The organism is Phycisphaerae bacterium, from assembly GCA_017999985.1.
In the GTDB taxonomy this organism is placed as follows: Bacteria; Planctomycetota; Phycisphaerae; order UBA1845; family Fen-1342; genus JAGNKU01.
The window spans coordinates 229,975-287,645 of the sequence record JAGNKU010000004.1; the positions used below are offsets into that span (position 1 = coordinate 229,975).

Here is a 57,671-nt window from a genome sequence, read left to right on the forward strand (position 1 = left end):
TGCTCGACAACCTGCGCGGTCTGGGCTTCGACGGCACGACCGTGTACCAGACCGTCTGGCCGAGCACGACCACGCGGCGCGGCGTCGCACGCTACGACACGGCGGGGACGCCCCTCGGGTTCCACGCACTCAACGCCAGCCTGTTTGATGTCACGCCGTTCCAGGGCGACCTGCTCATCTCCAACGAGACGACGGATGACATCGAGCGCTGGACGACCACCGGCACGTTCGTCGGGGTGTTCCGGGACAACGTGGTCTACCCGCAGCAGATCGCGGTACTGGCCGATGGCAGCGTGCTGACGGTGAGCTCGATTGCAGCTTCAGGCATCGAAGGCGTTTACCACCTGAACGATGACGGGAGCTTGCGGGCGTTCATCGACACGGAGCCGATCGAGGAAATGGTGCCGCGTTCGGCGTACCTGCTGGGCAATGGCGCGTACCTGATCGGGACGAGCCAGGGCGTCTACCGGGCGCAGTTCAACGGCGTGGGATACGACTTCACGCTCATGCTCGGCGGCGTGGACGCGCAATACATCAACTACATACCGGAGCCGTCAACGGCGTTGCTGCTGGCGCTGGCGGGCCTGGCCGCGCTGCGGCGCAACCGCGCGTAGCGGCCGCCCATGAATCGCCCCACCCCGACCGTGCGTCGCCGCGCGGTCGGGATGGGGCGTTTGTTATCGTGCGGTCACGCAGTACTACACGCGCTGCCGTGATTCGTATTTCGTGTGCAGCAGGTGGTGCGACTTCTCGCCCAGCGGCTGGCCCAGGAACTCCTTGTAGAGCTGCTGGACCGCCGGGTTCTCGTGCGACTTGCGCAGCTCGCGGTGCTCGTCCTCGTCATAGATGGCTGCGATGCGCGCCTTGCGCACGTCATCGTCGGTCAGCCGCGGCTGGCCGCCGCCGCCGATGCACCCGCCGGGGCAGGTCATCACTTCGATGAAGTGATACTGCGCTTCACCTTTGCGGACGCGCTCGATCACCTTGCGGGCGTTGCCTAGGCCGTGGGCCACGGCGACCTTCAGCTCGGCGCCTTCCAGGAACTTCCACTCAGGCTGGGCGCCCGTGATCTTGGCCGACGCCTCCTTCACGCCGTCGAGGCCCTCGATCGGCTTGACGTGCAGGTTCTCGAAGGGCAGCGGCCGGCCGGTGACGATCTCCCAGGCCGTCCGCAACGCCGCCTCCATCACACCGCCGGTGTTGGCGAAGATGTCCGCCGCGCCGGTCGAGATGCCGAGCGGGGCGTCCTGCTTCTCATCGGGCAGCTTCGTGAAGTCAATGCCGGCCTGCTTGATCATGCGGGCCAGTTCGCGGGTGGTGAGCACCGCGTCGACGTCTTGAACGCCACTGTCGGTCATTTCCGGCCGCTGGCACTCGAACTTCTTCGCCGTGCACGGCATGACCGACACGACGAAGATATCCTCGGGCTTCTTGCCGATCTTGTCGGCGTAGTATGTCTTCGCGATCGCCCCGAACATCTGCTGCGGCGACTTGCAGGTGGACAGGTTCGCCGTCATGTCCGGGTAGTAGTGCTCCATGAACTTGATCCACCCGGGCGAGCAGCTCGTGAACATCGGCAGCGGACCGTACTCGTGACCGTGCCCGTTGCCCTTCTTACCGACCAGCGCCTGCTTGAGCCGCATGAGCAGCTCGGAGCCCTCCTCCATGATCGTCAGGTCCGCCGCGAAGTTCGTGTCGAACACGCCGTCGAAGCCGAGGCGACGCAGCGCCGCGGTCATCTTGCCCGTGACGCGTGTGCCCGGCGGATAGCCGAAGCACTCGCCCAGGGCGGCGCGGATAGCCGGGGCCGTCTGCACCACCACGTGCTTCTTCGGATCGTCCAGGGCGTCCCAGACGGCGGCGATGTGGTCCTGCTCCGTGATCGCACCGACGGGGCACACAGCAGCGCACTGTCCGCACTGCACGCAGACGACCTCGTCGAGGTTCTGGCAGAACGCGGGGCCGATGACGGTCTTGAACCCGCGGTTTTGGGCCCAGATGGCGGCCACGCCCTGTGTCTGGTTGCACACGGTCACGCACCGCCGGCATAGAATGCACTTCGCGGTGTCACGCGTCAGAGCCGGCGTGGTGCTGTCGCGATACCGCTTGGCCTTGTCGCCGCTGTAGCGGACCTCGCGGACGCCCAGCTCGCGGGCGACGGCCTGCAGCTCGCAATCGTCGTTGCGGGCGCAGACCTGGCAGTCGCCGTCGTGCTCGGAAAGCAGCAGCTCGACGACGGTGCGGCGGGCCTCGCGCACGCGGCGGCTGTTGGTCTTCACCTTCATACCTTCCGCGACCGGGGCGGCACAGGAAGCGACGAGGTTGCGGGCGCCTTCGACTTCCACCGTGCACACGCGGCAGGCGCCGATCGCCTGCACGTTCTTCATGTAGCACAGCGTCGGGATATGGACGCCGGCCTGCTTGGCGGCATCCAAGATGGTCGTCCCAGCCGGGACTTCCACGCTGATGTTGTCAATCGTCAGTTTCGGCATGGTGTCCTATCTCCTTTCCAGGCTAGTCCTGTTCGCAGGTTTGCCGGAAATCGCACCGCAGGCAGCGCCTGGCTTCGCGCCGCGCGACGGCCTCCGACCACGGCAACTCGACTTCCTGGAAATTGTTCTTGCGCTTGTTCACCGGGATCAGTTGCATCTTGGCCCGCGTGTACTGCACCGGGTCCGCGTCCGGATCGAACTCCACGTCCGGTTGCTTGTCGGCCCGCCAGAACGCGTCGCACTGGCCGTTGAAGAACTTGTCGATCCCCACGGCGGCCTTCTCGCCGGCGCCAATCGCCGCCACGACCGACCACGGTCCCATGACGGCGTCGCCGCCCGCGAAGAGCCACTCCACCGAGGTCTGGCCGCTGACCGGGTCGGCCTGGATGAAGCCGGCGCGACTGAGCTTGACCTTCTGACCATCCAGCAACTGCCCGCTGTCGAGCGTCTGACCGATCGCCGCGATGACCTGGTCCGCCGCCACGACGAAATCCTCGTCGGAGCGATCCACCGGCCGGCGCCGACCGCTGCGGTCGAACTCACCCAGCACCATGTGCCGGCACTTGACGCCGTTCACGCGGCCGTCCCGGCGGACGATCTCGATCGGCGCGACCAGCACCGCGATCCGCACGCCCTCGTGCTCGGCCTCGTCCACCTCTTCGGCGTAGGCCGGCATCTCGACGCGCGTTCGGCGGTAGAGGATGGTGACCGTCTCGGCGCCGAGCCGCATGGCCGTGCGGGCCGCATCGATAGCCGCGTTGCCGCCGCCGATGACCACGACGTGCTTGCCGACGGGGACGGACCCGCGGATGTTGTACTCGCGCAGGAAGCGGAGGGCATCGACGACACCCTCGGCCTCCTCGCCCGGGATACCGAGCTTGGTGCCGAGCGGCGCGCCGACGCCGAGGAACACCGCCTCGTAGCCGTCGTTGCGCAGGCTCTTCAGCGTGAAGTCCTTGCCGAGCCGCATGTTGGTCTCGATGTCCACGCCGAGCCGCTCGATCATACGGATCTCGCGGGCCAGCTCTTCACGCGGCAGGCGGTAGGCCGGGATGGCCTGCACGAGCATGCCGCCCGGACGGGCTTCGGCCTCGAAGACCTTCGGCTGGTAGCCGAGTCGCGCCAGGAAGTACGCACACGACAGGCCGGCCGGGCCGGCGCCGACGATCGCGACCTTGCGTTTGGCGTTGGCCTCGTTCTCGCGGATCTCCGGCAACTGGACCGTGACTTCCTGCTCGGCCATGAAGCGCTTCAACCCGCGGATCGCCACGGCGTCGTCGAGCGTCGCCCGTCGGCACTTGTCCTCGCAGGTGTGGAAGCACACGCGGGCACACACCGACGCGAACGGGTTGCGCTCGCGGTGCAGGGCAAGGGCCTCGGCGTAGCGCTTCTCGGCGATGAGCGCGACGAAGCCCGGCACGTCGACGTTGGCCGGGCAGGCGCTCTGGCAGGGCGCCCGCACGAGGGCGGGGCACACGCCGGCCGGGCAGTGCCGGTCGCGGATGTGGGCCTCGTACTCGTCGCGGAAGTAGCGGATCGTGGACAACACCGGGTTGGGGGCGGTCTGACCGAGGCCGCACAGGGACGCGTCCTTGATCACGTTGCCGATTTCGATCAGCTTCTCGATGTCGCCCTCTTCACCGTGGCCCTCGCAGATGCGGGTGACGATTTCGAGCATGCGCTTGGTACCGACGCGACAGGGCGGGCACTTGCCGCACGATTCATCCTGGACGAAGTCGAGGAAGAAGCGGGCCACATCGACCATGCACGTGTCTTCGTCCATGACGATCAGGCCGCCCGAGCCCATGATGGCGCCGAGCTCGTTCAGCGACTCGTAATCGACCGGGACGTTCAGGTGCTCCTTCGGAATGCAGCCGCCGGACGGGCCGCCCATCTGGGCCGCCTTGAACTTCTTGCCGCCAGGGATGCCGCCGCCGATGTCGTAGATGATCTCGCCCAGCGGCATGCCGATCGGGACCTCGACCAAGCCGGTGTTGTTCACGGCGCCGGCCAGGGCGAAGACCTTCGTGCCGCGGCTCTTCTCGGTGCCGAACGACGCGAACCAGTCGGCGCCCTTGACGATGATCGGGGCGATGTTCGCGAAGGTTTCGACGTTGTTCAGGCAGCTCGGCTTGCCCCACAGGCCCTGCTGGGCCGGGAAGGGCGGGCGTGGCCGCGGCTCGCCGCGGTTGCCTTCGATGGACGTCATCAGCGCGGTCTCTTCGCCGCAGACGAACGCGCCGGAGCCCATGCGAACCTCGATGTCAAAGTCGAAGCCGCGTTCCATGATGTTCTTGCCCAGCAGGCCGTACTCGCGGGCATGCTCGAGGGCCTTGCTGAAGCGCTCGACGGCCAGCGGGTACTCGGCGCGAATATAGGCGTAGCCCTGCTTGGCGCCGATCGCGTAGGCCGCGATGGCCATGCCCTCGATGACGCTGTGCGGGTCGCCTTCGAGCACGCTGCGGTCCATGAACGCACCGGGGTCGCCCTCGTCGCCGTTGCAGAGGATGTACTTCACGTCGCCGGCGGACTTGCGGGTGAACTCCCACTTCAGGCCGGTGAGGAAGCCGGCGCCGCCGCGGCCGCGCAGGCCGGACTTCTTGACCTCGGCGATGACCTGTTCGGGGGTCATCTCGGTCAGGGCCTTGCCCAGGGCCTGGTAGCCGTCGCGGGCGATGTATTCCTCGATCTTGAGCGGGTCGATCACGCCGCAGTTGCGCAGCACGATCTTGACCTGCTTCTGAAAGAAGCCGATCTCGTGCAGGCCGGGGACGGTTTCGCCGGCGGGCGACTTGTGGACCAGGCGCTCGACGACGCGGCCCTTGAGCAGGTGCTCTTCGACGATGTCGGCCGCGTCGTCCGGGCGGATGCCCTGGTAGAAGACGCCGTCGGGATAGACGGCCGCGACCGGTCCGACCGCACAGGGGCCGAGGCAGCCGGATTCGATGACCTTGATTTCGCCGCTGAGGCCGTGGCGTTCGATCTGCTCGCGCAGCGCGGCGCCCACCTCGAGCGCGCCGGACGCGATGCACCCCCCGCCGGTGCACAGCAGCACATGGGTTCGTACGGTACTCATAGAGGCTGATTCTCCCTTCTGGGTCAGACCTTGATCAGGTATTCGACCACCGGCTGTCCGCGCAGGACGTGCTCCCGCACGATCTCGCCGATCTTGTGCTTGTCCAGCTTGCCGTAGCGGAACGAGCCGCCGGCCTTGTCTGCCAGGGTCAGCATCGGCTCCTGGTCGCACAGGCCCGCGCAGCCGGTCTGGGTGATCGTGACGTTGTCGGCCGCAGCGGCGCCGAGGGCGTTCATCAGCGCGGTGAGCACATCGCGGGCGCCGGCGGCGATGCCGCACGTGCCCATGTGCACGGTGATGCGGATGTCCTTCGGGCCGGTGCGTAGATTGATGTCGCTCCTGGCCTTTTCCTGCAAGGCCTTCAAGTCCTGCGGACTCGTGATGCGTTTTGCCATGGTCTAGGCTCTCCTCTTCTTCGCAACCGGCACGTCCCCGTTGCGGTACTTGCTCAGCACGGTTTCCAGCTTGTTGGCCTTCACGCGGTGGTGGACGTCCTCGTCGATCATGACCGCCGGCGCCAGGCCGCAGGCGCCGAAACAGCGGGCCACCTCGAGCGTGAACTGGCGGTCCGGCGTGGTGTCGCCCACATCGATCTTGAGCTTCTGCTTCAAGGTGTCGAGCACGCGCTTGCCGCCACGGACGTAGCAGGCCGTGCCCAGGCACACGCGAATGAGGTGCTTGCCGCGCGGCTTGGTGGAAAAGAACGAATAGAAGCTGACCACGCCCGCCACCTCGCTGTAGGACTTGTTCAGCCCCAGGGCGATCTTCTTCAAGGCCACCTCGGGCAGATAGCCGAAGATGCCCTGCGCGATCTGCAGCACCGGGATCAGGGCCCCGGGCTTGTCGCGGTAGTCCTTCAGGACGGTGTCGAGCCGGGCGAGCAGCTCCTCCTCCGAGACTTCCTCGCCGCAAGCACATTTCACCTTGACGTCTTCACTCATTCTTATCTCCCTGTGCGATGCGAAAAACACCGATCATGTCAGTATGGCCGCAGATTGCAGTTCCGCCTGGACGCGGGCGCGCACCACGCGGGCCAGTGCCAGGCCGTCACACCGGTCCACGCCGGCCTCGGTCGCGAGGTCCCAGACGCGCAGCTCGCAGGTCCGGGCGCCGACCCCGAGCCGGATCCGAAAGTCGATCGCAGGGTTCGTGCACACCGCCGCCGCGAGCGTGCCGGCGAGGTCGCCGAGGGGGTTGCGGTCGATGTGCGTCAGCCCCAGTTCCACGGTGACGCGGACGCCGACGTCGCCCAGCGCCGACTTGTCGATCATCAGCCGGCCGCCCGTGCTCTCCGCTGCCGCCCGGAAGAGACTCAGGCCCAGGCCGGTGCGCTTACCGCGCTTGGTGGTGTAGAACGGATCCAGCACGGACTCGACAGGGACCCTGAGGCCCGTGCCGTTGTCCTCCACAACGATCCGCAACAGGTCCTGATCCGGCAGCGCCTCGACGCTGACCAGGATGATGGTCGCCTGCGCGCGGAGCGAGTTCTCGATCAGGTCCATGATGTGCAGCGACAGTTCACGCACAGCGCACCCCCCGGCCACCCGTGCCGCGCAGCGCCAGCACCAGCTCCTCGAACGAGGGGCGCCGCAACGTGAACGTCGAACGCGCGCTGCCGATGTCGCCCAGGAAGTGGCTGTCCGAAGACGTGAGCACCGGCAATCCCAGCGGCGCGAACTCCGCCACCCGCGACGGGAACCCCGGCGCGGAGAACACCTCGAGCGCGTCGAAACCCGCGTCGCGCGGGAACATGCCCAGTTGGCTGATCACGCTGAACGAGGGCCGGTTCACATGCGCCGCGATCGCCACGCCGCGGTGCCGGTGAATCAGCGCCACCGCGTCCGACAGCTCCAGCGTCGAAGCCAGCGCCAGCATCCGGCTTTCCTGCGCCACGACGCGCCCCGTCGCGTCCATCCGATACTGCGGACCGAAACGCTCGTAATAAGCGGCGTCCGCCGGCGGCAACGTCGCACGCACCTCGGCCCCGGCGGCCTCGGCGGCGTCCGCGTCCGGAAAGAGCCCGAGCACGTGGACCTCTTCCGCGGTCGTGACCTCCATCCCCGCCAGGACGGCCACGCGCCGGCCCGCCGCGGCCTGCGTCGCCGCCGCGTTGCCCGCCGTGTTGTGGTCACAGATCGCGATCATCGCCAATTCACGCTCCAGCGCCGCTTGCACAATCGCGGGCGGCGTCATCTCGTCCGCCGCGCAGGGCGACAGGCCCGTGTGAATGTGCAGGTCCGCGGCGAACGCTTTCACGCATGCGGCCCTCGCAGACCGAGCTCGTACAGGCGCCCGACCACGTCGAACGCGTTGGCGTCCGTCACGTACAGCGCGATGCCTTCCTCGACCGCCTTCGCACACACCGCCTCGTCAGGCCGGCGGTCCAGCGCGAAAATCACGGCCGCCAGCTCCGCGTGCACCGCCACGGCGATCACGTTCAGGTGCACCTGCACCGTCACCAGCACGCCCCCCTTCGGGCCGTTCGCCAGCACGTCGCTGAGCAGGTCGGACACGTAGCCGCCCGTGACTTTGACCGGGCGCGCGGCCAGATTCGGCGTCAGGTTCTCGAGTCCCAGCTTCGTCGCCAGCTCGCTCAGCATCATGGGGCGATCTCCTGGTTGGCTGCCGGTCCGGCCGGCGGGGCCTGCCGTACACAGGCGTCGGCGCTGGCTCGTCCGAGGACGATGTCTTCGGCCAGCGCGGCGCAGGTCGGGGCGCCGCACATGGCGCAGTCGCTGCCCGGCAGGCTCCGCTTCAGCTTGTCGATCTTCGCCAGCTTCTGGATGGCCTTGGCCATGTCCGTATCCAGGCGCAATCCCGGACGCGCCGCCAGTGGCCGCGCGCGCGGGATCGCACGGGCCGCCCCGTCCAGCCCCCGGGGCGCCGTCCAGCGGTGCCGGGAGAGAAACGCGTCTTCGCGCAGCAACGGCGAACCGAAGCAGCCGGCGTCGCACGCCCACGGCTCGATCGCCTGCACATCCCCCGCCTGGCCGTTTTCCACGGCCTCCAGCACGTTCAGGACGTGTCGGATTCCGGTAACCCACAACAGGCCCGGCTCGCACGCGGCCGACGGCTGCGGAATCGGCAGCGGTGCGTCGCGGCCGGTCACGACGTGCGGCGCGACGGCGGCATGCAGGGCCGCCGGGAGAAGCACCTCCGGGGCGGGTTGCGTACCGGCGCTGAGCAGCGCGGTGCGCTGCGCCGGGCAGCTCGTGACGTAGAGCGCCCGCCGGCCGCCGATTTCGACCTGGAGGGCTTCCAGCGCCGAGCGGAACGGCGCCACGTGCGGGATCAAGGCCGGGAAACGCATCTCGATGAGGTTCACCACGGCCGGGCAGGCCGGCGCGATGGTGGGCGACACGGGGGCCGTGGTGCGGGCATATTCCAGCATCGCGGCCCGCAGCGCGCTCTCCCAGGCGCTGGACACGCGCACGTCGTGGAAGCCGAGTTTTGCCAGCACTGCCAGCACGCGATCCGGGCCGACGCCGGCGCCGAACTGCGCCAGACTCTCGGCGGTCACGACCAGGACACCGTCACCCACTGGGGCAAGCGTGCCGGCCGCACCCGCGACTTGCAGCGCCCCGCTCGGGCAGGTGGTGATGCACGCACCGCAGTCGATGCACAGGTAGTCGAGCACCTCCGGCTTGTTGCGTCGCACACGCATGGCGAGCGTCGGGCACGTGTGCAGGCAGCGTAGCGCTTGGCGGCAGCGGGCCGCATCGATGTGCAGCGAATGCTGGCCAGCGCCGTATAGGGCCTGCGGCCGGAGGTGAATGGTGAAGCTGACGCGCGTACCCCGGCCGACTTCCGACTCGATCGCGAAGCGGTCGCTGTTCTTCTTGATGTTGGGCAGGCCCATGCCGGCGCCGAAGCCGTACTCACGGGCCCGGGCGGACGCGGTGGAGAAGCCGGCCTTCATCGCCTGCGCAATGTCCGGGATGCCCGGCCCCTCGTCGATCACTTCGACCTCAAGTTGTCCGTTATCGAGCGACGCCCGCAGCTCGCCGCGGTGCGCGTGGATGACGACGTTCATCTCGGCTTCGTACGCGGCCACCATCGCGCGCCGCACGACCGCCGGATCGGCCCCCACCTTCTTGAGCTGCTCCTTGAGGGCCCGCGACGCAGCGCCGCCGTGCTCGTAATCGCCACCCTGGATGCTGTACGAGACGGCGCTCATGCGAAGAACCGTTAGTCCTTTGCCAAACACGCGTGAATGCGGCCGCACGTGTTGAACAGCCCCACCGGCGAGACCATCAGCAGCGTACCGTGAGCTCGGGCGGTTGCCACCATCGCGGGGTCGGGTTCCTGGCCCTGCACCAGGCAGATCCCGGGAATGTCCATCAGCTCCGCGACGCGGGTCAAATGTCCGCTGGCGAGGTTGGTGACGAGCAGCGTGTGATCGTTGGCCGCGTTCAGCAGGTCGCTGATGCGGTCCCCGGCATAAACCTGTTCCAGGTCGACACTTGCGCCGCTTCCGGGCGCGTAGACCCTGGCCCCAATCCTGCCGGCGAGATCATCGAGCCTCATCGTGGCACCTGTCCAGCTCGCATAGTGCGGAACAACGCGCGACGCTCCCTGATGCGTGCAGGCTACCGGTGGGTCACCCGTTGGGAGCATCAAACAATACAGGATGGCAAACTGCGGACCAGTTCGCCCGCAGCGTGACTTCGGTTTAGAGCGTGCCAAACCGCGCGCAGGTAGCGGCGGCTGCGTCGGGTTGCGGAATATCGCGCAAGAACACGCGAACCTCCGCGCCGGGCTGAGAAGCAAATGAACTAATACGTATGATTGATAATTAAATCATGCTGGCCGCCCACGCTCTACGGTGCCGGCCGCGCGATGTCTCCGGTACTCTTCCAGCAAGCCCGGGAACGGTGCCAGGGCGCGTTCAAAAATGCCCAGTGACGCCGCGATGGCCAAGCCGTAATTCGTGATCGGCACGCCCGCGGTCCGGCACCGCAGGATGCGCGACAGCATCTCGCGCCGGTTCTGCACGCACGCCCCGCAGTGGATGACCACGCGGTACGAGGCGAGGTCCGGCGGAAAGTCGTGCCCCTGCGCCGTCGTGAATTCGAGCTTGCCGCCGACGTACTGCGTCAGCCAGCGCGGGATCTTCACGCGGCCGATGTCCTCGCCGATCGGGTGGTGCGAGCACGCCTCCGCGATGAGCACGCGATCACCGGGCCGCAGATCGTCGATCGCCAGCGCCCCCTGCACGAGCGCGTGCAGGTCGCCTTTGAACCGCGCGAAGAGGATTGAGAACGACGTGAGCGGCACACTGCTCGGCGTGTCGGCGGCGACTTTCAGGAACGCTTGCGAATCGGTGACGACCAGCGCGGGCGGACGCTTCAGGCGTTCCAGCGCATCGCGCAGCTCGCGCTCCTTGACGACAAGGCAGTACGCGTCGCTGTCGAGCAGGTCGCGGATCGTCTGCACCTGCGGCAGGATCAGGCGTCCCTTCGGCGCCTCCTTGTCGATCGGCACCACCAGCACGACCAGCTCGCCGGGCGGCACGAGGTCGCCGACGATGCTCGGCGTGTTGATGAAGTCCTCCGGCGCGCTACGAATCAGCGCCTCGCGCAGGTCCGCGAGGCCGTCGCCCCGGCTGGCAGTAGTCTGCACGCAGGGCACTTTGGATTCTGCGAGCTTCGTCACCACGTCGAGAGCTGGTGGCGCGAGATCGGCCTTGTTGAACACGGCGATGGCCGGCACCTGTCGCGCTGCAAACTCCGCGAGCAGCCCGTCCTCAAACGCGCTCCATTGCCCAGCCTCGGCGATGATCAGCGCGATGTCGGTGCGTTCAAATACGCGCCGCGTGCGTTCGACGCGCTGCGCCCCGAGCGCGCCGACGTCGTCGATGCCGGCCGTGTCGATGAACAGCACCGGGCCGAGCGGCAGCAGCTCCATCGGCTTCTCGACCGGATCAGTCGTCGTGCCGGCGGTCTCCGAAACGATGGAGACCTCCTGCCGGGTCAGCGCGTTGAGCAGAGAGCTCTTGCCAACGTTGCGCCGGCCGAACAGGCCGATGTGCAGTCGCATGCCGCGTGGAGCACCGCTCATACGTTCAGATCCTCTCCGCGTTGTCCACGATGGCCCAGTCGCGTGACCGCCTCGGGGGCTATGAGTGCATCGAATTCGTTCGCGCTCAGCAGGCCGCGCTCGACCACGATCTGGCGAATCGTCCGTCCCGTCGCGCGGGCGGCGACGCCGATCTCTTGGGCGGTGTGGTAACCGAGGGCTGGCACCAGCGCGGTGACCGTCGCCGTCGAGGTCTCGACATAGGCGCGGCAGCGGGCCTCGTCCGCTTCGAGACCCTCGACGCACAGCCGGCGCAGGATCGAGCATGCGTTCGTCAGCAGGTCGAGGCTGCCGAGCAGGCAATCCGCCACGAGCGGCAGAAACGCATTCAGCTCCAGGTTCCCCGCCGCACAGGCCTGCGCGATCGCCTGATCGTGTGCCATGACCAGCATGGCGGCCTGCGACGCGGCTTCGGGAATCACCGGGTTCACCTTGCCGGGCATGATCGACGAGCCGGCTTGGCGCGGCGGCAGGCGGATTTCGCCGAGGCCGCCGTCAGGGCCGGACGCGAGCCAGCGCAGATCGGTGCAGATTTTGAGCAGGTTAGCGGCGCAGGCTTTCAGGATGCCGCTGACCTCGACGAACACGTCGGCGTTCTGCGTGGCGTCGACGAGGTTCTCAGCGCGCGCGAGGCCGAGGCCGGTGATCTCGCGCAGCTCATCGACGACGCGGAAGATGTAGTCGCGCGGCGCACCCAGGCCGGTGCCGATCGCCGTCCCGCCCAGGTTCACAACGCGCAGCCGCTCTTCGCACTTGTAGATGCGCCAGCGGTCGCGGCTGAGCGCCTCGGCGTACGCCGACATCTCGCGGCCGAGCGTGGTGAGCACGGCGTCCTGCAACTGCGTGCGGCCGACCTTCACGACGTGGGCGAACTGCTTTTCCTTCGCCTGAAACGCCTCCTGTAGCGCGACCACCTCGCGCTCCAGCGTGCGGAGCAGCGTAATCGCCGCGATGCGCAGCGCGGTGGGAAACGTGTCGTTGGTGGATTGGTGACGGTTGATGTCGTCGAGTGGGCTGATCGTCTGATACTCGCCGAGCGGGCGACCGAGGAGCTGCAGCGCGCGATTGGCGAGCACTTCGTTGACGTTCATGTTCAGCGAGGTGCCGGCGCCACCCTGCAGCGCATCGACGACGATGTGCTCATCGAGCAGCCCGTCGGCCAGCTCGCGGGCCGCGCGCTCCATCGCGTCCCATGATTGGCCAGAGAGCCGCGCAGGTGCGCGCGCGGCAGCGGTCGCTGGCCCTCGCTCCCTCGCTCCCTCGTTCCCTTGATCCCTGTCCGCAAGCGTTCGGTTGGTCCGCGCACACGCCAGCTTCACCGCGCCATACGCGTGAATCAGCCCGGTATGCACGGGCCGGCGGGCGAGTGGAAAATTCTCCAGCGCGCGGACCGTGTAGACGCCGTAGAGCGCACCGGCGGGTACCGTTTTTTCGCCCAGCAAGTCGGGTTCGGTACGGAAGTCGGTCATGGGGCTCCCGCGGACGCGCACCCTAGAAGTACAGGTCCCGCTGCTCCGTCGTGCGAATCTTCTCCAACCGCGCGAGCAGCTCCTGCTTCAGCGCGCCGTCCTCGAGCTTCGCCACCTCGGCCGCGATGAGCTTCTCGCCAGCGGCGCGGGTCTCCGGCGTCGCGTAATCGACCAGGTACTCCAGCGCGGTCGTCAGCGCGTTGGGCGTGCAGAAGCGCTTGATGAAACCGGGGATGGCGAACTCCATGAAATGCTCGCCGGTGCGGCCGAGCCGATAGCACGCCGTGCAGAAGCTGGGGATGTAGCCGTCCGTGATCAACTCGCGCATGACTTCGTCGAGCGAGCGGATGTCGCCCAGCTCGAACTGTTCGCGCTGCAGGCACTGGGCGTCGCCGGCCTCCGTGTACCCGCCGAGCTCGATGCGCGTGCCGGCGTCGATCTGCGAGACGCCGAAAGCCATCAGCTCGCGGCGCAGGGCAGCGGGCTCGCGGGCGGTCAGGATCAGGCCGGTGTAAGGGACCGCGAGTCGCAGGATGGCCACGAGACGCTTGAAGTGCTCGTCGCTCACAAACCAGCGCTCGGGCAAATTGACCCCGGCCGCCGGCCGCACGCGCGGGAAGCTGATCGTGTGCGGGCCGACGCCGTAGCGCTGCTGCAGATACAACGCGTGCGACACCAGCCCCAGCACCTCGAAGCGCCAGTCATAGAGACCGAACAGCGCGCCCACGCCGACGTCGTCGATGCCGGCCTCCTGCGCCCGTGAGAGCGCGTCCAGCCGGTACATGTAATGTCCCTTGCGCGTGTTCTGCGGGTGCATCGCCGCAAACGTGGCGTGATGATACGTCTCCTGGAAGACCTGGAACGTGCCGATGCGGGCTTCCTTGACCCGGCGGAAGCCCGCCACGTCGAACGGGGCGGCGTTGATGTTCACCCGGCGAATCTCGCCATGGCCGACTTTCACGCTGTAGACGGTCTGCACACAATCGTGGATGAAGTTTGCGTCGTAGCGCGGGTGTTCGCCGAACACGAGAATCAGCCGTTTGTGGCCGCGGTTCTCGAGCGCGGTCACCTGTTGGCGGATCTCGTCCTGGCTCAGCGTGCGGCGGACTTCGTCACGGTTGGAATTCCGGAAGGCACAATAGAGGCAGTCATTGACGCAGGCGTTGCCGATGTACAACGGCGCGAACAGCACGATGCGGTTGCCGTACACGTCGCGCTTGAGCTGCCGGGCGGCCGCGAAGATTTCCTCGACCAGCTCGGGCTCATCCGCGTTGAGCAGCACCGCCGTCTCGGCCGTGGTCAGCGCGGTTTTGGCAAGGCTCTTGGCGATGACGTCGCGCACCTGGCTGCGCGTGGAGCGCGGCTGCGCGAGCAGGTCGCCGAGTGCGGCCTCGTCGATGAAATCCGTAGCCCCCTGGCTCAGGGTCAGTTCACACAAACTACTCATGCGGGTTCCTTCCAGCCGCCGGGTCCGCGTGCAGCCGTCGCGCGCGATGACTCAGCGATTCGCCCGGGCCGACGCCGATCGTGCGGCCCAGATCGTGGATACGGCGTGTCAGATAGCCGTGGTACTGCTCGGCCGTCTCGTACAGACAAGCTTTGGCCGGGTAGATTTCGTACAGGCAGCGATACTTCGGTGGAGTCACGTTCGGCATGATGACGTTCGCACCGCGTTGCAGGCCGAGCTCGCGACCATTCTCGCGATTGAGCGTCGCCAGGGCCGTCGTGCTGGGGATATTGGCCCGCGGGCAGAGCAGCCGCGTCAGGGCGACGACCTTGTAGGTCATCAATTCCGTGTTCGGCACCTGCTCGGCATCGTGGGCACCGTGGGCGGCCGCGCCGGTCTGGCCGAGCGGCGTATCCGGGTGCGGCAGGTACGGCCCGACCCCGATCATGTCCAGCTCGAGGTCATGGAACAGCTCCAGGTCGTTGGCCAGGTCGTCATAGGTTTGCGACGGCAACCCGATCATCACCCCGCTGCCGACTTCGTAGCCCATCGTCCGCAGCGCGGCGAGCAGCGCGAGCCGGTCGGAGCAGCACCCGGGCCGCGGCGGGTGAATGCGCTCGAAGAGCGCCGCGTTCGAGGTCTCGAACCGCAGCAGGTAGCGGTCCGCGCCGGCCGCGCGCCACGCGGCGAACTCAGCCGGCTCCCGTTCCCCCAGGCTCAAGGTAACCGCCAGCGGCGTCTCGGCCTTGATCCGTCGGACCAGGTCGGCGACCCAGCGCGTGGTGAGCCGTGGATCTTCGCCGGACTGCAGGACGACCGTGCCGTAGCCGAACGTCGCGGCCTGGCGGGCGCAGGCCAGGATTTCGTCCGCCGTCATGCGGTAGCGGCCGATGTTCGTGTTCGGGCCGCGCAGGCCGCAGTAGGCGCACTTGCGCATGCAGTGGTTCGAGATCTCGACGAGCCCGCGCAGGTGCACCGCGTCGCCGACGTGTTCGCGGCGGACGGTGTCGGCGCGGGCCCAGAGGGCGCTGAGCTGCGGCTCGTCAGTCGCGCGCAGCCAATGGAGGATTTCGGGGCGTTCCATCGTCGGTCGGCGGCGGCTTGAAATCCCGTTGGAGCACGACGGTAAATGTGCTGCCCACGTCCGGCTGGCTGGTGACGGCCACGTCGCCGCCATACATGAGCACCAGCTTCTTCACTAATGATAGTCCCAGGCCGCTGCCCAGGATGTCACGGGTCTTGTCGTTCTTGATGCGCACGAAGTCATTGAACAGCTTGGCGGCCTCGTCCGGCAACAGGCCAATGCCGGTATCGCTGACCGCCAGCGTCACGCGCTGGTCGTCGCAATGGAGCTTGACGTCCACGCGGCCGCCGTCGCGGTTGTACTTCACCGCGTTGGACAGCAGGTTGTTGAAGATGATCTCGATCTCGCCGCGGTCCGCGGTCATCGGCACCGGTTCGCCGGGGTGCAACTCGAGGGTCACGTGGTGGTCGGCGGCGACCGGCCGAACGGTGTCGAGCGCCTGGCGGGCGATCTCGCGCACGTCGACGCGCGTGAGTTCGCGGCGCTTCTGTCCGGACTCGATCCGCGTCATGTCGAGCAAGTCGAGGATCAGCTTCCGCATGCCGTCGCTGCGCGTCAGGCAGCGCTGGATCGCTACGTCGTAGGCCGCGATGTCGCCGCCCAGCGCGCGGTCGCGCATGATGTTGAGGTAGCCCTCGATCGCGGCAAGCGGCGCCTTCAATTCGTGCCCGAGCACCGAGATGAACTCGAACCGCACGCGGCGCTTCTCGGCCGCCAGCTTGCGCGCCTGCCGCTGCATCACCAGGTGCCCGGCCGCCTTGCGGATCGTCTCCTTCAGCTCGTCGGGCGTGAAGGGCTTGGCCAGGAAGTCGAAGGCCCCGGACTTGGTGGCCCGGATCGCCGTCTCCAGCGTGGCGAACGCGGTGATCATGATCGTGAGCACGTCGCGTTCCTGGCGCCGCAGGTGCTCAAGCACTTCGACGCCCGACATGCCGCCCATCTTGTGGTCGAGCAGCATGATGTCGGGGGAGCGCACGGTGAGCAGCGCCAGGGCTTCTTCGCCGCTGGAGGCCTGCTCGATGTCGAAGCACACCTCGCCCTCGACGTCCGGCAGGTGGACCTTGAACGGCCGCAGCGCGCGGGTGACCGCGTGCCGCATCCCGGCCTCGTCGTCGACCACCAGCACGCGCAGCGTGTCCATCAGTTGCGGTCCTTCAGCAGGCGTTGCATCTCACGCTGCAACTGCTCGAAACGCACGGGCTTGGCGAGCACGCTGTCCGCCTTGATCCAGGCCCGTTCCTCGTCCGTCTCCGCGTCGAAGCTCAGCCCCGTCGTGCCGCTCACGGCCGTCACCACGATCACCGGGATGGCCGGGTCCAGCCGCTTCACGTGATAGCACAGGCTGAAGCCGGCATCCGGATCTTCCATCATCAGATCGACGAGCACCAAATCCGGCTTCCGCTGCGCCAGCACGTCCCGCGCCGCGCGGGCCGTCTCCACCGTCTCGACCGTGAAGTCGGCCGCCTCCAGCTGCAGCCGCATCTGGGTCAGGAAATCCACGTCGTCGTCAACCACCAAGATTGTACTGGCCATGTCGAACTCTCGTCCGCCGCTGCCGGCGTAAATCCCCTGCGCACACCTCACTGACCCTGCGCCGGACGTTGCCGTGGCAAGATCACCGTAAACGTCGTGCCCGTGGGGCCCACGGCCGGGTCGGCGTTGGACTCCACGCGAATATCGCCCTGGTGCATCTTCACGATGCCATACGTCACGGACAGGCCCAGCCCGGTGCCCTTGCCTGCCCCCTTGGTCGTGAAGAACGGCTCGAAGACCTTCTTGCGGTGCTCCGGCGGGATGCCGATCCCCGTGTCCGCCACCTGGATGCGCACCTCGCGCTCGTGCCCGCCCGTCCGCAGGGTCAGGCAGCCGCCGTCCGGCATGGCGTCGATCGCGTTGTTGACCAGGTTGGTGAGCACCTGGGCGACCTGATCGCGGTCGATCTCGGCCCGCATATCCTCGTCCTCGTGCTCGAACTGCACCTTGACATTGGACGGCAGGCGCAGCATGCGCACTGTCTTCTCGACGAGGACCGGCACGTTGGTGGCCCGTGCCTCGACCTTGTTCTTGCGTGCGAACTGCAGCAGGCCCGACACGATCTTGCGGCAGCGCTCCGCCTCGGTGGCCATCAGCGCCAGGTCCTCGCGCTGCGGGCTGTCCGGGCCGAGCTCCTCCAGCAGTGTGTGCGAGAGCATCAGCACGGTGCCCAGCGGGTTGTTCACCTCGTGCGCGATCCCCGCCGCAAGCTGCCCCATGCTGGCGAGCTTCTCGGACTGCATGAGCGCTTCCTGGGTGCTGGCCAGCCGCTCGTTCGAGACCGCCAAGTCCTTGCAGGCGATCTTGAGCTGCTCGATCGTGTAGGGTAGGCACATTTCGTTTTCGGCCAGGCCCTTGTAGATCGCGACCGCGTGGGCGCGGCAGGTTTCATAGCCGCACGCCCCGCAGTTCAACTCGTCCTCGGGCTCGAGCTTGCCCATACGGGCCATGATCTCCGCCAGCTCGCCCTCGGACGGAATTGCGATCCGCTGATCGTGCGGCGTGAAGGTCCGGCGGAGGTTCAGGTCACTCAGAATCGACCAGTGCTCGTGCCAGCGCTCGCGGTCCACGTCCGCCATGCGCTGCTGCGCATAGCGCCCGACCTGCGATCGGCGGCTGAAGAGCGGGGCGGCGCTGCTGGTGCCCGGGCCCATGATGCACCCGTTGCAGCAGAGCACTTCCAGCAGCCGGGCTTCCAGGTCGCCCCCCTCAAATTCCTTAATCGCCTCGACGAACTCGCTGCGGCCGTCGGCCGCGACCACGTCGCCCGTCAGCAGGTCCTCCGGCAACTGCGCCGCCTGCAGGATCCCGCGGCTGATGGGAAACAGGACCCCCACGCCGGCATGGGGCGGGTTGAAATCGCTGGGCGTGACCGATTCGGGCTTGAGCGCGTGGTGGCGCAGCATCTCGCGCAGCTCGATGAACGTCAGCACCGCGTCCACTTCGCCGGCAATCGGCGCGCTGTGCGCCTCGCCCTTCTTGGCGATGCACGGGCCGATGAACACGATCCGCAGGTCGTCACCGTAGAGCCGCCGCAGGGCCCGCGCCGTCGCGACCATGGGCGAGACGATCGGCGCGAGCATGGGCACCAAGTCCGGGTGATAGCGCTCGACATAGCCGATGATGGCCGGGCAGGTCGTGGCGATGAAGCGCTTGCCCTTGGCCTCGCGCAACAGGCGCTGGTACTCGGCGGCCACCAGATCGGCCCCGAAGCCGACCTCGTTGACCAGCTCGAAGCCGAGCGCCCGCACCATCCCGACGAGAAACTCGTAGCCGATCTCGCTGAACTCCGCCGGGAAGCTCGGGGCGATGATCGCGGCCACCCGGGCGTCCGATTGCAGCAGCTTCTCGACGAGCTCGATCTCGTCCAGGACTTTCTTGGCCTGCTGGCTGCACACACGCACGCAGTTGCCACAGCCGATGCAGCGGTCGACCAGCACCTCGGCCTGGCCGTTGGCGATGCGGATCGCCTTCGCGGGACATTCGCGCACGCAGGTGTAGCAGAGCCGGCAGCGCTCCTTGATCGTCGTGACCAGCGGTGCACTCGGGGGATCCATCGGACTCCTTCAGCGAGCCGGAAGACCGGCGGGCAGGCTGGCCGCAGCGCCGGGTGCGCGGCCCGGCGCCACCCTACATGCCAAACCCATCATCGCACAACCTCGCGTACATGATAATGCGTGTGCAGCAATTCGTGGCTCTTTTCACCGAGCGGCGCGCCCAGGAATTCCTCGTACAGCCGCTGGACAGACCGGTTGCCGTGGGCCGTCCGGACCGGCGCGTCCCGGTCGATCCTGTACAGCGCCTCCATGCGGGCCCGAACCTTGGCTGGGTTGGTCCCGATCGGTTGCCCGCCGCCCGCGATGCACCCGCCCGGGCAGGTCATCACTTCGACAAAATGCAGGTTGTGCCGGTCGGCGCGAATCTGGTCAAGCAGGCGGCCGGCGTTGGCCAGCCCGCTCACCACGGCGACATTCACGTCCAGGTCGCCGATGCGAACCGTCGCCTGTTTCACACCGTCCAGCCCGCGCACCGCCTTCAACTTCAGGTCCGGCAGTTCCGCGCCCGTCAGCATGAAGTGCGCCGTCCGGACCGCCGCCTCCATCACGCCGCCGGTCGCGCCGAACAGCTTGCCGGCCGAGCTGCGCTCGCCGAACGGCGTGTCGGCGGTCTCCGGGGCGAGTCGCTCGATGTCCAAGCTGCGCAGACGGATGATGCGGGCCAGCTCGCGCGTGGTGAGCACGGCGTCGATGTCGGGCAGCCCGTCGCGGCCCAGCTCGACGCGCCCAGCCTCGAACTTCTTGGCCGTGCAGGGCATCACCGCCACGCTGAAGATCCTGGTCGGGTCGAGGCCTTCGCGCTCGGCATAAAAGCTCTTGATCAGCGCCCCCAGCATCTGCTGCGGGCTCTTGCAGCTCGACAGGTTGCCGACGAAGTCCGGGTGGAACTCCTCGACGTACTTGATCCAGCCCGGCGAGCAGCTCGTCAGGAGGGGCAGCCGGCCGCCGGTCCTGATCCGGTGCGCCAGCTCGGAGGCCTCTTCCATCACGGTCAGGTCGGCGCTGAAGGAGGTTTCAAAGACGCGCTCGAAGCCCAGCCGGCGCAGCGCGGCGGTCATCTTGCCGCACACGTCGGTGCCGGGCTTGAGGCCGAACTCCTCGGCCAGCGTGACCGACACCGCCGGGGCGTGCTGCACGACCACGTGGATGTCCGGGTGGTTGAGGGCGTCGAGCACCTCCTTGATGTGGCTCTGCTCGGTCAGGGCGCCGGTCGGGCACGCCAGGATGCACTGGCCGCAGTTGATGCAGCTCGAGACGTTGAGCCCCTGGTCGAAGGCGGTGCCGACGTGGGCGTGGCTGCCGCGCTTGAGGAAGTCGATGGCGGCGACGCCCTGGATTTCCTCGCACACCCGCACGCACTTGCCGCACAGGATGCACTTGGCGGGGTCGCGCACGATGGACGCGCTGGACATGTCGGCGTGGTACTGGCGGTGGTTGCCGAAGTAGCGCCGCTGGCGCACGCCTAGCTCGGCCGCGAGGCTCTGGAGCTGGCAGTTGTTGTTGCGCACGCAGTACAGGCAGTCATCCGGATGGTTCGCGAGCAGCAGCTCGACAATGGTCTTCCGCGCCCGCACGGCGCGCGGCGAGTGCGTCTGGACCTTCATGCCGGGCGCGACCGGGAACGCACAGCTAGGGACGAGATTGCGCTGCCCCTCGACCTCGACGACGCACAGCCGGCACGCGCCCGTGGGCGTCAGATGCTCGAGGTTGCACAGGGTGGGCACGTTGATGCCGGCGCGGCGCATCGCCGTCAGCAGCGACTCGCCGGGCTCGGCCTGGATGGGACGATTATTGACTTCAAGTGTAATCACGACTTGCTCCACGCCTCATTCGGCCACGACGGCTTCCAGACGGCACGACTGCACGCACGAGCCGCAGCCGATGCACTTCTCCGCGACGATGTAGTGCGGACTCTTGGGGGCGCCCTTGATGGCGTCGGCCGGACAGTGCTTGATGCACACGCCACAACCCTTGCACTTGGCCGGATCGATCCGGTAGTGCAGCAGCTCGGCGCACACGCCGGCCGGGCAGCGACGCTCGTAAATGTGGGCTTCGTATTCGTCGCGGAACCAGCGTAGCGTGCTCAGCACGGGGTTGGGCGCGGACTGCCCCAGTCCACACAGGCTCGTGTCCTGGATGACGCCGGCCAGCCGGTTCAGGTACATCACGCCCTTGAAGCGCTCCAGGGCGGCATAGCCGGTCTCGTTCCGCCGCGCGCGCGTGATCGACTTGAGGATCTCGAGCATGTGCCGCGTGCCTTCGCGGCAGGGGATGCACTTGCCGCAGCTCTCGCGCTGGATGAAGTCCATGAAGAACTTCGCGACGTCGACCATGCAGTTGTCTTCGTCCATGACCACCAGGCCGCCCGAGCCCATCATCGCCCCGACGGTCTTCAGCGACTCGTAGTCGATCTGGATGTCGAGGTGCTGCTCCGGAATGCAGCCCCCCGACGGCCCGCCGATCTGCGCCGCCTTGAACGCCTTTCCGACCGGCGGCCCGCCGCCAATGTCGCAGATAATCTGCCGCATCGTCGTGCCCATCGCGACTTCGACCAGGCCGGTGCGCTGCACCTTGCCCGACAGCGCGAACACCTTCGTGCCCTTGCTCGTCGGCGTCCCCACGGCGGCAAACGCGGCGGCGCCCATGGTGATCAGCGTCGGCAGGTTCGCCAGCGTCTCGACGTTGTTGATCACCGTCGGCTTGCCGAACAAGCCGCTCACCGCCGGGAACGGCGGGCGCGGCCGCGGCATGCCGCGCCGACCTTCGACGCTGTTGATCAGGGCCGTCTCTTCGCCACAGACAAACGCGCCGGCGCCCTGCTTGAGCACAATCTCCAGGTTCGAGCCGCTGCCCAGGACGTTCTCGCCGATCAAGCCGTACGCCCTGGCCTGCTCGATGGCGCGCGTGAGCAACTGGATCGCCAATGGGTACTCGGCGCGGATGTACACGTACGCCTTCGTGGCGCCGATCGCGTACGCCGCGATGCCGATGCCCTCGACCAGCCGGTGCGGATCGCCCTCGATCACGGCGCGGTCCATGAACGCGCCGGGGTCGCCTTCGTCCGCGTTGCAGATCAGGTACTTCTGGTAGCCGGGCGTGCCCAGCGCAATCCGCCACTTGCGGCCGGTCGGAAAGCCGCCGCCGCCGCGACCGCGCAGCCCGCTCTGCTCGACCGCGTCGCACAGCTCGGTGCGGGTCATGTGGTGGAGCACGTGGGCGAAGGCGCGATACCCCCCGCGCGCCAGGTACTCATCAATGCTCTGCGGATCCACCTGCCCGCAGTTCGCCAGCACCCAGCGCGTCTGCGGCCGGAAGAACGGGTGCTCATCGAGGTATGGCACATCGGGCCACGGCTGCAGCGCGGGCGGTGTGTCGTCCGCGGCCGGCGTCGGCGGGCGGAATTGCCCCAGCACTTCGTCTGCCGGGATCCGGTTGGCCAGCACCTCGTCGAGCAGCTTGGCGACCCGGTCGGCCGTCACGTGCGTGAAGCCGACGCGCGTCCGCCCGGGGAGTTGCACGTCCAGCAGTGGCTCGCCGGAGCACATCCCGATGCAACCCACCTCGACGATGTCGGCGTCAAGCTGGTGTTCAGCCACATACGTCCGCGCGGCCGCCAGAGTCTTCGCGGCCCCGGCTCCCAGACCGCAGGTACCCGCTCCAATGTAGATCGTCGGGCGCTCCACGCGGTCACGCCGTAAGAGTGCAAGTCGCGCCGCGCGCGCCGGGTTGGTGCCATCGTGGCGACCGCCATGGCCATTGTGACCGTTGTGGCCATTGCGGCCGCACAGCATCTCCAGCACTTCCTGCGGGCGCATGCCCGGCGCCCGCGCGGCGGCATGATCGGTTTGCGGAGCGTCGCTGTTGCTACTTATCATGATTCGCATCACCCTTGCTGTACTGCTTGAGAATCTTGCGCACGCTGTCCGGGGTCACACCGGCGTGGAAATCGCCGTTGACCGTCACGACCGGTGCCAGGCCGCACGCGCCGATGCAGGCCACGACCTCGAGACTGTGCACGCCGTCCCGCGTCGTCTGCCCCGGCTCGATCTTCAGGTTCTGTTTCACGGCCTCCAGCACGGCGGCGGAACCCTTGACATGGCACGCCGTCCCGCGGCAGACCTGGCAGTGGACCTTGCCGCGCGGCTGGAACCGGAACTGGTTGTAGAAGGTCGCGACGCCGTAGACCTTGCTCACCGGCAGGTGCAACCGGTGACCGATCTGCTCCATGGCGTCGCGCGAGAGATAGCCCATGCGATCCTGCACCGCCTGCAGGATCGGGATCAGATGCTCACGGCGAGCATCTGGGTAATGGTCGAGTACGGCCTGCAATTCGGCACTGCCAGCGTGCCGCTCGTTCACGGCATTCACGTCTGCGCCTCCAGTCAACGGTCCTCGGTCCGCGCGAAATACACGACCTTCTCGAGCAGGACCGCGATATCCACATCTTCCACGTACACCTCCGGCGGCACGCGCAGCCGCACCGGAGTGAAGTTCAACAGCCCCCGCGCGCCCGCCCGCGTCAGACGTTCGGCCACGCGCTGGGCGGCGTCGGCGGGCACGGCGAGGATCGCGGTCCGTAGACTTCCGGCGCGCAAGACCGCTTCGACGTCGTTGATGGAATGGCACGGGCAGCCGTTGATGATGCGGCCGACCTTGCCCAGGTCGACGTCAAACGCCGCCACGATCGGCAGCTCCGGGTGGGCACCGCTGAAGTAGTTGAGGATGGCCCGCCCGAGCGAACCCACGCCAACGAGCGCGATACCCTCCGGCGCAGGCGGGTCGAGCACCTGGCCGACCTTCTCGATCAGGCCGGCAACGTCATAGCCCCGGGCCGGGCTGCCGGTGTAGCCGATGGTCATGAGGTCGCGACGGACAACCGCGGGCGTCACGCCTTCCAGGTTGGCGAGTTCATGGGAGTAGATGCGCGCCTTGCCGTCGGCGAGCCACGCCTTCAGGCGGCGCCGGTAAGCGATGAGTCGCTCGACCACGCGTGCCGCGATCACAGGTCACCAACGCCCGCGTCGCCCGTAGCCGCGAGCCGAGACCTAGTCTTTATCGGCGTCAGGGCAATCATGATTCTTGTTCACAATCATCGTGATTTATATCACGCTGTTATAACATAAACGCTGTGAACTATATCACAACATAGCATTAACCGGTCGCAGAGTCAAGTGCCGACGACCTCGCTGGACCCAGCCAAGCGCTCGAATCTGGAAAGTACTCGTTGAAACCCTATTAATTACCAATTATTGCGTTATTATAGGACGTGACACTTATGCAGAAACCTCCCCTCCCGCCGCAGCAAATCGCACACGCCGGCCACCCGGACTACTTCGCCTCGCCATCCAACGGGGCCGCGTCGCCCTTCCCCAGCAGGTAGCGATCAAACCAGGCCAGATCCCACTCGAGCTTTCCCTTCCGGTGGTCCGCAATCGCCAGCCCGTGCCCGGCACCGGGGTACACCAGCAGGATCGTCGGCACCTGCGTGTATTCCTTCAGCCCACGATAGAGCGACCGCGAATGCGCTGCCGGCACGCGCGTGTCTTCTTCGCCGACATGGATGATCGTGGGCGTGGTGACCGCGCCGAGCTTGTACGCCGGCGAAGCCTTCATGTACGCCTCCGCGCGTTCCCACGGCAGGCCGCGCATGTAGTTAATCACGTGCCCGGGCGTGTCTTCCAGTCCCCATTGCATGAACTGGTCGACCACGCCTGCGCCGGTGCTCGCCGCCTTGAACCGCTGCGTGGCGGTGATCAGGCCATTCGTCACGAAACCGCCGTTGCTCCAGCCCATCACGCCGAGTTTGTCCGGGTCGGCGATGCCCTTGGCCACGAGCGCATCGACGCCGGAGAGAATATCCTGCAGCTCGATCTCGTTCTCATGCCCGATCAGTTGCATGAGGAACCTGTCGCCATACCCGACCGAGCCGCGGTAGTTCGGGCTGAGCAGCGCGTAACCCCGCGCTGCGAAGAGTGTGCGACCGTAAATCCAGTACCGCAAGTGGAACCAGGTTGCGTCCGTCGGACCGCCGTGCACCTCGATCACCGTTGGCAACGGCCCCTGCCCGGCCTTGTAGTCCGGCGGCAATTCCAGGATGCCCTCGACCTCCGCCCCGTCGGGCGCCTTCCACGTAAAGAGCGAGATCTGCGGCAGCTTCCAGGTATCGATTTGCGGGTTGACGTTCGTCAACCGCACGCCCGCGGCGTCCGGCTTGCTCGGATCGAGCCAGAACACATCCGGCGTATGTTCCGTGTCGCTCATCAGGTACGCGAGCTGCCTGCTGGCGGCCGCGAACGCGAAGCGATCGACCACCACGTCGCCGGGCGTCAACATGCGCAGGTCACCCTGTCCGCCGTCGCGCACGTTGGCGATGCATTCCACGCGCTTTCGCGCCCGCTGCTGGCCGATGAAGCACAGGTCGGACGTTCCCGGCAGCCAGTGCAGCGGCCCGGCGACATGAATCTCGTCCGGCCGCTTGAGCATGCGCACAGTCACCGTCGCGCCCTTCCACTCGGCCACGAGGATTTCGCCCGGATAGCCATCGAAGTCCACCGTCCAGGCCAGCGCCTGCCCATCGGAAGACCAGGCCAGGTTCTCGAGCCAGCCGTACGGCGAAGGGGCCTGCGCACGGTACAGCGTATCCGGCAGTGTCGTGATTTCACCCGTCTTCACGTCGAAGATGTCAACGCGCGACTGGCCCTCCTTGGTGATGAGCCGGTCGTCGGGCGTGGTGATCATGGCGATCCGGCTCTCGTCGGGTGCGACGTGGAATTCGGTAATGACGCGCAGCGGCGCCACGACCTTTTCCTCGCGCCAGTTTTCGAGATTGAGCTTCCAGATCTCCGTGTACTTCACAGCCCCGTCGCCGAACTTGATGTCGCTGTACTTCTTGCGCAGGGTCTTCCATTCCTGCTCGGCCTCCTCGCCATCCTTCGTGTAGTACAGCGACCGGCCGTCCTGCGCGAGCTGGTACGCGGTAATGCCGCCCTTGACGCGCGTGATCGCGAGCGGCTCGCCGGGGTGCGTGCCAGTGACCCAGACCTGGCGGCTGCCGTCGAGCGGCGGTTGCTTCGCGCCGCGGTTGCGCTTGGTCACGAAATACAGGTGCGCACCGTCGGGGGCCCACTGCGGCGAATCGTCGTTGCCGGGCTCGAAGGTCAAGCGCGTCGGCCGCTGCGTGGCGGTCTCGACGACCCACAGGTCGGTCGAACGCGGCGCATCGTGCTCACCCCAGCGCAGTTCGACGTACGCGACGTACTTGCCATCCGGTGACGGCGCGCAGTCGGTGAGCTGATGCACCGTGAGATAGTCGTCGACGGTGATCTCGTGCGTACGCTGCGGCGGCTGCGCCTGCCCAGCCGCCGTGACGAATGCGAGAATCGCAAGAACGAGACTGCTGTGCCAGGTGCGCCGCATAGGGTGTCTCCTGAATCGGATCGTCAAATGTCCTCCACGGCCCATTTTCGACGCCCAAAGCACGTCCGGCAACCGGGCGTGGGCAGATCGCCCGCCGACCCAGGTCCGCTTGGTGCCTGAGTGTCTTGGTGGTTGGATCAGGTCGCGGCAGCGCCGCGCTGCCGATCGAGCTTCGCCGTCACGTACTTGAAGACCAGCAAGGCGAGCAGGGCGCTGAACCCGATCGCCGCGAAGATGTACCAGATGTAGTGCGCGTGGGCGTACTGCGCCGGCAGGCCGGCTGTGGCCCCGGTGGTGGTGGCGGCCTGCCACTGAGCGTAGACGTCGGGCGGCAGCGTGGCGGGATCCGGGCAAAAGGACTTGAGCAGCCAGCCGGAGATGCCGAACCCGAAGAAGTACGCGAAGAAGCTGGTCAGGTGGCTGTAGCCCATGTACAGGCCCGTCTCGCCGGGCGGCGCCTGACGGGACGCATATTCGAGGAATTTCGGCGAGAGAAAGCACTCGGCCAGACCCTGGATGCCGATGCCCAGGATCACCATGAGTGTGATCGGGTGCATCGCGACGCTGCCCAGGTGGATCGTGTTGCCGGTCAGCGCCTGCACCATCGAGCTGAAGCTGACCGTCAGCGCGGAGACCGTGATCATGGTGAGCGCGATGGCGATCGTATTGACCGCCAGGAAACGCCGCACGAAGTGCGTGATCGGCACGACGCACAGCACGACGACCAGCGGGTTCACATTCGCGAGCCACTCCGGGCTGGCACTGGGGCCGATCAGGCGGATGATGTACTTCGGCATCGTGGCGTAGAGCTGGTGCTGGATCGACCAGAAACCGGCGACGATCAGGATCAGGGCCATGAAGCGGCCATTGCTGAGGACCTTCAGCAGGCCCGCCGCCGCCTGGTGCACAGTCTTGCCGGCCGAACGCTCGGCGACGTTGCGATACGCGACGCAAACGAGGACGAACCCCAGCAGCGCCATCGTGGCGGCGTAGAAGTTGATGTATTCCAGGCCGAGGGTGAGGTGCAGGTCGGTGTTGGGGATCTTGAAGCCGGTGCGCAGCGGCTTGGCGATCGACTTGCCCGTGAACGAGCCAATGTTGACCATCGCGTAGAAGATGGAGAACGCGCGGGCCCGCGTCACTTCGTTCGAGCACTGGGCGACGGTGCCGGTGATGACCGGCTTGATGATCGAGCCGCCGAACATGGCCAAGCCGAGGGCAACAACAGCCAGCAGCTTGCGAATGGGCTCGGCGAAGAGCGGGGCGAACGCGACCGGCGTCGTCGTGGCGGTCGCGGCGGCGGCATCCGTGGGGGCGGGCAGGCCGGCGACGCCCAGCAGCGAGTACCCTGCCGCCAGCAGCGCGAACGCGAGCATCAGAGCGGCCCGGAAGCCGATATGGTCGGCCAGAATGCCGCTGAACGTCGGCAGCAGATACAGCACCGACGCGAACGCGGCGCCGACGTAGCCCGTCCAGACGTCGTCAAACCCGATGCGGTCGGTCAGGTAGAGCGTGAGCGCGATAAACATGCCGTAATAGGCGGCACGTTCAAAGAGCTCGGCGACGTTGGCGAACCAGAAGGTGCGCGGGAAGTGCCAGCTTAGCCTCTCGGTGGGTAGGGGCGCGGCGCTCGAAGAACTCATGCGCACAACTCTCCGGGCCCGCGCCGGACACGGGCGGAAGCATGGTCGCAAACCGGCCGCAGACCGCACGGCCGCGCCCGGTCGCGGCCCGGCGGCGACCGACGCGCAATCCGGTCACGCCGCAGCCCAGGTGTGGCGTCTAGCCGTGCAGCTCGGCGCCCTCGGCCAGCTCGGCCTTGGCCCGCCGGCAATCGAAATAGACGAAGATGCACAAGAGCACGAACAGGATGCCACCCAGCCAGTTCTGCGTGCGGGCCAGGCTCGCCGGATCGGCGCCCGCGTCGACCATGCGACGACTCATGTCGAGGAACGGCATGATTTTGCCGACCGTCTGCTCGGCCGTGCCGACCAGCGTCTTGGTGCCGAGGAGCAGGTCGTCGAGCGCGCTGGTGAAGCTGACGGCGACCTCCATGATCGCGCCGCCCGCGATCAACCCGGACGCCAGCAGAATCCCCTTGTTGCTGCGGGCCTTGGAGAGCCGCTCATCCCGGGTGCTCTTCTTCACCAGCGTGGCCACGAACGCGCCGATCAGGATGGGTACGTTGATGTAGATGGGGAGGTACATGCCCAGACCGAAGGCCAGCGGCGAGATGCCCAGCAACTGCATGCTGAGCGCGATCACCACGCCCACGCCGTACATCAGCCACGGCACCTGTCCCGTGCCGAGGAAGCTTTCGAGGGCGCTCGCCATCATGTTGGCTTGCGGTGCATCCAACTTCGCATCACCGACGTAGCCGGGCTTGTAGGCCAGGACCATGATGGTCGCGCACACGAAGATCGCGGAAACCACCGAGCCGGCGAGCGCGTTCCAGGTGATGCGTTTCGGACTGGCCCCCAGCCAGTAGCCCATCTTGAAGTTCGTGATGAGCCCCCCGGCCATCGAGAGACCCGTGCAGACGACGCCGCCGACCAGCAGCACGGCCAACATGGCCTGGTCGCCCTTGGGGAGTTTGGCGGCCATCAGCAGCACCGCCGTGATGATGATCGTCGTGACGGTCATGCCCGAGATCGGTGTCACGGAGATCATCGCGATGGCCCAGGCGGACACCGTCGTGAACAGGAACGTGATCACCAGCGCGATGACGATGGAGATGAACGTGAGCCACGGGGCGTTGGGAATCCCCTTCAAGGCAACGTTGTAGAAGAAGAAGCCCATCACCACTACCACGATCAGTCCGAGCACGGCCATCACGCCGTAGCTCACATCCTCGTCGGTGCGGTCGGCGACGCCGGCCCCGGCCCGCGACTTCTGTGCCAGGCTGCCCAGGGCTTTCCGCAGGGCGGTGACGATGACGCCGCTCATCTTGAGGATCGAGAGAATGCCCGCCGTGAAGATGCAGCCGATGCCGATGTTCTTGGGGATGTGGTCGAAGATGTCCTTGACGGTCGTGCCGGCGATGGCGGGGTTCAGCAACTGCAACTGCTCCAGATTCAGTGGTGCCAGGAGCGGGATGATGACGAAGCACGACAGCAGCGAGCCGGCGCAGATGATCGACGCGTACCGGACGCCGATGATGAACCCGAGGCCGAGGTAATAGGCCCCGGCGCCCATCGAGAGCACGGCTTTGACCTTGGTGGTCAGATCCGCGAAGAGACCGTCCGCGCCGAAGGCCAGCGCGGAGACCGTCTCGCGCCCCGCGATCTTCAGCTTGACCACGCCGGTGGTGAACTGGTCGCTGAAGAGCTTGAGCGCGGTGGCGGCGAACGTATACAGGGCCGACACGACGAACGAGTAGATCAGAATCCAGGCCTGGGTGGTGCTGCCCGAGGCGCCGGTCACCAGGATCTCGTTCGTCGCCGTGGCCTCGGGAAACGGCAGCTTGCCGTGCATTTCCTTGACGAAGTACCGACGGAACGGGATCAGGAAGAGCGCCCCCAGGATCGCACCCAGGAACGGCACGAGGGCGATCTGGAGGAACAGACTCAGGTTGCCGATGTTCAGGTGCTCGGGCTGGTTCAACTGGAGGATGTAGATGGCTGGCATGGTGAAGCACGTGCCGCCGGCGACGTAGCCCGAGGTGGTACTGATCGAGAGAATGTACATGTTCTCCAGGATGGAGCTGCCCCGGCCACCCGCCTTGGCCAGCAGGCCCGACAGCCCGACCGCCAGGATCGAGATCGGGATGGCGGTCTCGATGCCCTGCCCGGCTTTCAGGGCCAGGAACGTCGCCGCGATCGAGAAGATGACGTTCATGGCCAGGCCGAAGATGAACATGCGTGGCGTCAGCTCCGGCACGGTCACGTTTGGCGGGACCATCGGGACGTAGGTCTCGCCCGGCTTCAGTTCGCGGTAGGCGTTCTCGGGCAGCTTGTTCATGATCTGGGGATTGTCGGACATGCCAGCTCCCTCACTGCTGTTCAACGCGGATCGCGGTGGCCCGCACGCGCGCCGACGGGCGGGCGGTTCGCAGCGGCAAAGTTACCACTGGCGGACCGGCAAGGGAAGGGCGCCCCGGAGAGCCGGGGTCAGGTGCTCGTCGGTGCAGCACCGCGCGGCGTGCTGCCATCCAGCGACCCGCGGATCACCCAGCGTCGCCCCAGCAGCAAACCAATGGGGCTGCTCAGCGCGATCAGGCTGTAGATGAACCACATCGTCCCGGTGTCGTGCGCACCCTCTTCCGGGCAGTAGCGGCCGAGGAAGTACCCAGAATAGAGCCCCGTCGTGAACTTGGCCGCCAACCAGGGCACATTCGCCAGCCCCATGTACTGCGAGACCTTGCCCTCCGGGGCCAGTTCCGCGGCGTATTGCAGGAAGCGCGGCGACCACAGGGCTTCGCCGATCGAGAATAGGACGAGGTACACGATCAGCAGGGGCGTGTGCGGGCCGAGTACCAGCAGAAACGTAGGCAGGGCTGAGACGGCGGATCCCACGATCATCAGCGTGTAGACGTTTACGCGGCGCGTCATGGCCGTGATGATCGGGACGCCGAAAAAGATGATGCCCGGGTTGATCCAGTTGACGATCCACTCCATGCGGTTGGCCACGCCCTCCGGGTAGGCGCGCAGCACGTAGGCCGGCATCGTCAGCCATTGGTGCGCGAACAGCGTTTGCACCGGGAGCAGCATGAAGATGAAGAACACGAAGCGTGCGTTGCTGAATGGGCCTTCGGTGAAGTAGGCCGCCACGCGCTCGAACCAGGGCAGCGCGGCCTCGGCTGCTTTCTGCTCTTCGGATTTCTCCTCGGCAGCTCGCAAGCGCTGGGCTGCGGCGCGCCGCGAGAAGAACAGCACCAGGAACAACAACGCCAACGCCGTGATCGCGGTGCACGCCCAATTCACGGCGTTGATGCCACTGATGTGCCAATCGGCGAAGAACCGCCACAGCGTCGTCGGCTCGACAGTGCCTTGCTCCCGCGCTTCCAGCACATTCTCGACCGGCACGCGAATCGCCGGCGAGATGTACCCAACGATGAAAATCCCGAGGTTCATCAGGGCGTAAATCAGCCCATAGCCCATCGAGCTGGTCTTCTCGTCGGTGTAGTACTTGATGCCGGCATAAGAAACCGGCTGGGCCATACCCTCGCCGATGGCCGTGACGAGCAGCGCCGCGAGCACGAGCGCTACCCCGGCGGCCATCCCGAGGTGCAGCAGCGGCACGGCGCTGTAAGTGACGCGGCCAACGAGGCAGAGTACCACCGCCAGCAGCAGCCCGTAGCGGACGCCCAGTTTCTCCGCCAGGCCGCCCAGGCCAATCATGAAGAGCGTCACGAGGCCGGTGAAGAACGCGATGATCAGGCCGGCGGTCCAGTCGCTGACGCCGATGTCGCGCGGGAGGTACACGTCCATCAGCGTCAGGACGCCAAAGTACCCCATCGACTCGACCATGAAGAAGATGTTGACGACCCAGAACGCGCGCGGCAGGTGCAGCAGATCGGCGAACGCGGCGAAAAAGTCGCGGATGCGACCGGCCAGGCCAGCGGAGGGCGTTGGGGCCGGGGCGAGTCCGTTGTCAGCCATGGGATGTTTCTACCGCGGTCTCGGGTTCGGGCAGTCGGGCAACGTGGGCGGATCCCTACGCGGCCTTGGTCTTGAAGTCCTTGCCGATCCAGCCCTTGGCGAGCAGGAGCAGAATCGGCGACGCAATGGCAATACAGCCGAAGATCAGCCACATCGTTTGTGTGTTCTTCGGACCGACGGCCGGGCAGTAGCGCTCCAGGACCGTGCCCGAATAGAGCAGCGGTACGAGCATCTTGGTGAGAAACCACGGCAGTTGCGCCACGCCCATGTACTGGCCCGTCCGCCCCTCCGGCGCGATCTCGGCGGCGTATTGGAGGAAACGCGGCTGCCACATGGCTTCGCCGATGGTCATGATGACAATGTAACTGAACAGTGCCCACGGCTGGGGGCCGACTGTCAGCAGGAACGCCGGCGCGGCCATGACCAGCGTGCCGATGATCATCATGTTGTAGACTTTGGCTTTCTGCGTCACCGCGGCGATCATCGGCACCAGGATGAAGATCAGGATGGGGTTCGCATTCGCCGCGATCTCGAAGTAGCGCCCGATCCAGCCCTCGTACGCCCGCGAGATGTACGGTGGCAGAATCAGCCAGTTGTACGTGAACAGCGTCTGCACGGGAATCAGTGCGAAGATGAAGAAGAAGAACTTCAAGTTCGCCAGCGGATGGCGCGCGATCCACCTCCGCGCCGGGGGCAAGAGCACTCCTGCCACCGCCCCGAGCAGAACCACGCCGCCAACCCACCAGCGCCAGGGGTCCGGCACGCGCCAGTAGATCGCGCCCAGTACCGCCAGCAACACGAACCACATGTGTACAGGAATACGGTCATTCGCGACCACGACTTCCGTCGTTGCCGCCGGAGCACTCGCCTTGGTCTCGGCCGGTGCTTCGGCCGATTTCAGGCGTGCGGTTTCCTCCTTGGCAGCCGTGATAGCCCGGGCGACGGTCCCCGGCGATAGGATGACAATCGTGAGAATCAGGGCCAGCAGCGTGAAGACTGTGTAGACCCAGTAGACGCCGGTGATGCCCAGCCCGAGCCAGTTGCTGTCGCGCAGCATGAAGGCACCCGACGGGAGAAAACCGCCGAGGTTCATCAGGGCGTACAGCATCGCAAACGCCATACCCGCCGTCTTGGGGGTCGTGAACTGGCGCACGCCGGCGTACGCCGCAGGCTGGTACATGCCGTAGCCGATCACGACCAGCAGGATGCCGCCCATCGTCACCAGTTGCAGCGGTGACCACAGGCCGGCCGGCTTCAGGCCGAAGATCGTGGGCGCGCCGGAAATCAGCACGCGACCGGTCAGCATCAGCAGGAAAGCGGAGATCAGGGCGAAGCGCACCCCCCACTTGTCCGCCACGAAACCCAGGAAGAACATCGCGATGGTGATGCCGGCCGTGAGAACCATCACCATGTGATGCGCATGCACGTCGGGCTCTTCCACGCCCTTGAAGATGAAGTCGGAGAAATGCAGCGACAGGTAGCCGAGCACGCCGAAGTAGACCATGCCCTCGATGAGATACGCGAGGTTGATCCCCCATAGCGCGCGGGGCGCGTTGCACAGGTCGATGAACGGCTGGATGATCTCGTTCAGCCAGCTCTTGCGGGCCTGGCTCCCGTTGCTCTGTTCCGCACTCATGGTGTGAACTCCGTTGGAGACTTCATCGGCGCCGCTCATCCACTCGACCCGCGACACCTATCGGGAATGCCCGCCGCGAGAAGGCGTAGTGGCGACGCGACCGCGTCAAATTGGCCGTAAGGCTAGCTGCCGCGCCCGGCAGCGACAAGCCCGCAGGCCCGTTTTTCCCCGCTCCGCCGACCTGCGTACGGGCTGGATCTCGCCCCGGCGGCTCACCTTGTCACCTGCTCATCTTGTCACGGCGCGCTAGCGCCCCGTGCTCAGCAGCGTCACGAACGGGTTGATGTCGCCGAAGTTGAAGCTGCCGTCACCGTTGATGTCGCGGTTCGCCAGGGGGCAGTTCGGGTACATCTGCGCGTACGTCGCCGGGTTGCTCAGCGCCAGCACGAACGGGTTGATGTCGCCGAAGCCGACGTGGCCATCGCAGTTCACGTCGCCGACCAGCACCAGGTGGAACGCGACGTACTCCGCCGCATCGACGTTTCCGTCCGCATTCACCGACGCCGGGATCTGCGCGCTGGACACGAGTGTCCCGCCGTTTGCCGTCGCGTACGGGGCGAACGCAAGGTACACCACGCTGGGCAGCGACCCCAGTTCCTGCGCCAGGTCGAGCGTGCCTTCCAACCACCCCGACCCGCCACCCGTCGCCGAGTGGTTCTCCCCGCTCACATCGAACCAGCCCGACCAGCCGTTGTCATTCTCGTTCCCGAGATACGCCGACCAGTCCGCGACCTGCCCGGCCTTCGCCCACGGCGCCGCCCGCAGCGCCCCCGGCGTCCCAGCCACGAAGATGAAATGGTCGTTGCCCTCGCCGGCGTCCGTCGCGGCGACGTAGAGCGTGGTGCCGATCACACCCGCATACAACACGAGCGTGCCGTTCTGGGCCGCCAGTGTGGCACCCGCGTCGAGTTGGCCATCCATGACCCATTCATCCTGCGGCACCCCGCCCTCGACAACAAAGTGCCAATCGGCCCCGCCGTTGTTGTCCCACGTGCCCGCCCCGTTGTTGAACACCATGTCGAGCTGCGTCGCGCTCAACTGCACCGGCACCGTGATCACCCACACGGAGTCGGACACGTTCCAGGTCATCGCCGGATCGGGCGAAATGATCGGGTTCCAGCCGTTGAAGCCGTAGTGCAGGTAGACTTGCGGCGCACTCACCAGCGGCCGACCCGCCGGGTTGTACGTGATGGTCACATTCTGCCCCGCCTGCGCCGGGTCCGGCGAAATGGTCACGACGTCGCCGCCACCACCCCCGCCGCCCGTGCCGACGTACACGTGCTGGATCGGCGACTTCTGCACGTTGCCCTGCCCATCCGTCGCCTCCACGTAGTAGTCGATCAGCACGTTCGTCTGCCCGGCCACGGTCGCCGCGTAGCGCCCCGCCCGATACGTCGCCATCAGCACGCCATTCTGCGGCGGCGGCAACTGCGTCGCGGTCATCGCCACACTCGTCCAGGCGCCAACCTCGGACCCGCCCGCGTAGGTCTCGTTCTGAATGGAGCTGAGCGGATTCACGCCGTCTGCATCGACACGCCACTCTAGCGTTACGCTCGTCAGCCCGCTCACGTCGTACGCCAGCGTCCAGACCTCAAAGTCCGACGCTTCCGGCAATGTACTCCACTCGTATCCGCCTGGGTTGTACGGGTTCCGCTGCGGCAGGAAGACGGTCGGCGGCGTGTAGTCCGGCTGACCCGCGATTACCGCGTCGGCGTACACGACGGCCTGGTTGCAGCCGCGCGTCACGTTGCTGTCCCAGATCTCCGTGCCGTCCCAGTACCAGTAGTCGCTCGCCTCGGAGACCAGCAGCCAGTGCCACGCCCTTTCCGTGTTGGTCCCCGTGCCGGTCATGATGTTTTGCATGCTCGCCGCCGGCGCCAGGGCCTCCGCCGTGAACACGCGGTTCTTCGCCGCCGTCAGCACCGCCCAACTGTTCTGGTCCGGGCTCCAGCCGCCGGAATCCGGATCGGCCAGCCATTTCTTGAACTCGGGGTCGCCGTTGTCCGCGCCCGACCACGAGCCGTCCTCGACGTGAATCACGTCGCCCGCGGCCGGCGGGAAGCGATCCAGGTAATCCTCGACGGTGGACACGTCGTAATCCGGATCGCCGCTGACCCAGTTGACCATCTGCTGGAAGTTGTAGTGGTAGTACGAATCCGACCCGCCACCGTAGTTGTCGCCGTCATGATGCAGCACGACAAACATCGGATGGGCGGCGTCGGTGTTGTACTGGATGTACTGGTCCATCACGACGTCGTACAGGAACGCCCCGTAGCCGCCGCGCCCGTCCTCGTTACCTTCGTAGCGCGCTGCCGGCACGGCGATCATCTGCGTGATCGCGCCGGTGTCCGGATTGACGTACTGAACATAGTGCGGCTGGTAGCCGAACGGGGCACTGACCTGGCTGGGTGCCCAGAGATTATTGAGCTGAACCCAGGCACCGCCGTTGGCCGCGGGGTCCGGGTTGACCTGGTCCGCGGCGTTCGGTGCAAACAAGCCGGACTGGTTCGTGTGCGGGTAGTTCAGGCAGGCGCGGTCAAAGTGGATGTTGTCCACGAGCACCCAGTCGATCCCCTCGGCGACGAGCGCGGGGATGATCCGCTCGGAGAATGCCGTCTCGGCCGGGAAGATGCCGCGCGAGTACGTCGGTCCGCCGATCCACGTCTGCCCGTATACGTGCTTGTGGAGCCGGATCTGCATGCGGATGTCCTGCTCGTCGAGCAGTGGCATCAGCGGGTGGTGATAGCCGAACGCCACCAGGTCCAGCCGCGGGTTTCCGAGCGTCGTCGTCCAGCTCACGCCCTGGTCGTAGCCCGCGTCCCAGTTGTTCCACATGCCGCCGTTGACGCCGCCGGCCGCGAGCGCGTTGAGGTTCTCGATGAGTGACCCGGTGAAGCTGATCTGTGCGCCGAGGTGCGGCTGGGACAACCCGGCTTGGATGGCGTCGCGCGGCCAGGTGGTGTACGGGCCGAAACGCTGGTTGTGCACATCGACGACGCTGAACGAGAAGCGGCCGTTCGCGTCGGTCACGATCGGTGACTCGTAGGGGTAGTAGATCGGCTGATGCATGTGCCAGAGAAAGCCGACGTGTATCGGCTGCGGCTGCGCCTCCGCGCGGCCGAAGCCGCCGGCCAGCGCCAGTACGACGAGGACGATCAAAGAACGTGCGTTCATGGGTTTTCCCATCCTTCAGCTTCGCGCCGCGCGGGTCGACGGCGCGGGCGCATGTGCCGCTCCGACGACCGAATCCCCCGCCGGCAATCTCCATCCAGCATAGCAACCGCCCCGTCCCGGACCAAGGCCAGCGCGCCCTTGCCGCCCGGGCGCCGGTGACACTTCGCGTACGTTCGGACGCGCGGGGCGGCGCAACCGGGTATCATGCTCCGCGTCTGATGCCGTCGGCTGAGGTCACATGGCCATGCAGTTGCCCAACACGCCCCCGCTGAACAGGCTCGAACGCGCCCTCGCCACCCGGTGCGGGTGGGTTTGCCTCGCCATCGTCGTGGTCTCCGCGGCGTTGCGGATCGCCTACTTCGCCGAGCTCAGCGCCGGGCCCTGCCTCTGGCAGCATCGCGCCCGCGAAACGGACATGGCGTTCTTCGACGAGTGGGGGCGGTTGATCGCCGACGGCGACTGGCTGACGGACCGCAGCCTGCATCCGGACCACATCTGGTACCGGCAAATTGCAGAGGCCTACTTTCAAGCCTATCCAGACCGGCGGGCCGCCTGGGAACGTGCCCCCGACGGCACGGTCCGGGACCCAGCGGAGGCTCTGTGGGACCATTGGTACGACGGCAAATGCTTCCACCAGGAGCCGCTCTATCCGTATCTCATCGCCGCGACGTACCGGGTGTTCGGCCCCGATGTGCGCTGGGTGTTTGCGTGGCAGATGGCGCTGGGGGTGTGCACCAACTTGCTGATCTACCTCACCGCCCGGCGGTACTTCGGCGAGCTGGCCGCCGTCGTGGCTGTTACGCTGGCTGTCTTCTGCGGGCCATTGTTATTTTTCGACCTCGTTCTGCTGCGCACCACGCCGACCGTGTTCGCCGCGCTCGCCCTAGTCTATCTGACCGGCACCGTCCTGGCGCGCGACCGCTGGCCGTGGTGGCTGCTGCTGGGACTGTGCGGCGGCACGACCCTGCTGCTGCAGTCCAGCTTCGTGCTCTTCGGATGCGCGGTGCTCGGCGCGCTGGTCTGGCGACGTCGACGTCAACCGATCCTGCTTGCGCGGCACGTCGGCGCGCTGGTGCTCGGCGCCGTGCTGGCGCTCGCGCCGGCGATCGCGCGCAACGTCGCCGTCGGCGTGCGGTCGCTGGCGCTGTCCAGTGTCGCGCCAATCGTCTTCGTCGCGGGCAACCTTGCTGACTCCGACCCCATGTACGGCTTTCAAGTCAACGCCGCCCGGGCCGCACGGATCATGGCCGTTACCGATGGCCGCTTCGGCGCCACCGTGCGGACCACGCTGCGCACGCACACGAGCGGCCTGAGCTACGTCCGCCAACTGCTCGGGAAGCTCTACGCCGCGGGGCACTGGTACGAACAGCCCAATAACGCCAATTTCTATTACTACCGCCTGCACGCGATGACGCTACGACTGACCGTCGTGACGTTTGCCGGTGTTGTCGGGCTGGGCGTGGTCGGGGCCGTCCTCCTGCTGCTGCAGCGGCGCGCGGCGTGGCCGTTGCTGGCGATGCTGCTGACCACCCTGGTGCCCATGCTGCTGTTCTACGTCCTGGCGCGCTTCCGGACGCCACTACTCGCGACCCTGCTCCCCCTGGCCGGCTACACCGCGGTGCGCGCCGCCGACTGGCTGCTGCAGCGCCGCTTCGGCCACGCCGCGGCGGTGCTGGCCGGCGTTGCCGCCCTGTCGTTCGTCAGCCTGCAGCCCCTGCCGCCGGGTAAGCCGCTCATCACGGCCTTCGACTACAACGCCCCGTACGCCGCCTACTACGGCCCGCTCGAACAGCGCGCCCGCGACGCCGGCGACTGGCAGCAGGCCGCCGACATCCTGCGATCCTCCTTGCGCTACGAGCCGCCAGAAGTCCGCGCCTTCGGCCCGGCACGCCGCGCCGCGGACGAGCATGAAATGGAACTCGTTCGGCTCTATATGGCGGTGTATCAACGGCTGGCCGACGACCTCGCGCATGCCGGCCAGCCCGCCGCCGCCGCGGTGGCCGAGGAGCGCGCCCGTGCCTTGGCGGCTGCCGCGCAGTGACGACGGACGCGCGCCGTCGTATACTGCATCTTCCTGAACCGTATGTCCGACAGTCTCGGAGGCACCACATGGATCGACGCACGTTCCTGGCCAGCAGCGCCGTCGCCGGCGCCGCGGCGGCTTTGAAGCTCGGGCCTTCCGCATCCGCCCAGGACGCGGCCGCGAAACCTGCAGGCCAGCACAAGTTCCACCTGAAATACGCGCCGCACTTCGGCCAGTTCCGCCAGCATGCCGGCGAGGATTTGCTCGACCAGCTCAAGTTCATCGCCGAGCAGGGCTTCACCGCCCTCGAAGACAACGGCATGATGGGCCGGCCCGTCGAAGACCAGGAAAAGATCGGCCGCGAGATGAACCGGCTGGGCCTGACGATGGGCGCGTTCGTGGCCTACGCCGAGTTCAATGAGCCCACGCTCGTCCACGATGATGCGGAGGCGCGCGCGAAGCTGATCGCCGGGGTGAAGTCCGCGATCGAGACGGCCAAACGCGTGAACGGCCAGTGGTGCATCGTCGTCCCCGGCTGCGTCGAGCCGCGCCTCGGCTGGGACTACCAGACCGCCAACCTGGTCGAGCACCTGAAGGCGGCGGCCGACATCTGCGCCGCGGCGGGCCTGACGATCATCATCGAGCCGCTTAATTTCCGCGACCATCCGCGCCTCTTCGTCAGCAAGATCGGCCAGGCCTACCAGATCTGCCGCGCGGTCAACAGCCCGGCGTGCAAGATCCTAAACGACATCTACCACCAACAGATCACCGAGGGCGATCTCATCCCCAACATCGATCGCGCCTGGAGCGAGATCGCCTACTTCCATCTCGGCGACAACCCGGGCCGCAAGCAACCCGGCACCGGCGAGATCAACTTCCGCGGCCTGTTCAAGCATATTCACGCCAAGGGTTACCAAGGCGTGCTTGGCATGGAGCACGGCCAGTCGCCCGATGGCAAGGCCGGCGAGCAGGCGGTCATCGACGCCTATGTCGCATGTGACCAGTTCTAGGACCCCGGACCGCGCCCCGCGTCGGCCCCGCAGCCAGGAGAAGCCAGCATGGAAATCGAACCCAGCCACGATGTGAACGAGCCCGCCACCCCCGCCGAGACGCCCGACACCTCGCCGCTCTCGCGCCGGGCCTTTCTGAAATCATCCGCCATCGCCGCCGCCACCACGTTCGTAGCGGGCTGCGCCACCGGGCAGCGCCGCGGCGAAGCGCCGGCGATCCTGCCGTCCGGCGGCGTACCCGACCGCATCCGCGTCGGTGTCATCGGTTGCGGCGGACGCGGCACCGGCGCCGCCCTGGATTGCGTGCACTCGTCACCGAACGTCGAGATTGTCGCCCTGGGCGACCTCTTCCAGGACCGCATCGATGAGTGCTGTGCCCGGCTGACGCAGATCGGCGACAAGCTGAAGGTCAACGAGGACACGTGCTTCACGGGCTTCGACAACTACCTCGGCGTGCTGTCGTGCGACATCAACATGGTGATCCTGGCGACGCCGCCCGGCTTCCGGCCCATGCACCTGCGGGCCGCGATCGAGGCGGGCAAGCACGTTTTCATGGAGAAGCCCGTCGCGGTCGACCCCGTCGGCGTGCGTTCCATCATTGCCTCGTCCGAGCTGGCGCTGTGCAAGGGCCTCGCGATCGTCTGCGGTACACAGCGACGCCACGAGCCGTGCTACCTCGAGACGATGCGGCGCATCCATGACGGCGCGATCGGCGAGATCGTCGGCGGCCAGTGCTACTGGAACCAGGGCGACCTGTGGGTGAAGCCGCAGCAGCCGGAGTGGTCCGACATGGAGTGGCAGTGCCGCAACTGGCTGTATTTCACGTGGCTGTCCGGCGACCACATCGTCGAGCAACACGTCCACAACCTGGACGTCATGAACTGGGCCATGAAGTCCCCGCCGGTCAAGTGCATGGGCATGGGCGGCCGGCAGGTCCGCACCGGACCGGAATACGGCAACATCTTCGACCACTTCGCGGTCGAGTACGAATACCCGGGCGGCGTGCGCGTGTTGAGCATGTGCCGGCAGATCGGCGGGAACTCCGACCGTGTGTCCGAGCATCTGGTCGGCACGAAGGGCACTTGTGATCCGGGCGGCACGATCATCACCAAGCGCGAGTGGAAGTTCGAAGCGCCAGGCGACCCGGTGAATCCGTACGTCCAGGAGCACAAGGACCTGATCGCCAGCATCCGCAAGGGCCGACCGCTGAACGAGGGCCGGCGCATCGCGGAAAGCACGCTGACGGCGATCATGGGTCGGATGTCGGCGTACACCGGCCGCGAGCTGTCGTGGGACTGGGTGATGAACGCGTCGCAGCTCGACCTCATGCCGCCGGAGCTGCGCATGGGCGCGCTGGCGGTCGAGCCCGTCGCGGTGCCGGGACAGACGAAGCTCGTGTAGATCGAGCGGATGGGGTGCCACTGCTCCTGAGCAGCGCTGGTGTGCGCTGCGCGGGGCCGGCGCTGCCGCTTCGGGTTCTGATGACGCCCGCGGGGCGGCAGTCACTTGGCTGGCGGTCGACCGGTGAGGAACGCCTCGCGCAGCGCGGCGCGGCGGCGGTCGCTGTCAGGTAGCGCGTGCCATCCGCGACGCGCGGCGAGAATGCGCTCGACCATCTGGGCGTCATACGCCGGCACGATGCCCTGCAAGTATGGGGCGAGGTCTTCGGGGGCGGCGAGCTGCAGGTACGCCGCCACGTAGTTGGTTCGCGGCGCGGAGGGGTTGTCGCCGATCCGCTCCCAGTTGATGCCGTCGTCGCGCGCCGCGGTGAAAGCGCGGCGGAACAAGGCCCAGCCGAACTGGTCCTTCAGCCGGACGAACATGCGATCGAGCGGGGCAGTCAGTTGCCGGGCGTGCTCGATGGCGACATCGGGCCGGAGGTCGTACTCAATCTGCACGGCCGTCATCTTTGGAAATGGGCTGATGTGGTTCGCCCACCAGTCGACCGGCCAGCCGTGGCTGACGAGCTGGGCCAGCACGAGGTTGCACATCTCATGCGTGATGATGGCGACGGCCCACCAGCCGCGAATGCCGTGCTCCGTGCCGGTGAACGCGTCGAACGAGACGCCGATGCCGGGCTGCGGCGTGTTCGTGATGGCGTGCACCTCGGCGATGTCGGCCGTTGCGAAGCCGCCGCCGGATTTCGGCCAGATATAGAGGGCATAGGTGGAGGCCGCGGGGGTCAAGCCCCAGGCGGCGACCAGCCGGTCGAAAGCACGGTCGGCGTAGTCGTAGAGGGCCTGGTAGTCGGCCTCGTGCGCGCGGAACTGGTCTTCCTGAGCGTACCAGACCCAATGCCGTCCGGTGTGGATCCTGATGACCTTGGGTTCATCCGCCGCGGAGCGTGCGGCGGCAGCACAGAGGAGCGGAGTCGCGAGCGCGGCGCGCAGGACAACACGCGGGGTCAACATCGGTATCGATCTCCGGCATAAGCGAGGTGCGCGGGATTGGGTGGACGCCCAATCCCGCGCAAGGGTGGAGGATCAAGTTCGGTCGCGCGTCACGGGCTGTAGACGCCCGGCTTGTTGTAGTTCTTCTGCAGGAAACCCATCGTGATGCCGTAGCCGTCGGCGTCCGTATAGCGTCCTACCGTCACGTGCTTGTCGGCGACCTCGAGCCACATGTGCCAGGCCGTGAAACGCTCATAGTTGGGAGGCGGTGAGCCGCCGCGACGGAACCAGCGCATCTCCACATGGCCGTCGAGGAAGCCCAGGTGGCCCTTGCCCTTGTGACGGCTGGTGATGCCATCGACGTTGGACCAGCCGCTGTCGCGGACCGACTCCAGATGGTACTTCACGTCCTCTTCGACCACGATCGGGACCATGAGGGTGTCGGTCGCCGTGCGCCAATTGGCGGGCCGGCAGCGTTCGTTGGGACGCGGATTCTGAATGAGGCAGCGCTTCGGCAGGTCGATGGGCGCGCCCGTGAGGATCATCGGCGAAGTGTAGCTGTACCGTTTCACCGGCGTGGAGCCGTCCTGTGGGAAGCGCTCGTGGTCCGGGCAAAAGTACGACTTGGGTTGCTGCCCCATGTAGGGGAAGATGGTGCCCTTCTCAGGCGTGCAGTCCATGTTGTACCAGAGCTGCTCGTCGGTGAGTCCCGGCCCCTCCGCGTTCGCCGGCCCCAGCCAGTCGGCCAAGCGATCGAAGGCGTTGCCGGGGAGCAGGTCCATGTAGTCGTTAGCGTACCGGACGAACGCCATCGAGAGCTGTCGCATGTTGTTGCGGCACATCACCTGGCGGGCCCGGCCCTTCGCGGCTCCCAACGTGGGCAGCAGGATGGACATCAGCAGGGCGATGATCGCCACCACCACGAGCAATTCGATGAGGGTGAACGCCAAGCCCCGTCGCGTTGTTGTGGTTCTCGGCACCACGTTGACACTCCTTCTCGACCGGTCCCGATTCCGGCATTCCGCCGGATGATTATACCTCGCGCACCGTTCGCCCGAGAGCAGGCCGGCGCGTCGGCGACCTGCTCTCGGGAGCTCCGACTCGCCTGCCCGGAGTTTACGGGCAGATGATCGGCAGCGGGTTCGTGCTGAGCAGCGTCACGAAGGCGTTGATATCGCCAAAGGACGGATACGCAGCGTCACCGTTGATGTCGCCGTTCTCCGGGTTGCAGCCGGCGTACGTCGTCGTCCAGACGCTGTAGTTGGACAGGTACAGCACGAACGGGTTGATGTCCGCGAAGCTGACCTGGCCGTCGCAGTTCAGGTCACCGACGCAACTGCAGGGGTTCGGATCGCAGGACACGCCGTCGCCCTTGTAGGTGCCGCCACCCGCCACGCACTCCGCCTGCGGCAAGATGATGCAAACGCCGTCGACGCAACAGGCGCCGGCACACGGTGTGTGCGTGACCTCGAGCTGGAATTCGCCTGTCGAGCCGCTCCAGCCGGCGATGCGGATGTAGTACGACGCGCCGTTCGTGACGTTGATGGTAACCACGGACGGGCCGCCGCCCCAGCCGCAGCCGTCGTCGTCACAAGCCAGCTCCGCCCCGCCGCAGCTCGCGTAGACCGCGATCGACGAATCGAACCAGTTGCCCTGGCACAGGCCGAAGGTTGCGCTGCCGTCGCAGGGCGCCCGCCACTTGTACCACACGTCGTTCCAGTCACCGTCGCCGCCGCCCGCACACGACGAGATGTCGGTGCCGGTGGCGAAGTGGTTGCGACCGTAAATGGGGGTGTTGGACAGGACGTAACCGGCGTCGGCGCACTCGTCCTGCGGGCAGGGGTTGGTCTCGCAGGTAGTGTTGTCGCCCTGGTAGAGGCCGCCCTGCGTAATGCACCAGGCCGGCCCCAGCGTGGGCGACATCTGGCAGACGTCGTCGAGGCAGCAGACGCCGGGCTGCGCACACGGATTCGGGTCGCAACTCGGGGCACCGTCAAACGTGCCGTTGGCCGCCACGCACTCCGCCGGCGTCATGAGGCTGCACGTGCCGTCGAGCATGCAGCAGGCACCGGCGACGCAGGGATTCGGGGTGCAGTCGGTCCCACCGCCGAGGAACAAGCCGCCCTGCGCTGCGCACTGGGCCGGCAGCAGCACCGCGCAGGTCTCGTCCGTGAAGCAGCAGGCGCCGGCGGCATCGATCTCAACGAGGGCGTACTCGCCGCCGAGCCACCAGTGGCCTTCATCCGGAAGGTTGTTCCACGTGCCATCGGTAACCATCTGGGCATACAGCTCCGTGTCGAGCAAGTTCGGCTCGCCGCCCGCCCAGTTGCGGTAGCCGGCGATCTGGCCGGACGACCAGACCCAGATATTGCTGTTGGGGGCGGTCTCGTAGAGGCCAATCCAGGCCCAACGCACGTCGCCATACACACACGCCAGCACGTTGTCGCGGACCCACGTGTTCTCGGCGTCGTCATTGATCGTCGCGAGGTGGCCACCCATGGCGACTGCCCGCGCTTCGGCGCCGCTCCAGGAATCCTTCGTGATCAGGTAGTACTGCGAGCCGTTGGCCGGGTTGACGACCGGGCCGCACACGATGCCCGGCGGGTTCGTGATCGTCATGCGGAAGCCGCCCGTAGCACCGGCATTGCCGGCGACGCGGACGCGGTAGTGCGTGCCGGCGACGACGTTGAAGTCGACCTGCGAAATCTGCCCGCAGAAGTCGTTGTTGCAGGCCAGCTCGGCGCCGCCGCAGGCACTGTAGACCGCGATCGTCGTGTCGAACAGGTGATCGCTCAGGTCGCAGCACAGGCTGATGCGCGTGGCGCCGGTCCGGCTGGCAACGTAGTCGAACCACACGTCCCTGGTGTCACCCACGCCGCAGCTCGATGTGCTGGTGCCGGTCGCGCCGTCCGAGTCGCCATAGAACTGGCCTTCAGTGAGCGCGAGCGCGGCCGCGCACTCATCGTTGGCCGGCGGAGTCGGGATTTCAACGACGCCGTAGTGATACATGGCATCGTTGTTCACGTCGTTCCAGCCGCCGCCGTCCTGCATTTCGCAGTAGTGTTCGGTGCCGCCGGCGTTGTTGGGCTCGCCGCCGTTCCAGTTGGTGAAGAAGGCATGCTGGTTGTTGATCCACTTCCAGTTGCCCTCCTCAGCCTGATCGGTGAAGCCGATCCAACTGGTGCGGGCCATGCCGCCGACCCGCACGACGTTCTGCAGGACCCAGTTCTGCTCGTCGCCGTCATTGAGGGTCACGAGGTGCCCGCCCAGTTCGATCGCGCGGGCCTCAGCCTCGGTCCAAGTGTACGGGTTCAGCAGGTAGTACGTATGCCCGTTGGCCGGGTTGACCACCGGGCCGTACAGGATGTCCGCGGGATTGGTGATGGTCAGGGTGAAGCTGCCGGCCGCCCCGCCGTTGCCGGCGATGCGGAGCAGGTAGGTCATGCCCGCGACGACGTCGAAGTCCAACTGGGATTGCAGATCGCAGTAGTCGTCGTTGCAGGCGAGCTCGGTACCGTCACAGGCATCAAAGAGGCTGAGTGTAGTATCGAAGCCGCTGCCGCACAGGCTGGCCCGGGCCGTGCCGGTGCGCGTCGCCTGGTAGAGATACCAGACGTCGTTGTAGTCATCCCAGAAGCCGCAGGAACTGTAGATGTATCCGGTCGCGCCGCCGCTGGTGCCCTGGAAGATGCCTTCGCTGACGAGCGTCGCGTTCTCGCACTCGTCATTGCCCGGCGCCGCGCCGCCGCCGACGCTCACGGCGTAGATGCCGAAGCTGTTGGCATTGGACGGGTTGCGGAAGGTGATCGACGACAGGTGCTTGCCCGTAAGGTCGCCCAGCCCATCGATGTACATCTGGGCCACGGTGAGGACCACCTCGGCCACATTCAGCGTGGACACCGTGGGGGCCGGGTTGTCGACCCAGTACACGGAACTGTACTGGCCGAGCCGAGAGAGCGACGCAATGCCGCCGTAGGGCCACACGGGACTCGGGATCGAGTTGCTGGCGTACCAGTCGTTCTGCCCGCCGAACCAGTCGGGACCGGTGACGTCCACGGTGATCGAAGGGTTGTCCGTGAAGCCGAGGACGATCTGAAAAGCACCGCCGCCGTTCGTGATGTTATAAAGCACACCAATCTGGAAATCGGCCGCCAGCGCGATCGCGGGGCTGATCGTGGTGGTCTGCGGCCCGGTGAGATCCGGGTTCGGCAGCCACGTGGGCTGGATGCCGACGTTGTCGCCGTCGGGGGCCGCGTCGAAAGCCCAGTTGCCGTTATCGACGAGGTTGCGATTGCCCAGCATGACGATGTCGACGACGTGGCCGGTGGGGACCACGGTGTAGGTCAGGCCGGTGGCGCCGACGAGGGGCTGGGCGTCGATGGCGCCGGACTGGCCGTCGACGCGCAGGGCGCGGTCCGAAAGCGAGCGGAAGCCGTTGGGGACGTCGGCGACACCCGGGTCGCCGGGCCAGCCGCCGCTCCATTCGTCCGCATGGATCATGCCGTTGAAGTTGTAATTCAGTGGGATGGGCTGGGCGGAGGCCGCCACGGTACCTGCGACGAGCAGCGCCGTGGACAGCGCCAGGGCCCATTTTACGTTTCGTCGAAACATGCCTGTCTCCTTGCTCCGATGCAACCTGTACTAGAGATGAAGCTGCCAGTGGTCCCCCGCGGGGACCGCGTCATTGCCAAGCAGCGGTCGCAGCGCGCGCCGCCGGAGCGCGTGGGACGCAGCCCAGGCGGTACGCACGGGCGAGCGCGGGGTGGCGGTGCGCAGGTCGGGCCCGCCGGCCGCGGAGGGCCGGCCTACTGGAACCGCGCCCCGGCCACGCAGGCACACGGCGACAGGCCGTGCAGCGGTGGGCCAAGGTCGGGGTTCCGGTACCCGCATGCTAATCTCTTTCCTTCCGCCGGCGGGCCTCAGGCGCCCGCTTCTGGACGCGCTACCGCACCATCCGGCCGCCGGGCAGTCGACGTGTCGTAGACCGCGGGCGGAGCAGCCGATGGCTTTTTGCAGTATGCTGCGCGCGGCCGGTCGAGGCAACCGTGAGGGGCGGGAATGTTACAGCAGTGCAATAAATGCCACACACCTACCGTAATCGGGTGCGGATTTTGCGTGCATCCGCCCGCTCCGCGGCGTTAGGTGAAGGCTTGCGGGTGCAACGCGGCGGCGGCCCTACAGGCCCTTCAGGCGGTATTCGGTGGGGGTGACTTTGGTGACCCGGCGGAATACGCGGCAGAAGTAGGCGACGTCCTGATAGCCGCAGTGGGCGGCGATCTCCTTCAGCGAACTGCCGTATTCCTTCAGCATGAATTTGGCCCGGTCGATGCGGACGAGCGTGACGTAATCGTTGAAGCGCAGGCAGCCCTCCCGCCGGAAGATGCGCGAGACGTGGTTGGGGGACAGGCCGAGGCTGTGGGCCACCGACTCGCGGGTGAGCGCGTTCTGGAAATTCTCCTGCACGTAGAGGCACAATGTCTCATAAGTCCGCGCTGCCTTGCGGGGGTGGGGCGCGGCCGGGCTGCGCAGCGCCTGCAGGCACGCGTGCAGGAGGGACTCGGCCAGCAGGCGGTCCAGCGGGGCCGGCCGCGGCTGCGGCGCGATGGTGGTGAGGGCGTTGAGAATGCTCTGGGTCACGCCCCCGGGCGGGCCGAGCGTGGCCTTCAGCGCGGCCCGCGGCTCGGCGGTGCGCCCGTCGTGGTCGACCAGACTGACGCCGACCTGTTTCTTGCCGAACAGGAGGGTCAGCACGGACACCGCCGTGGACCAGTCGGGCTTGTTCCAGCAGTTGGCGCCGGCGAAGACGGCCTGGCCGCGCATCAGCGTGATGTGGGCCGGGCCGGCGTCGCGGGCGATCTCCATCGGGTGTTTGCCGGACAGCGGGACCGACAGGCGCGGAAAGCTCGTGACGTAGGCGAGCGGGGGCGGCGCGACGGTGGCGCGCGCGAAGTGCACCTGGCGGATGTGCGTGCGGCGCAGGAAGCTCTCCAACTCGTGAACGATCGTACGGCGGGCCGTGGCCGGCGGCATCACCATGCGCGTGCTCCCGGTGGGCAGAGTATGTTACAATAGTGCAAGAAATGTCACACGTCTACTGTTTCTTCGTGCTGGAGCGGGTGTCATACTACAAGAGGAGTCCCCGTCGCCGGGGATCATGGTGCCAGCGTGACTGAATCCCTGCAGAAGCTGCGGCAGTACCTGCTCACGGGGGTGTCGTACGTCATCCCCTGCATCGCGTGCGGCGGCATCCTGATCGCGGCCGCGATCGCCTTTGCGCCGCTGACCCCCGAGGTGGGGCCGCAGCCCGAGAAGGTGCCGATCCTGCAGCTCATGCTCCAGATCGGCGTGACGGCGTTCAAGCTGGCGCTGCCGATCCTGGCGGGCTACATCAGCTACGCCATCGCCGGCAAGCCGGGCCTGGTGCCCGGCTTCATCGGCGGCTATCTGGCGGGCGAAGTCAACGCCGGATTCCTCGGCGCGCTCGTGATCGGGCTGCTCGCCGGCTGGATCGTGAACCTCATCAAGACCGTGCCGGTGCCGAAGTACATCAAGCCGATCATGCCGATTCTGATCATTCCGATCGTGTCGTCCGGGATCGTCGGGCTGCTGATGCTGAAGGTGATCGGGATTCCGATTGCGAACCTGATGGAGCTGCTGGCAGACTGGCTGCGGACGATGAGCACCGGCAATGCGGCGCTGCTCGCGATCATCCTGGGAGGCATGATCGCGTTCGACATGGGTGGGCCGGTCAACAAAGCGGCGTTCTTCTTCGGGGCGGCGATGATCAAGGAAGGTCAGTACGCGGTGATGGGCGCGTGCGCCGCGGCGATCTGCACCCCGCCGCTGGGCCTGGGCCTGGCCACGCTGATACGCCGCAAGCTCTGGAGCGACGAGGAGAAGGAGGGCGGCATCGCCGCGCTGGCGATGGGAATGATCGGTATCACCGAGGGAGCAATCCCGTTCGCGGCGGCGGATCCGCTGCGCGTGATCCCCTGCATCATGCTGGGCTCGATGGTCGCCGCGGTGATCGCGATGATCGGCGGCGTGGGCGATCACGCGCCGCACGGCGGGCCGATCGTTCTGCCGGTCGTCGATAATCGCATCGCATACGTCTTCGCCATTGTGGTGGGCACGCTGGTCACCGCGCTTGCGATCATCCTGCTGAAGACTGTGACGCAACGGCGTGCTCCTGAGAAGGCCGAGGTGTCCGCATGAAAATCGTTGCCGTAACCGCATGCCCGACGGGCATCGCCCACACGTACATGGCTGCCGAGCAACTGGAGAAGACCGCCAAGACGCTGGGCCACCAGATCAAGGTGGAGACGCAGGGCGCGATGGGCATCGAGAACGAGCTGTCGGCCAAGGACATCCGCGAGGCGGACATCGCGATCTTCGCCGTCGATATCGACGTGGAGCAGCGCGAGCGCTTCAACGGCAAGCGGATCGTGCAGGTGCCGGTGCAGGACGCCATCAAGAACCCGAAGGCGGTCCTGGCGAAGACGCTGGGTTGACGGGGCCGGCCCAGGGGCGAACCAGTGGCTGCACGTCAGCCACGCGAGCTATGGTGCACGAGTACGTATTCGAGTGCCCGCTACCCAACGGGCTGCATGCCCGGCCGGCGAGCCAACTGGCCGACGTGGCGTCGCGCTTCGTCGCGGAAATCACGCTGACGAACGAGCGCACCGGGACCAGCGCCAACGCCAAGAGCGTGCTGGCGATGGTCGCGACGGACGTGAAGCGCGGCGACGGGTGTCGCGTGCGCATCGCGGGCGCGGACGCCGAACCGGCGCGCGCGGCGCTGTGCGACTTCGTGACGAACGTCCTCCCGGGCTGCGACGAGCCGCTGCCGGAGCCGCAGGCCAGCGCCAGCCCGAGCCTGCCACGCGCCCTGCGCCGCGCGGACGTGTCCTGGCTGAGCGGGACCATCGGGTGCGCCGGCCTCGGCCAGGGTTGCGTCGTGCCGGCCGGTGGGCTGAGCCTGCCGGCCGAACTGGCGGCCGAGCCCGCCGGCGACCGCGCCGCGGAAGTCGAGAAGGTAAACGGCGCCATGGCGGCGGTGCGCGCGAACCTGAAGCTGCGCCTGGCCGCGCGCCCGGGCCCCGTCGAAACGTCGATCCTGGAAGCCCACCTGTCGATCGCCGCCGACGTGGCGTTGGCGGAGAAGATCGCGGAGCTGGTCGCCGCGGGCCGCGCGGCCGGCCCGGCGATCGTGGAGGCCGCGACGTTCTTCGCGGCCCGCCTGAAATCTGCCGAGAGCGGCTATATCCGCGAGCGCGCCGTCGACGTGGAAGACATCGGTTTGCAGTTACTTGAGCAGGTCTACGGGTCACGCTTCAAGGCCGCGGGCATCGAGCTCACGCAGCCGGCCGTGGTCGTCGCGGAGAACCTCACGCCGCGACAACTGCTGGCGCTGGACCGGCGGCACTTGCAGGCGCTGGTGCTCGAACATGGGGGCACGACGTCGCACGCGGTGATCCTGGCGCGCTCGTTCAACATCCCGACGTTGAGCGGCGTGACGGACGCCCGCGCGCAACTGGCGCGCGGCCGCGAGGCCATCGTTGACGCACACTTGGGGATCGTCATCGTCGAGCCCGCAGCGCCCGTCCGCCGCTACTACGAGCGCAAGCGGCAGCGGCTGGACGCCCGCGCGGCGCGGCTCGCGCGGGATACACACGCGCCGGCCGTGACGCGCGACGGCCACCGGCTCGAGGTGGCCGCGAACGTCTCCACGACCGCGGAGTTCGCGCCGGCGTTTGCGCAGGGCGCCGACGGCATCGGCCTGTTTCGCACGGAGATGCTCTTCCTCGACCGGGACGTCCCGCCGTCCGAGCAGGAGCAGTACGCGGCCTATGTCCAGGCGGCGCGCGCGGCCGCGGGCCGGCCGGTCATCATTCGCACGATCGACATCGGCGGCGACAAGCCGGTGCCCTACCTGAACCTGCCGCCCGAGGCCAACCCGTTCCTCGGCTATCGCGGCGTGCGGATCTACAGCGCGCACCGCGCGGTGTTCAACGCGCAGTTGCGCGCGATCCTGCGCGCCGCCGCGAGCGGCCAGGTGTGGCTGATGGTGCCGATGATCAGCTCACTCGACGAGGTTCGCTGGGTGCGGAGCGCCATCCGGGAGGTGGCAGCCGAGCTGCGGGCCGCGGGCCAGGCCTGCAACGCGGAACTGCCGGTCGGGATCATGGTCGAAGTCCCGTCGGCGGCGTTCATCATGGCGCAACTGGCGCCGGAGGTCGACTTTTTCAGCATCGGCACGAACGACCTGGCGCAGTACTTCCTCGCGGTCGACCGCAACAGCGACCAGGTGGGCGCCCTCTGCAGCGCCCGCCATCCGGGGTTCCTGCGGCTGCTGGCGCAGATTGTCACGGAGGCGCACCGCCACGGCCGCTGGGTCGGAATGTGCGGCGAGATGACGCGCGCCCCGCAGAACCTGCCGCTGCTGATCGGGCTGGGGCTGGATGAGATCAGCACCGCGGCCCCGGGCATTCCCGCCCTCAAGGCCGCGATCGCCCGTTTTTCCGCCGCCGAGTGCCGGACGCTGCTGGAGCAGGCGCTGGCTTGCGGAACGGTCACGGAGGTGGAGGACGCGGTCGCGGCCTTTCGGGCGCGCGCGGGGGCCCAGACGCTGCTCGACGACGACCTGATCGTGGTGGACTCGGAGAGCGCCAGCAAGGAAGAGGCCCTCGAGGAGCTGGTGGACGCGTTCCACGCCGCCGGCCGGACCGACCAGCCGCAGCTCGTCGAGGAGGCGATCTGGCTGCGTGAAGCCGTGTACACGACCGGGCTGGGCCACGGGTTCGCGGTACCGCACTGCAAAACGGACGCGATCACGGCGAACTCGATCGGCGTGCTGCGGTTGAAGAAGCCGATCGCGTGGGACGCGGTTGACGATCAGCCGGTGCAGTGCGTGATTCTGCTGGTGGTGCGGGCGGCGGAAGATGGCAGCGCGCACATGAAGATCTTCTCGCGACTGGCGCGCAAGCTGATGCACGACGAATTTCGCGCGCGCCTGCTAGCGGCGCCGGAGCGCGCGGCGATGCGCCGCTATCTCGCAGCCGAACTGGGTTTGACCACCTGACGATACATCTGACCCGCCAATCAGACGAAGGAGAGCGATGATGTGCCGAGCGGGCACGAGCCTGACCTGGATTGTGGCGATACTGGGGGCTTCGCAGTGCGCGGGGGACACGCTCGTGACACCGGCGCCCGATCTCACTCAACAGCCCACCCTGTACGTGGTCGGCTATTCGCACCTGGACACGCAGTGGCTGTGGTGCTACCCGCAGGTGATCCGGGAGATGATCCCGAAGACCATGCACGAGGGCTTCGCGGCGATCGAGAAATACCCGCACTTCATCCTCAACTTCAGCGGAGCCAACCGCTACCGGATGATGAAGGAGTACTTCCCCGCGGACTACGAACGGGTGAAGCAATACATCGCCGCAGGGCGCTGGTTCCCCTGCGGCTCCTCGATGGAGGAGTGCGACGTCAACGCTACCGGGGCGGAGTCCATCATCCGCCAGGTGCTCTACGGCAACCAGTACTTCCGCCGGGAGTTCGGCCAGGCCAGCGCCGAGTTCATGCTGCCGGACTGCTTCGGTTTCCCGGCGTCGCTGCCGAGCCTGCTGGGCCATTGTGGCCTGAAGGGCTTCTCGACGCAGAAGCTCACGTGGGGTTCCGCGGTTGGCATCCCCTTCAACGTGGGTGTCTGGGAGGGGCTGGACGGGACGAAGCTGCCCGCGGCGCTGAATGCGCTGAGCTACAACGGCGACATCGAGACTGACCTCAGCGCCGATCCGAAGTGGATCAAGCGGATCGACGAAAACGGCAAACGTTCGGGCCTGTACGTGGACTATCACTACTACGGCGTGGGCGACGTGGGCGGCGCCCCGCGCCAGGTCGCGCTCGAAGGGCTGGAGAAGTCCGTCGCCGGCACCGGCCCCGTGCGGGTCGTCTCGGCCACGGCCGACCGGATGTTCCTCGATCTGCCCGCCGACCGCCTGGACAAGCTGCCGCACTACCAGGGCGACCTGCTGCTGACCGAGCACTCCGCCGGCTCGATCACATCGCAGGCCTACATGAAGCGCTGGAACCACAAGAACGAGTTGCTGGCCGACGCGGCCGAGCGCGCGGCCGTGCTCGCGGAATGGCTCGGCGGACCGGCGTACCCGCGTCAGCGCCTGCTCGACGCGTGGACGCTCGTGATGGGCGGGCAGTTCCACGACATCCTGCCGGGCACGTCGCTGCCGAAAGCGTATGAGTACTCGTGGAATGACGAGCTGCTGGCGCTCAACCAGTTTGCCAGCGTGCTCGACAGCTCCGTGGGCGCGATTGCCGCCGGTTTGGATACGCAGGCCAAGGGCGCGGCGCTGGTGGTCTACAACCCGCTGTCCATCGACCGCGAGGACGTGGTCGAGGCGCGCGTGATGCTCGACGGCGCGCCGCCCAAGGCCGTGCAGGTGCTCGGCCCCGACGGCAAGACGGTGCCGGCGCAGATCCTGAGCGCGGAGCCCGGCGCTCTGCGCATCTTGTTCCTGGCGCGCGTGCCGGCGGTGGGTTTCGCCGTGTATGACGTGCAACCGACCGAAGCCGAGCCAGCGGCGGATGCGGCGCTGCGGGTCGCCGACACCGGGCTGGAAAACGCGCGCTACCGTGTGACGCTCGATGCCAATGGTGACGTGGCCGGCATCTTCGACAAGCGTGCCAGCCGCGAGCTGCTCAGCGGGCCGGCCCGGCTGGCGTTTCTGTACGACAAGCCCGGGGCGTGGCCGGCCTGGAACATGGACTGGGTGGACCTGCGCCGGCCGCCGGTCGCGCACGTGGACGGCCCGGCCCAGATACGGGTCGTCGAACGCGGCCCGGTGCGGGTCGCGCTCGAAATCGTCCGCGACAGTCAGAACTCGCATTTCGTGCAGACGATTCGGCTGGCCGCCGGCGACGCGGGCGAGCGCATCGAGTTTGCCAGCACGATCGACTGGCAGAGCCGCGAGATGTGCCTGAAGGCGGTCTTTCCGCTGGCGGTCGCGAATCCGCAGGCGACGTACAACTGGGAAGTCGGCACGTTGCAGCGCGGCAACAACGACCCGCGCAAGTACGAAGTGCCGACGCACGGCTGGTTCGATCTGACGGGGGCGACTAGCGACTACGGCGTCACGGTCCTTTCAGACTGCAAGTTCGGCTCGGACAAGCCGGACGACCAGACACTGCGCCTGACGCTGCTGCGCACGCCGGGCACGCGCGGCGACTTTTTGGACCAAGCCACGCAGGACTGGGGCCGGCACGAGATCCTGTACGGTCTGGCGGGCCACCAGGGCGACTGGCGCACCGCGCAGACCGACTGGCAGGCCCTGCGGCTCAGCCAGCCGCCGCTCGTGTTTCAGACGGCAGCGCACCCCGGTCCGCTCGGCCGGCAGTTCGCGCTGCTGAAGGTGAATCACCCGCGCGTGCGCGTGCTGGCCGTGAAGAAGGCGGAGGAGGGCGACGAAGTCATCGTACGGCTCGTGGAGCTGAACGGGCAGACGGCGAAGGACGTGCGTGTGTCGCTGCCGGCGCCAATCGTGGCGGCCCGCGAGGTGGACGGTCAGGAGCGGCCGGTGGGTACGGCCAACGTCGTAAACGGGGAGCTCGTCACGGATTTCACCGGCTATCGCCTGCGCAGTTTCGCGCTCAAGCTGGGGCCGGCGCCGACGCAGTTGCCGGCGACGAAGGCGCAGCCGCTGGCGCTGACGTTTGATCGCTGCGTGACCAGCCGCGATGGCACGGCAACCATGGGTGGTTTCGACGGGGAGGGCCGCTGCTATCCGGCGGAGATGGTCCCGACCGAGATCGCGTATCGCGGCCTTCCGTTCCGTTTCGGGCCGGCTGACGGCCAGCCCAACGCCATTACGGCTGGAGGACAGAGCCTCGCGCTGCCGGCGGGCGCGTTCAACCGCGTGTATGTGCTCGCGGCCGCCAGCGGCGAACGTGAAGCCGAGTTCGCCGTTGACGGGCAGCCGGCCCGGCGAACCATACAAGACTGGGGCGGCTACATTGGGCAGTGGGATAACCGGATCTGGGAGGGCGTGCCTGCAGACCCGTCGTACGACTGGCCCTACAAACTGCTGGGCGTGCAGCCGGCCTACGTGCGGCCCGCGCCGGTGGCGTGGTTCTGCTCGCACCGGCACGCGGCCGACGGCCAGAATGAGCCGTACGCCTACAGCTACGTGTTCGCCTACGCCTTTGATCTGCCGGCCGGCGCGAAGCGCCTCACGCTGCCGAACGATCCGAAGATCGCGGTGTTCGCGGCGACGGCGGCTTTCGACGGGGGTGCGGGCACGTATCCGGCACAGCCGCTGCTGGATGAGCTGAAGCGCGATGCCCTGCCGCTGCCGCGGATCGCGCCCCACGGTGGCAAGTTCACGGACAACACGCTCATCACGCTGGAGCGTCCGCTGTTTGGCGGCGCGGGTGTGCTACGCTACACGCTGGACGGCAGCGAGCCGACGCCAAACTCGCCGGAGTACATGGCACCTGTACGGTTGTACACTGACACCGTTGTGAAGGCACGCTTCTTCGAGAACCAGGGCCCGGGCGGCACCGTGGCCGAGGCACACTTCCAGGTTCAGGACACGACGGCCCCGCAGATTCAGGATGTCGTGGCGTTCACCTGGTCCCCGGAGGTCAGCCTGCTGTTCTCCGAGGAGCTGGAGCGCTCGTCGGCAGAGAACACGGAGAATTACGAGGTCTCCGGCGGTCTGAAGTTGCAGTCCGTCACGTTGGCGCCGGACGGCCGGCGAGTCAACCTGCTGCTCTCGGCGGCGCCGACTGACACGGATTGCGGCCTGACCGTCAGCGGTGTGCGCGATCTGGCGCCCGCCGGCAACGCGGTGGCAAAGGTGAGCCGCAAGATCGCGGGGCTGCGCCCCGTGGTGCACGCGGCGCAGGAGGTGCTCGATGGGGCTGGCGACGGCGTCGAATTGCCGCTCGGTGAGGGCGCGCCCACGCGTGCAACGGACCCCTGGACGATCAACGCCTGGCTGTGGATCGACGAGCAGCCCGGCGACTTCACGATCATCGCGGGCTTCGGCAGCGGGCATGGGCCGCTCGGCACGGAGCGCTACCTGACGAAGTTCCCGCACGGCTTCCATTTCTGGGGTTCCAACGTGGACGTGCCCGCCGGCGTGAAGCTGGAAACCGGCCGGTGGCAAATGCTGACGGCCACCTTTGACGGCGGCGTGCTGAAGCTCTTCCAGGACGGGCGCGAGCTGGTGTCCACCGAGATCACCCTGGCCGACGCCGAGCCGGTCGCGAAACTCGGCCCGCCGCCGGCGTGGTCGTATGGCCATCGCGTTGCCGGCAAGGTCGCGGGCTTCACGTTGTGGAGTCGAGCGCTACCACCGGCGAGCGTCGCCGCACTGCATAGACTGGGGCCGGAGGCGACGATTCCGTAGCAGCGCGTTCGGCACGCCCCATGGCGTGGCCACCAGCAAACGGTGGCGCGGCATCTAGCACGCTGCATCACGGCGTATGCCCAGCCGGGGCGGCATGGACTCCACCCCCGAGCCCGCCGCGACTACGGCTCGTCCACCTGCACCCGGATTTCGGTGCCGTTGCAGCGCAACTCCGGAACGTACATGGCGTAACCGATGGTCGGCAGCGCGTGGAATTCGCCCGGCACCTCGGCGCGCAATTCGTAGCGCAACTCCCATACGCCCTCCAGTAGCTGGTCCAGGAAGAAAGCCACCTTGCGATCGCGCAGCTCCTGGTGGGTCCAGCGGCTGCGGCCGGTGTGGTCCGTAGCGCCGCGCCGCAGATGCTCCTCGGCAGCGCGCTGCGCGGTTGTCTGCGTGCCGAACTGGCGCTCGACGATGCCGCTCTTCAATTCCTGCGCGTAGCACGGCTCACCACTGCGCACCTGCACCGCCTCGAAGCCCGCGGGCTTGAGATCCTCGAACACGAGATATTCGTAATTGTTCTTCGCTTCGAGCGTGATGACCGACTCCACCCGCTCGCCACTGATGATCTTGTCGCCGTCATTGAGCGGCACGCGCTGGTACACCAGCCCCTGCAGCAGTGTCGGCTTTTCCGCGAGCCGGTAGTACTGCCGGCGAACGAAGATCTCGTTGCCGGTCGGCTGGAGCGGGCATTCCAGGCTGACAAAGCGGGCCTCCGCGGCGAAGTACAATGGGCTCGTGCCGCCGGTGC

General features: G+C 67.1%; 39 protein-coding genes (2 of these 39 only partly in view). 8 read left to right on the forward strand and 31 right to left on the reverse strand.

The window, feature by feature from the left end; all coding sequences use genetic code 11:
* Positions 1-614: the 3' portion of a PEP-CTERM sorting domain-containing protein gene (locus KA383_07510; GenBank protein MBP7745965.1), read on the forward strand. It extends 304 nt beyond the left edge of the window; 614 of the gene's 918 nt are visible here — the last part of the coding sequence; its start codon lies off the left edge, out of view; the stop codon is at positions 612-614.
* An 84-nt stretch (positions 615-698) separates the two neighbouring features.
* On the opposite strand, the gene KA383_07515 is transcribed toward KA383_07510, so the two are convergent.
* From KA383_07515 to KA383_07640, 26 genes are all read right to left on the reverse strand, one after another.
* Positions 699-2,492, reverse strand: coding sequence for a [FeFe] hydrogenase, group A (locus KA383_07515; protein ID MBP7745966.1), 1,794 nt, complete (start codon positions 2,490-2,492; stop codon positions 699-701).
* Positions 2,493-2,514: 22 nt separating this feature from the next.
* A complete protein-coding gene (gene nuoF, locus KA383_07520) occupies positions 2,515-5,568 on the reverse strand; it encodes an NADH-quinone oxidoreductase subunit NuoF (GenBank protein ID MBP7745967.1) in 3,054 nt (1,017 codons plus the stop codon).
* A gap of 23 nt (positions 5,569-5,591) precedes the next feature.
* A complete protein-coding gene (locus KA383_07525; protein MBP7745968.1) occupies positions 5,592-5,963 on the reverse strand; it encodes a (2Fe-2S) ferredoxin domain-containing protein in 372 nt (123 codons plus the stop codon).
* Between the two features lie 3 nt (positions 5,964-5,966).
* Entirely contained in the window at positions 5,967-6,509 is a 543-nt protein-coding gene (locus KA383_07530; protein MBP7745969.1) for an NAD(P)H-dependent oxidoreductase subunit E, read from the reverse strand.
* Between the two features lie 33 nt (positions 6,510-6,542).
* The gene (locus KA383_07535) at positions 6,543-7,094 is read right to left on the reverse strand and encodes an ATP-binding protein (protein MBP7745970.1); all 552 of its coding nucleotides are present in this window, start codon (positions 7,092-7,094) and stop codon (positions 6,543-6,545) included.
* On the reverse strand, positions 7,087-7,824 hold the full coding sequence (locus tag KA383_07540; GenBank protein ID MBP7745971.1) for a PHP domain-containing protein: 738 nt from the start codon (positions 7,822-7,824) through the stop codon (positions 7,087-7,089). Before KA383_07540 ends, KA383_07535 begins: the two co-directional genes overlap by 8 nt.
* Complete coding sequence (locus tag KA383_07545; protein ID MBP7745972.1) at positions 7,821-8,171, reverse strand: serine kinase; 351 nt, start codon at positions 8,169-8,171, stop codon at positions 7,821-7,823. The genes KA383_07540 and KA383_07545 overlap by 4 nt, the downstream gene beginning before the upstream one ends.
* Positions 8,168-9,745, reverse strand: a complete 1,578-nt coding sequence (locus tag KA383_07550; protein MBP7745973.1) for an ATP-binding protein — start codon at positions 9,743-9,745, stop codon at positions 8,168-8,170. The genes KA383_07545 and KA383_07550 overlap by 4 nt, the downstream gene beginning before the upstream one ends.
* An 11-nt stretch (positions 9,746-9,756) precedes the next feature.
* Positions 9,757-10,095, reverse strand: a complete 339-nt coding sequence (locus KA383_07555) for a hypothetical protein (GenBank protein ID MBP7745974.1) — start codon at positions 10,093-10,095, stop codon at positions 9,757-9,759.
* A gap of 273 nt (positions 10,096-10,368) precedes the next feature.
* The gene (gene hydF, locus KA383_07560; protein ID MBP7745975.1) at positions 10,369-11,628 is read right to left on the reverse strand and encodes a [FeFe] hydrogenase H-cluster maturation GTPase HydF; all 1,260 of its coding nucleotides are present in this window, start codon (positions 11,626-11,628) and stop codon (positions 10,369-10,371) included.
* Positions 11,625-13,115, reverse strand: coding sequence for an aspartate ammonia-lyase (locus KA383_07565; GenBank protein ID MBP7745976.1), 1,491 nt, complete (start codon positions 13,113-13,115; stop codon positions 11,625-11,627). The genes hydF and KA383_07565 overlap by 4 nt, the downstream gene beginning before the upstream one ends.
* Before the next feature lie 22 nt (positions 13,116-13,137).
* Positions 13,138-14,562, reverse strand: coding sequence for a [FeFe] hydrogenase H-cluster radical SAM maturase HydG (gene hydG / locus KA383_07570; protein MBP7745977.1), 1,425 nt, complete (start codon positions 14,560-14,562; stop codon positions 13,138-13,140).
* Positions 14,555-15,646: a [FeFe] hydrogenase H-cluster radical SAM maturase HydE gene (gene hydE, locus KA383_07575; protein ID MBP7745978.1), complete on the reverse strand. Its 1,092-nt coding sequence runs from the start codon at positions 15,644-15,646 to the stop codon at positions 14,555-14,557. The genes hydG and hydE overlap by 8 nt, the downstream gene beginning before the upstream one ends.
* On the reverse strand, positions 15,606-16,787 hold the full coding sequence (locus KA383_07580; protein MBP7745979.1) for a response regulator: 1,182 nt from the start codon (positions 16,785-16,787) through the stop codon (positions 15,606-15,608). The genes hydE and KA383_07580 overlap by 41 nt, the downstream gene beginning before the upstream one ends.
* On the reverse strand, positions 16,787-17,179 hold the full coding sequence (locus KA383_07585) for a response regulator (GenBank protein MBP7745980.1): 393 nt from the start codon (positions 17,177-17,179) through the stop codon (positions 16,787-16,789). The genes KA383_07580 and KA383_07585 overlap by 1 nt, the downstream gene beginning before the upstream one ends.
* Before the next feature lie 47 nt (positions 17,180-17,226).
* On the reverse strand, positions 17,227-19,236 hold the full coding sequence (locus KA383_07590) for a 4Fe-4S binding protein (protein MBP7745981.1): 2,010 nt from the start codon (positions 19,234-19,236) through the stop codon (positions 17,227-17,229).
* A gap of 89 nt (positions 19,237-19,325) precedes the next feature.
* Complete coding sequence (locus KA383_07595; protein ID MBP7745982.1) at positions 19,326-21,047, reverse strand: [FeFe] hydrogenase, group A; 1,722 nt, start codon at positions 21,045-21,047, stop codon at positions 19,326-19,328.
* 15 nt (positions 21,048-21,062) lie between these two features.
* Positions 21,063-23,027: a 4Fe-4S binding protein gene (locus tag KA383_07600; protein MBP7745983.1), complete on the reverse strand. Its 1,965-nt coding sequence runs from the start codon at positions 23,025-23,027 to the stop codon at positions 21,063-21,065.
* Between the two features lie 73 nt (positions 23,028-23,100).
* A complete protein-coding gene (gene nuoE / locus KA383_07605; GenBank protein MBP7745984.1) occupies positions 23,101-23,565 on the reverse strand; it encodes an NADH-quinone oxidoreductase subunit NuoE in 465 nt (154 codons plus the stop codon).
* Positions 23,566-23,618: 53 nt separating this feature from the next.
* On the reverse strand, positions 23,619-24,239 hold the full coding sequence (locus KA383_07610) for a redox-sensing transcriptional repressor Rex (protein MBP7745985.1): 621 nt from the start codon (positions 24,237-24,239) through the stop codon (positions 23,619-23,621).
* Between the two features lie 325 nt (positions 24,240-24,564).
* The gene (locus KA383_07615) at positions 24,565-26,652 is read right to left on the reverse strand and encodes a S9 family peptidase (GenBank protein MBP7745986.1); all 2,088 of its coding nucleotides are present in this window, start codon (positions 26,650-26,652) and stop codon (positions 24,565-24,567) included.
* Positions 26,653-26,789: 137 nt separating this feature from the next.
* Entirely contained in the window at positions 26,790-28,295 is a 1,506-nt protein-coding gene (locus tag KA383_07620; protein MBP7745987.1) for an MFS transporter, read from the reverse strand.
* 139 nt (positions 28,296-28,434) lie between these two features.
* Entirely contained in the window at positions 28,435-30,633 is a 2,199-nt protein-coding gene (locus tag KA383_07625) for an OPT/YSL family transporter (protein MBP7745988.1), read from the reverse strand.
* 128 nt (positions 30,634-30,761) lie between these two features.
* Entirely contained in the window at positions 30,762-32,252 is a 1,491-nt protein-coding gene (locus KA383_07630; GenBank protein ID MBP7745989.1) for an MFS transporter, read from the reverse strand.
* A gap of 55 nt (positions 32,253-32,307) precedes the next feature.
* The gene (locus KA383_07635) at positions 32,308-33,888 is read right to left on the reverse strand and encodes an MFS transporter (GenBank protein ID MBP7745990.1); all 1,581 of its coding nucleotides are present in this window, start codon (positions 33,886-33,888) and stop codon (positions 32,308-32,310) included.
* Between the two features lie 246 nt (positions 33,889-34,134).
* Complete coding sequence (locus KA383_07640; GenBank protein MBP7745991.1) at positions 34,135-37,062, reverse strand: hypothetical protein; 2,928 nt, start codon at positions 37,060-37,062, stop codon at positions 34,135-34,137.
* A 238-nt stretch (positions 37,063-37,300) separates the two neighbouring features.
* On the opposite strand from KA383_07640, the gene KA383_07645 reads away from it, so the two are divergent.
* The 3 genes from KA383_07645 (at position 37,301) to KA383_07655 (ending at position 41,496) form a co-directional block, all read left to right on the forward strand.
* Positions 37,301-39,103 carry a glycosyltransferase family 39 protein gene (locus KA383_07645; GenBank protein ID MBP7745992.1) on the forward strand — a complete coding sequence of 601 codons (1,803 nt, stop codon included), beginning with the start codon at positions 37,301-37,303 and terminating at the stop codon, positions 39,101-39,103.
* Between the two features lie 68 nt (positions 39,104-39,171).
* Positions 39,172-40,095: a TIM barrel protein gene (locus KA383_07650; GenBank protein MBP7745993.1), complete on the forward strand. Its 924-nt coding sequence runs from the start codon at positions 39,172-39,174 to the stop codon at positions 40,093-40,095.
* Between the two features lie 48 nt (positions 40,096-40,143).
* Positions 40,144-41,496 (forward strand): Gfo/Idh/MocA family oxidoreductase, encoded by a 1,353-nt coding sequence (locus KA383_07655; protein MBP7745994.1) that lies wholly within the window; start codon positions 40,144-40,146, stop codon positions 41,494-41,496.
* Between the two features lie 101 nt (positions 41,497-41,597).
* Here the strand turns inward: KA383_07655 and KA383_07660 are convergent, their stop codons facing one another.
* The 4 genes from KA383_07660 to KA383_07675 form a co-directional block, all read right to left on the reverse strand.
* Positions 41,598-42,506, reverse strand: a complete 909-nt coding sequence (locus tag KA383_07660) for a hypothetical protein (protein ID MBP7745995.1) — start codon at positions 42,504-42,506, stop codon at positions 41,598-41,600.
* An 89-nt stretch (positions 42,507-42,595) separates the two neighbouring features.
* Positions 42,596-43,468, reverse strand: coding sequence for a type II secretion system protein (locus KA383_07665; GenBank protein ID MBP7745996.1), 873 nt, complete (start codon positions 43,466-43,468; stop codon positions 42,596-42,598).
* Positions 43,469-43,601: 133 nt separating this feature from the next.
* Positions 43,602-47,096, reverse strand: a complete 3,495-nt coding sequence (locus tag KA383_07670) for a hypothetical protein (protein ID MBP7745997.1) — start codon at positions 47,094-47,096, stop codon at positions 43,602-43,604.
* Between the two features lie 564 nt (positions 47,097-47,660).
* On the reverse strand, positions 47,661-48,521 hold the full coding sequence (locus tag KA383_07675; GenBank protein ID MBP7745998.1) for a helix-turn-helix transcriptional regulator: 861 nt from the start codon (positions 48,519-48,521) through the stop codon (positions 47,661-47,663).
* A gap of 129 nt (positions 48,522-48,650) precedes the next feature.
* Between KA383_07675 and KA383_07680 the strand changes: the two genes are divergently transcribed.
* From KA383_07680 to KA383_07695, 4 genes are read left to right on the forward strand one after another with little or no spacing between them, the layout of a single operon-like run.
* Positions 48,651-49,700 (forward strand): PTS fructose transporter subunit IIC, encoded by a 1,050-nt coding sequence (locus KA383_07680; GenBank protein MBP7745999.1) that lies wholly within the window; start codon positions 48,651-48,653, stop codon positions 49,698-49,700.
* Positions 49,697-49,996 carry a PTS fructose-like transporter subunit IIB gene (locus tag KA383_07685; protein ID MBP7746000.1) on the forward strand — a complete coding sequence of 100 codons (300 nt, stop codon included), beginning with the start codon at positions 49,697-49,699 and terminating at the stop codon, positions 49,994-49,996. The genes KA383_07680 and KA383_07685 overlap by 4 nt, the downstream gene beginning before the upstream one ends.
* Positions 49,997-50,049: 53 nt before the next feature.
* The gene (gene ptsP / locus KA383_07690) at positions 50,050-52,566 is read left to right on the forward strand and encodes a phosphoenolpyruvate--protein phosphotransferase (GenBank protein MBP7746001.1); all 2,517 of its coding nucleotides are present in this window, start codon (positions 50,050-50,052) and stop codon (positions 52,564-52,566) included.
* A 37-nt stretch (positions 52,567-52,603) separates the two neighbouring features.
* Entirely contained in the window at positions 52,604-56,917 is a 4,314-nt protein-coding gene (locus KA383_07695) for a chitobiase/beta-hexosaminidase C-terminal domain-containing protein (protein ID MBP7746002.1), read from the forward strand.
* A gap of 122 nt (positions 56,918-57,039) precedes the next feature.
* Here the strand turns inward: KA383_07695 and KA383_07700 are convergent, their stop codons facing one another.
* A protein-coding gene (locus tag KA383_07700) for an alpha-2-macroglobulin (GenBank protein ID MBP7746003.1) crosses the window boundary here: on the reverse strand, positions 57,040-57,671 show its end. The gene runs 5,431 nt beyond the window's last position; the window shows 632 of its 6,063 coding nt (coding positions 5,432-6,063); the start codon falls outside the window, past its right edge; its stop codon occupies positions 57,040-57,042.

Coding starts and splice junctions, on each gene's coding strand:
- KA383_07585 (MBP7745980.1), bottom strand. CDS start 17,179: ATGGCCAGTACAATCTTGGTGGTTGACGACGACGTGGATTTCCTGACC.
- KA383_07635 (MBP7745990.1), bottom strand. CDS start 33,888: ATGAGTGCGGAACAGAGCAACGGGAGCCAGGCCCGCAAGAGCTGGCTG.
- hydG (MBP7745977.1), bottom strand. CDS start 14,562: ATGAGTAGTTTGTGTGAACTGACCCTGAGCCAGGGGGCTACGGATTTC.
- KA383_07675 (MBP7745998.1), bottom strand. CDS start 48,521: ATGGTGATGCCGCCGGCCACGGCCCGCCGTACGATCGTTCACGAGTTG.
- KA383_07695 (MBP7746002.1), top strand. CDS start 52,604: ATGATGTGCCGAGCGGGCACGAGCCTGACCTGGATTGTGGCGATACTG.
- KA383_07615 (MBP7745986.1), bottom strand. CDS start 26,652: ATGCGGCGCACCTGGCACAGCAGTCTCGTTCTTGCGATTCTCGCATTC.
- KA383_07530 (MBP7745969.1), bottom strand. CDS start 6,509: ATGAGTGAAGACGTCAAGGTGAAATGTGCTTGCGGCGAGGAAGTCTCG.
- KA383_07650 (MBP7745993.1), top strand. CDS start 39,172: ATGGATCGACGCACGTTCCTGGCCAGCAGCGCCGTCGCCGGCGCCGCG.
- KA383_07685 (MBP7746000.1), top strand. CDS start 49,697: ATGAAAATCGTTGCCGTAACCGCATGCCCGACGGGCATCGCCCACACG.
- KA383_07655 (MBP7745994.1), top strand. CDS start 40,144: ATGGAAATCGAACCCAGCCACGATGTGAACGAGCCCGCCACCCCCGCC.
- KA383_07620 (MBP7745987.1), bottom strand. CDS start 28,295: ATGAGTTCTTCGAGCGCCGCGCCCCTACCCACCGAGAGGCTAAGCTGG.
- KA383_07625 (MBP7745988.1), bottom strand. CDS start 30,633: ATGTCCGACAATCCCCAGATCATGAACAAGCTGCCCGAGAACGCCTAC.
- KA383_07600 (MBP7745983.1), bottom strand. CDS start 23,027: ATGCTGTGCGGCCGCAATGGCCACAACGGTCACAATGGCCATGGCGGT.
- KA383_07580 (MBP7745979.1), bottom strand. CDS start 16,787: ATGGACACGCTGCGCGTGCTGGTGGTCGACGACGAGGCCGGGATGCGG.
- KA383_07660 (MBP7745995.1), bottom strand. CDS start 42,506: ATGTTGACCCCGCGTGTTGTCCTGCGCGCCGCGCTCGCGACTCCGCTC.
- KA383_07670 (MBP7745997.1), bottom strand. CDS start 47,096: ATGTTTCGACGAAACGTAAAATGGGCCCTGGCGCTGTCCACGGCGCTG.
- KA383_07545 (MBP7745972.1), bottom strand. CDS start 8,171: ATGATGCTGAGCGAGCTGGCGACGAAGCTGGGACTCGAGAACCTGACG.
- KA383_07515 (MBP7745966.1), bottom strand. CDS start 2,492: ATGCCGAAACTGACGATTGACAACATCAGCGTGGAAGTCCCGGCTGGG.
- KA383_07640 (MBP7745991.1), bottom strand. CDS start 37,062: ATGAACGCACGTTCTTTGATCGTCCTCGTCGTACTGGCGCTGGCCGGC.
- nuoF (MBP7745967.1), bottom strand. CDS start 5,568: ATGAGTACCGTACGAACCCATGTGCTGCTGTGCACCGGCGGGGGGTGC.
- hydE (MBP7745978.1), bottom strand. CDS start 15,646: ATGGAACGCCCCGAAATCCTCCATTGGCTGCGCGCGACTGACGAGCCG.
- KA383_07590 (MBP7745981.1), bottom strand. CDS start 19,236: ATGGATCCCCCGAGTGCACCGCTGGTCACGACGATCAAGGAGCGCTGC.
- KA383_07630 (MBP7745989.1), bottom strand. CDS start 32,252: ATGGCTGACAACGGACTCGCCCCGGCCCCAACGCCCTCCGCTGGCCTG.
- KA383_07555 (MBP7745974.1), bottom strand. CDS start 10,095: ATGAGGCTCGATGATCTCGCCGGCAGGATTGGGGCCAGGGTCTACGCG.
- KA383_07565 (MBP7745976.1), bottom strand. CDS start 13,115: ATGACCGACTTCCGTACCGAACCCGACTTGCTGGGCGAAAAAACGGTA.
- hydF (MBP7745975.1), bottom strand. CDS start 11,628: ATGAGCGGTGCTCCACGCGGCATGCGACTGCACATCGGCCTGTTCGGC.
- KA383_07645 (MBP7745992.1), top strand. CDS start 37,301: ATGGCCATGCAGTTGCCCAACACGCCCCCGCTGAACAGGCTCGAACGC.
- KA383_07525 (MBP7745968.1), bottom strand. CDS start 5,963: ATGGCAAAACGCATCACGAGTCCGCAGGACTTGAAGGCCTTGCAGGAA.
- KA383_07550 (MBP7745973.1), bottom strand. CDS start 9,745: ATGAGCGCCGTCTCGTACAGCATCCAGGGTGGCGATTACGAGCACGGC.